General features: G+C 69.7%; 50 protein-coding genes and 8 pseudogenes (2 of these 58 running past the window's edge). 35 read left to right on the top strand and 23 right to left on the bottom strand.

Annotation, left to right across the window (positions count from 1 at the left end; all coding sequences use genetic code 11):
* The 4 genes from bioB to OG609_RS35440 form a co-directional block, all read left to right on the top strand.
* Window positions 1-1,128 carry the 3' portion of a biotin synthase BioB gene (gene bioB / locus OG609_RS35455; protein WP_327276567.1) on the top strand. 39 nt of this gene lie to the left of the window's left edge, so only the last 1,128 of its 1,167 coding nucleotides appear in the window; its start codon lies off the left edge, out of view; its stop codon occupies window positions 1,126-1,128.
* On the top strand, window positions 1,121-2,425 hold the full coding sequence (locus OG609_RS35450; protein WP_327276566.1) for an adenosylmethionine--8-amino-7-oxononanoate transaminase: 1,305 nt from the start codon (window positions 1,121-1,123) through the stop codon (window positions 2,423-2,425). The genes bioB and OG609_RS35450 overlap by 8 nt, the downstream gene beginning before the upstream one ends.
* A 1-nt stretch (window position 2,426) precedes the next feature.
* On the top strand, window positions 2,427-3,116 hold the full coding sequence (gene bioD / locus OG609_RS35445) for a dethiobiotin synthase (protein WP_327276565.1): 690 nt from the start codon (window positions 2,427-2,429) through the stop codon (window positions 3,114-3,116).
* 79 nt (window positions 3,117-3,195) lie between these two features.
* Window positions 3,196-3,873, top strand: a complete 678-nt coding sequence (locus OG609_RS35440; protein WP_327276564.1) for a class I SAM-dependent methyltransferase — start codon at window positions 3,196-3,198, stop codon at window positions 3,871-3,873.
* A 30-nt stretch (window positions 3,874-3,903) separates the two neighbouring features.
* Here OG609_RS35440 and OG609_RS35435 read toward each other — a convergent pair whose 3' ends face one another.
* Together OG609_RS35435 and OG609_RS35430 are read right to left on the bottom strand one after the other, a co-directional pair.
* Window positions 3,904-4,275, bottom strand: coding sequence for a fic family toxin-antitoxin system, toxin component (locus tag OG609_RS35435; protein WP_093551070.1), 372 nt, complete (start codon window positions 4,273-4,275; stop codon window positions 3,904-3,906).
* On the bottom strand, window positions 4,272-4,499 hold the full coding sequence (locus OG609_RS35430; RefSeq protein ID WP_093893369.1) for an antitoxin: 228 nt from the start codon (window positions 4,497-4,499) through the stop codon (window positions 4,272-4,274). The genes OG609_RS35435 and OG609_RS35430 overlap by 4 nt, the downstream gene beginning before the upstream one ends.
* Before the next feature lie 271 nt (window positions 4,500-4,770).
* Here OG609_RS35430 and OG609_RS35425 point away from each other — a divergent pair, with 271 nt between their 5' ends.
* The 6 genes from OG609_RS35425 to OG609_RS35400 all read left to right on the top strand — a co-directional run bounded on the left by OG609_RS35425 (window position 4,771) and on the right by OG609_RS35400 (window position 12,255).
* A complete protein-coding gene (locus tag OG609_RS35425; RefSeq protein WP_327276563.1) occupies window positions 4,771-7,500 on the top strand; it encodes a SpoIIE family protein phosphatase in 2,730 nt (909 codons plus the stop codon).
* Between the two features lie 62 nt (window positions 7,501-7,562).
* Window positions 7,563-7,988, top strand: a complete 426-nt coding sequence (locus OG609_RS35420) for a GNAT family N-acetyltransferase (RefSeq protein ID WP_327276562.1) — start codon at window positions 7,563-7,565, stop codon at window positions 7,986-7,988.
* 174 nt (window positions 7,989-8,162) lie between these two features.
* Window positions 8,163-9,500: a hemolysin family protein gene (locus OG609_RS35415; protein WP_327276561.1), complete on the top strand. Its 1,338-nt coding sequence runs from the start codon at window positions 8,163-8,165 to the stop codon at window positions 9,498-9,500.
* Window positions 9,497-10,516 carry a hemolysin family protein gene (locus tag OG609_RS35410; RefSeq protein ID WP_327276560.1) on the top strand — a complete coding sequence of 340 codons (1,020 nt, stop codon included), beginning with the start codon at window positions 9,497-9,499 and terminating at the stop codon, window positions 10,514-10,516. Before OG609_RS35415 ends, OG609_RS35410 begins: the two co-directional genes overlap by 4 nt.
* Before the next feature lie 140 nt (window positions 10,517-10,656).
* The gene (locus tag OG609_RS35405; protein WP_327276559.1) at window positions 10,657-11,313 is read left to right on the top strand and encodes a LysE family translocator; all 657 of its coding nucleotides are present in this window, start codon (window positions 10,657-10,659) and stop codon (window positions 11,311-11,313) included.
* 93 nt (window positions 11,314-11,406) lie between these two features.
* Window positions 11,407-12,255: an SGNH/GDSL hydrolase family protein gene (locus OG609_RS35400; RefSeq protein WP_327276558.1), complete on the top strand. Its 849-nt coding sequence runs from the start codon at window positions 11,407-11,409 to the stop codon at window positions 12,253-12,255.
* Window positions 12,256-12,702: 447 nt separating this feature from the next.
* Here the strand turns inward: OG609_RS35400 and OG609_RS35395 are convergent, their stop codons facing one another.
* From OG609_RS35395 to OG609_RS35385, 3 genes are all read right to left on the bottom strand, one after another.
* The gene (locus OG609_RS35395; RefSeq protein WP_327278291.1) at window positions 12,703-12,924 is read right to left on the bottom strand and encodes a hypothetical protein; all 222 of its coding nucleotides are present in this window, start codon (window positions 12,922-12,924) and stop codon (window positions 12,703-12,705) included.
* Window positions 12,925-12,941: 17 nt separating this feature from the next.
* The gene (locus tag OG609_RS35390; protein WP_327278423.1) at window positions 12,942-13,064 is read right to left on the bottom strand and encodes a hypothetical protein; all 123 of its coding nucleotides are present in this window, start codon (window positions 13,062-13,064) and stop codon (window positions 12,942-12,944) included.
* A gap of 227 nt (window positions 13,065-13,291) precedes the next feature.
* Window positions 13,292-14,728, bottom strand: a complete 1,437-nt coding sequence (locus tag OG609_RS35385; RefSeq protein WP_327276557.1) for a ricin-type beta-trefoil lectin domain protein — start codon at window positions 14,726-14,728, stop codon at window positions 13,292-13,294.
* Window positions 14,729-14,919: 191 nt separating this feature from the next.
* On the opposite strand from OG609_RS35385, the pseudogene OG609_RS35380 reads away from it, so the two are divergent.
* Window positions 14,920-15,506, top strand: a pseudogene (locus OG609_RS35380) (IS481 family transposase); the annotation flags it as partial.
* Window positions 15,507-15,531: 25 nt separating this feature from the next.
* On the opposite strand, the gene OG609_RS35375 reads toward OG609_RS35380, so the two are convergent.
* Window positions 15,532-16,704 carry a PP2C family protein-serine/threonine phosphatase gene (locus OG609_RS35375; protein ID WP_442818090.1) on the bottom strand — a complete coding sequence of 391 codons (1,173 nt, stop codon included), beginning with the start codon at window positions 16,702-16,704 and terminating at the stop codon, window positions 15,532-15,534.
* Between the two features lie 640 nt (window positions 16,705-17,344).
* Here OG609_RS35375 and OG609_RS35370 point away from each other — a divergent pair.
* The 5 genes and pseudogenes from OG609_RS35370 to OG609_RS35350 form a co-directional block, all read left to right on the top strand.
* A pseudogene (locus tag OG609_RS35370) lies at window positions 17,345-17,467 on the top strand (1,3-beta-glucanase); the annotation flags it as partial.
* A 40-nt stretch (window positions 17,468-17,507) separates the two neighbouring features.
* Window positions 17,508-17,591: pseudogene (locus OG609_RS35365) on the top strand (IS21-like element helper ATPase IstB); the annotation flags it as partial.
* Between the two features lie 272 nt (window positions 17,592-17,863).
* Window positions 17,864-18,358 (top strand): DinB family protein, encoded by a 495-nt coding sequence (locus tag OG609_RS35360; RefSeq protein WP_327276555.1) that lies wholly within the window; start codon window positions 17,864-17,866, stop codon window positions 18,356-18,358.
* 418 nt (window positions 18,359-18,776) lie between these two features.
* Window positions 18,777-19,558, top strand: a pseudogene (locus tag OG609_RS35355) (transposase family protein).
* 62 nt (window positions 19,559-19,620) lie between these two features.
* Entirely contained in the window at window positions 19,621-19,815 is a 195-nt protein-coding gene (locus OG609_RS35350; RefSeq protein ID WP_327276554.1) for a hypothetical protein, read from the top strand.
* Window positions 19,816-19,954: 139 nt separating this feature from the next.
* Here the strand turns inward: OG609_RS35350 and OG609_RS35345 are convergent.
* A pseudogene (locus tag OG609_RS35345) lies at window positions 19,955-20,200 on the bottom strand (DUF6907 domain-containing protein); the annotation flags it as partial.
* On the opposite strand from OG609_RS35345, the gene OG609_RS35340 reads away from it, so the two are divergent.
* The 3 genes from OG609_RS35340 to mug all read left to right on the top strand — a co-directional run bounded on the left by OG609_RS35340 (window position 20,165) and on the right by mug (window position 22,783).
* Window positions 20,165-20,395, top strand: a complete 231-nt coding sequence (locus OG609_RS35340; RefSeq protein WP_327276552.1) for a hypothetical protein — start codon at window positions 20,165-20,167, stop codon at window positions 20,393-20,395. The pseudogene OG609_RS35345 and the gene OG609_RS35340 overlap by 36 nt on opposite strands.
* Window positions 20,396-20,757: 362 nt before the next feature.
* Entirely contained in the window at window positions 20,758-22,200 is a 1,443-nt protein-coding gene (gene purB, locus OG609_RS35335; RefSeq protein ID WP_327276551.1) for an adenylosuccinate lyase, read from the top strand.
* Window positions 22,201-22,219: 19 nt separating this feature from the next.
* Window positions 22,220-22,783: a G/U mismatch-specific DNA glycosylase gene (gene mug / locus OG609_RS35330; protein WP_327276550.1), complete on the top strand. Its 564-nt coding sequence runs from the start codon at window positions 22,220-22,222 to the stop codon at window positions 22,781-22,783.
* A 229-nt stretch (window positions 22,784-23,012) separates the two neighbouring features.
* On the opposite strand, the gene OG609_RS35325 is transcribed toward mug, so the two are convergent.
* From OG609_RS35325 to OG609_RS35315, 3 genes are all read right to left on the bottom strand, one after another.
* Window positions 23,013-23,450, bottom strand: a complete 438-nt coding sequence (locus OG609_RS35325) for a hypothetical protein (RefSeq protein WP_327276549.1) — start codon at window positions 23,448-23,450, stop codon at window positions 23,013-23,015.
* A gap of 99 nt (window positions 23,451-23,549) precedes the next feature.
* Window positions 23,550-24,287 (bottom strand): ABC transporter permease, encoded by a 738-nt coding sequence (locus OG609_RS35320; RefSeq protein ID WP_327276548.1) that lies wholly within the window; start codon window positions 24,285-24,287, stop codon window positions 23,550-23,552.
* A gap of 2 nt (window positions 24,288-24,289) precedes the next feature.
* Window positions 24,290-25,228: an ABC transporter ATP-binding protein gene (locus tag OG609_RS35315; protein WP_327276547.1), complete on the bottom strand. Its 939-nt coding sequence runs from the start codon at window positions 25,226-25,228 to the stop codon at window positions 24,290-24,292.
* A 108-nt stretch (window positions 25,229-25,336) separates the two neighbouring features.
* On the opposite strand from OG609_RS35315, the gene OG609_RS35310 reads away from it, so the two are divergent.
* From OG609_RS35310 to OG609_RS35300, 3 genes are all read left to right on the top strand, one after another.
* Window positions 25,337-26,509: a sensor histidine kinase gene (locus OG609_RS35310; RefSeq protein ID WP_327276546.1), complete on the top strand. Its 1,173-nt coding sequence runs from the start codon at window positions 25,337-25,339 to the stop codon at window positions 26,507-26,509.
* Between the two features lie 4 nt (window positions 26,510-26,513).
* Window positions 26,514-27,164 (top strand): response regulator transcription factor, encoded by a 651-nt coding sequence (locus OG609_RS35305; protein WP_327276545.1) that lies wholly within the window; start codon window positions 26,514-26,516, stop codon window positions 27,162-27,164.
* A gap of 100 nt (window positions 27,165-27,264) precedes the next feature.
* Complete coding sequence (locus tag OG609_RS35300) at window positions 27,265-28,422, top strand: ROK family protein (protein ID WP_327276544.1); 1,158 nt, start codon at window positions 27,265-27,267, stop codon at window positions 28,420-28,422.
* 49 nt (window positions 28,423-28,471) lie between these two features.
* On the opposite strand, the gene OG609_RS35295 is transcribed toward OG609_RS35300, so the two are convergent.
* Window positions 28,472-29,239, bottom strand: a complete 768-nt coding sequence (locus OG609_RS35295; RefSeq protein ID WP_327276543.1) for a GntR family transcriptional regulator — start codon at window positions 29,237-29,239, stop codon at window positions 28,472-28,474.
* A 364-nt stretch (window positions 29,240-29,603) separates the two neighbouring features.
* Window positions 29,604-30,488, bottom strand: coding sequence for an RNA polymerase sigma-70 factor (locus OG609_RS35290; RefSeq protein ID WP_327276542.1), 885 nt, complete (start codon window positions 30,486-30,488; stop codon window positions 29,604-29,606).
* A 153-nt stretch (window positions 30,489-30,641) separates the two neighbouring features.
* Between OG609_RS35290 and OG609_RS35285 the strand changes: the two are divergent.
* Window positions 30,642-31,470: pseudogene (locus tag OG609_RS35285) on the top strand (alpha/beta fold hydrolase); the annotation flags it as partial.
* A gap of 12 nt (window positions 31,471-31,482) precedes the next feature.
* Here OG609_RS35285 and OG609_RS35280 read toward each other — a convergent pair.
* Window positions 31,483-32,114 (bottom strand): annotated as a pseudogene (locus tag OG609_RS35280) (EamA family transporter); the annotation flags it as partial.
* A gap of 7 nt (window positions 32,115-32,121) precedes the next feature.
* On the opposite strand from OG609_RS35280, the pseudogene OG609_RS35275 reads away from it, so the two are divergent.
* The 5 genes and pseudogenes from OG609_RS35275 to OG609_RS35255 form a co-directional block, all read left to right on the top strand.
* Window positions 32,122-32,439, top strand: a pseudogene (locus OG609_RS35275) (PLP-dependent aminotransferase family protein); the annotation flags it as partial.
* 116 nt (window positions 32,440-32,555) lie between these two features.
* Window positions 32,556-34,136, top strand: coding sequence for an alkaline phosphatase D family protein (locus tag OG609_RS35270; RefSeq protein ID WP_327276541.1), 1,581 nt, complete (start codon window positions 32,556-32,558; stop codon window positions 34,134-34,136).
* 72 nt (window positions 34,137-34,208) lie between these two features.
* Window positions 34,209-35,582: an SWIM zinc finger family protein gene (locus OG609_RS35265; RefSeq protein WP_327276540.1), complete on the top strand. Its 1,374-nt coding sequence runs from the start codon at window positions 34,209-34,211 to the stop codon at window positions 35,580-35,582.
* Entirely contained in the window at window positions 35,579-38,251 is a 2,673-nt protein-coding gene (locus OG609_RS35260) for a DUF7824 domain-containing protein (protein ID WP_327276539.1), read from the top strand. Before OG609_RS35265 ends, OG609_RS35260 begins: the two co-directional genes overlap by 4 nt.
* 306 nt (window positions 38,252-38,557) lie before the next feature.
* A complete protein-coding gene (locus OG609_RS35255; RefSeq protein ID WP_327276538.1) occupies window positions 38,558-39,991 on the top strand; it encodes a GNAT family N-acetyltransferase in 1,434 nt (477 codons plus the stop codon).
* Here OG609_RS35255 and OG609_RS35250 read toward each other — a convergent pair.
* A complete protein-coding gene (locus tag OG609_RS35250; protein WP_327276537.1) occupies window positions 39,927-41,243 on the bottom strand; it encodes a trans-sulfuration enzyme family protein in 1,317 nt (438 codons plus the stop codon). The two genes, OG609_RS35255 and OG609_RS35250, sit on opposite strands and share 65 nt — an antisense overlap.
* A gap of 59 nt (window positions 41,244-41,302) precedes the next feature.
* Between OG609_RS35250 and OG609_RS35245 the strand changes: the two genes are divergently transcribed.
* Together OG609_RS35245 and OG609_RS35240 are read left to right on the top strand one after the other, a co-directional pair.
* A complete protein-coding gene (locus OG609_RS35245) occupies window positions 41,303-41,800 on the top strand; it encodes an Lrp/AsnC family transcriptional regulator (protein WP_327276536.1) in 498 nt (165 codons plus the stop codon).
* A gap of 48 nt (window positions 41,801-41,848) precedes the next feature.
* Window positions 41,849-43,534 (top strand): DUF885 domain-containing protein, encoded by a 1,686-nt coding sequence (locus OG609_RS35240; RefSeq protein WP_327276535.1) that lies wholly within the window; start codon window positions 41,849-41,851, stop codon window positions 43,532-43,534.
* A 96-nt stretch (window positions 43,535-43,630) separates the two neighbouring features.
* Here the strand turns inward: OG609_RS35240 and OG609_RS35235 are convergent, their stop codons facing one another.
* A complete protein-coding gene (locus OG609_RS35235; protein ID WP_327276534.1) occupies window positions 43,631-44,119 on the bottom strand; it encodes a rhodanese-like domain-containing protein in 489 nt (162 codons plus the stop codon).
* Window positions 44,120-44,212: 93 nt separating this feature from the next.
* Between OG609_RS35235 and OG609_RS35230 the strand changes: the two genes are divergently transcribed.
* Window positions 44,213-44,659, top strand: coding sequence for an Lrp/AsnC family transcriptional regulator (locus OG609_RS35230; protein WP_327276533.1), 447 nt, complete (start codon window positions 44,213-44,215; stop codon window positions 44,657-44,659).
* Here the strand turns inward: OG609_RS35230 and OG609_RS35225 are convergent.
* The 4 genes from OG609_RS35225 to OG609_RS35210 form a co-directional block, all read right to left on the bottom strand.
* Complete coding sequence (locus tag OG609_RS35225; protein WP_327276532.1) at window positions 44,649-47,840, bottom strand: SMC family ATPase; 3,192 nt, start codon at window positions 47,838-47,840, stop codon at window positions 44,649-44,651. The genes OG609_RS35230 and OG609_RS35225 overlap by 11 nt on opposite strands.
* Window positions 47,837-49,003 carry an exonuclease SbcCD subunit D gene (locus OG609_RS35220; protein ID WP_327276531.1) on the bottom strand — a complete coding sequence of 389 codons (1,167 nt, stop codon included), beginning with the start codon at window positions 49,001-49,003 and terminating at the stop codon, window positions 47,837-47,839. The genes OG609_RS35225 and OG609_RS35220 overlap by 4 nt, the downstream gene beginning before the upstream one ends.
* 181 nt (window positions 49,004-49,184) lie before the next feature.
* Entirely contained in the window at window positions 49,185-50,132 is a 948-nt protein-coding gene (locus tag OG609_RS35215) for an ornithine cyclodeaminase family protein (protein WP_327276530.1), read from the bottom strand.
* An 81-nt stretch (window positions 50,133-50,213) separates the two neighbouring features.
* On the bottom strand, window positions 50,214-50,840 hold the full coding sequence (locus tag OG609_RS35210; RefSeq protein ID WP_327276529.1) for a YigZ family protein: 627 nt from the start codon (window positions 50,838-50,840) through the stop codon (window positions 50,214-50,216).
* A gap of 58 nt (window positions 50,841-50,898) precedes the next feature.
* Between OG609_RS35210 and OG609_RS35205 the strand changes: the two genes are divergently transcribed.
* Window positions 50,899-51,309 carry a CoA-binding protein gene (locus OG609_RS35205; RefSeq protein ID WP_327276528.1) on the top strand — a complete coding sequence of 137 codons (411 nt, stop codon included), beginning with the start codon at window positions 50,899-50,901 and terminating at the stop codon, window positions 51,307-51,309.
* A 74-nt stretch (window positions 51,310-51,383) separates the two neighbouring features.
* Entirely contained in the window at window positions 51,384-52,235 is an 852-nt protein-coding gene (locus OG609_RS35200; protein ID WP_327276527.1) for an aminoglycoside N(3)-acetyltransferase, read from the top strand.
* A 5-nt stretch (window positions 52,236-52,240) separates the two neighbouring features.
* Here the strand turns inward: OG609_RS35200 and OG609_RS35195 are convergent, their stop codons facing one another.
* Both OG609_RS35195 and OG609_RS35190 read right to left on the bottom strand, forming a co-directional pair.
* Window positions 52,241-52,801, bottom strand: coding sequence for a YbaK/EbsC family protein (locus tag OG609_RS35195; protein WP_327276526.1), 561 nt, complete (start codon window positions 52,799-52,801; stop codon window positions 52,241-52,243).
* 44 nt (window positions 52,802-52,845) lie between these two features.
* On the bottom strand, window positions 52,846-53,418 hold the full coding sequence (locus OG609_RS35190; protein ID WP_327276525.1) for a helix-turn-helix domain-containing protein: 573 nt from the start codon (window positions 53,416-53,418) through the stop codon (window positions 52,846-52,848).
* A gap of 93 nt (window positions 53,419-53,511) precedes the next feature.
* Between OG609_RS35190 and OG609_RS35185 the strand changes: the two genes are divergently transcribed.
* The gene (locus OG609_RS35185) at window positions 53,512-54,378 is read left to right on the top strand and encodes a DMT family transporter (protein ID WP_327276524.1); all 867 of its coding nucleotides are present in this window, start codon (window positions 53,512-53,514) and stop codon (window positions 54,376-54,378) included.
* 22 nt (window positions 54,379-54,400) lie between these two features.
* On the opposite strand, the gene OG609_RS35180 is transcribed toward OG609_RS35185, so the two are convergent.
* On the bottom strand, window positions 54,401-55,156 hold the full coding sequence (locus OG609_RS35180) for an acyltransferase (RefSeq protein ID WP_327276523.1): 756 nt from the start codon (window positions 55,154-55,156) through the stop codon (window positions 54,401-54,403).
* A gap of 182 nt (window positions 55,157-55,338) precedes the next feature.
* On the opposite strand from OG609_RS35180, the gene OG609_RS35175 reads away from it, so the two are divergent.
* A complete protein-coding gene (locus OG609_RS35175) occupies window positions 55,339-55,869 on the top strand; it encodes a gamma carbonic anhydrase family protein (RefSeq protein WP_327276522.1) in 531 nt (176 codons plus the stop codon).
* A 107-nt stretch (window positions 55,870-55,976) separates the two neighbouring features.
* On the opposite strand, the gene OG609_RS35170 is transcribed toward OG609_RS35175, so the two are convergent.
* Window positions 55,977-56,269: the 3' end of a DedA family protein gene (locus tag OG609_RS35170; RefSeq protein ID WP_327276521.1), read on the bottom strand. The gene runs 367 nt beyond the window's last position; only the last 293 of its 660 coding nucleotides appear in the window; its start codon lies beyond the right edge, outside the window — the gene reads right to left on this strand; it ends in the stop codon at window positions 55,977-55,979.

The following is a 56,269-nucleotide window of genomic DNA, read 5'->3' as shown; positions in this document are numbered from 1 at the left end:
CGCGAACTGCCGACCCGCGAAGAAGCCCTCGCCGTACTGGCGACCTCCGACGACGACCTGCTCGAAGTGGTGGCCGCGGCCGGAAAGGTGCGCCGCCAGTGGTTCGGGCGGCGCGTGAAGCTGAACTATCTGGTCAATCTCAAGTCCGGGCTCTGCCCCGAGGACTGCTCGTACTGCTCGCAGCGACTCGGCTCGAAGGCCGAGATCCTCAAGTACACCTGGCTGAAACCGGACGAGGCGTCGAAGGCCGCCGCCGCCGGGGTGGCGGGTGGCGCCAAGCGGGTGTGTCTGGTGGCCAGCGGTCGCGGTCCGACGGACCGGGATGTCGACCGGGTGTCGGAGACCATCGAGGCGATCAAGGAGCGACACGAGGCCGTCGAGGTGTGCGCCTGCCTCGGTCTGCTCTCCGACGGACAGGCCGACCGGCTGCGGTCGGCGGGCGCCGACGCGTACAACCACAACCTCAACACGTCCGAGGGGACGTACGGGGACATCACCACCACCCACACCTATGCGGACCGGGTGGAGACCGTGCAGCAGGCGCAGGCCGCCGGGCTCTCGGCGTGCTCCGGGCTGATCGCCGGGATGGGTGAGAGCGACGCCGATCTGGTCGATGTCGTCTTCTCGCTGCGCGAGCTCGACCCGGACTCGGTGCCGGTGAACTTCCTGATCCCGTTCGAGGGCACTCCGCTGGCCAAGGAGTGGAACCTCACCCCGCAGCGGTGTCTGCGCATTCTGGCGATGGTCAGGTTCCTCTGCCCGGACGTGGAGGTGCGGCTCGCGGGCGGGCGCGAGGTGCATCTGCGCTCGATGCAGCCGCTCGCGCTGCACCTGGTCAACTCGATCTTCCTGGGCGACTACCTCACCAGTGAGGGACAGGCGGGGCAGGCGGATCTGGACATGATCGCGGACGCCGGTTTCGAGGTGGAGGGAGCGGGAACGACGACGTTGCCTGCGCACCGCGCCCAGGCGGGTGGCGGCTGCGGTTCGCATGACGGGGGATGCTCACCCTGCGGCGACGCGCCCACAGAAGCCGCGTCCGAGCCCAGCGAGATTCCGGCTGCACGCACGGATCTGGTGGCAGTCCGCCGTCGCGGCGCGGGTACGGATCTCGCCCCCAATGCCTGAGGCCCTCTCCCCGGCCGAACTGCGGTCCCTGGACCGGGCCCACGTCTGGCATCCGTACGGCCCGATGCCGGGGCGTCAGGAGCCGCTGGTCGTGGAGTCCGCGTCCGGGGTACGGATCCGGCTCGCCGAACCGGCCCACGGGCAGCACGAATTGGTCGACGGCATGTCGTCCTGGTGGTCGGCGGTGCACGGCTACAACCATCCGGTGCTCAATGAAGCGGCACGCGGTCAGCTCGACCGGATGAGTCATGTGATGTTCGGCGGACTCACCCATGAGCCCGCCGTGCGGCTGGCCACGCGGCTGGTCGAGATCACCCCGGAGCCGCTGCAGCATGTCTTCCTCGCCGACTCCGGGTCGGTGTCGGTCGAGGTCGCGGTGAAGATGTGTCTGCAGTACTGGCGCTCGGTCGGGCGGCCGGCCAAGCAGCGGCTGCTGACCTGGCGCGGCGGCTATCACGGGGACACCTGGCAGCCGATGTCGGTGTGCGACCCCGAAGGTGGCATGCACGAACTGTGGTCGGGCGTACTGCCCCGGCAGATCTTCGCGGACGAACCGCCGGCCGGCTTCGACGCGGAGCCGGATGTCGCGTACGTACAGCACTTGTGGGAACTGATCGCGGAGCACGCCGACCGGCTGGCCGCGGTGATCGTGGAGCCGGTGGTGCAGGGCGCGGGCGGGATGCGGTTTCACTCCCCCGCCTATCTGCGGGTGCTGCGCGAGGCGTGCGATGCGCATGACGTGCTGCTGGTGTTCGACGAGATCGCCACCGGTTTCGGCCGTACGGGGAAGCTGTTCGCCGCGGAGCATACGGGGATCTCGCCCGACGTCATGTGCGTGGGCAAGGCGCTGACCGGCGGCTATCTGACGATGGCGGCGACGCTGTGCACCTCGCGGGTGGCGGAGGGCATCTCGCGCGGCGAGGTGCCGGTGCTGGCGCACGGGCCCACGTTCATGGGCAATCCGCTCGCTTCCGCCGTGGCGTGCGCCTCCATCGACCTGCTGCTCGGCCAGGACTGGGAGAAAGAGGTCGAGCGGATCGGCGGCGGACTGCGGGACGGTCTCGCCCCGGCGGCGGAGCTGCCCGGGGTACGGGATGTGCGGGTGCTGGGCGCTGTCGGCGTCGTACAGCTCGATCACGAGGTGGACATGGAGACCGCGACCCGGGCGGCGGTACGGGAGGGCGTGTGGCTGCGGCCGTTCCGCGATCTCGTCTATACGATGCCGCCGTATGTGACCGGTGACGAGGATGTGGCGCGGATCTCCCGCGCCGTGTGCGCGGCTGCGCGGGAGGGCTGAGATGACGGTTCTGGTGGTGACAGGTACGGGCACGGAGATCGGCAAGACGGTCGTGACCGCGGCCGTGGCGGCGGCGTGCCGCGATCGCAGTGTGGCGGTGCTCAAGCCCGCGCAGACGGGCCTGGCCCCCGGCGAGCCCGGGGACGCCGCAGAGGTGGCACGGCTGGCGGGCGGCCATGTGACCACGGTCGAACTGGCCCGGTTCCCCGAGCCGTTGGCACCTGCGACGGCCGCCCGCAGGGCAGGTCTCCCGCCGGTACGGCCGTACGAGATCGCCGAGGCGGCCGAGAAGCTGGCGACCGAACACGATCTGGTGCTGGTCGAGGGTGCGGGGGGACTGCTCGTACGGTTCGACGACGACGGCGCGACCCTGGCCGACGCGGCACGGCTTCTGGGTGCACCGGTCCTGGTCGTGGCGGCGGCCGGACTGGGCACGCTCAATACGACCGCGCTGACCTCGGAGGCTCTGCGGGCCCGGGGGCTGGAGTGCCTCGGTGTGGTGGTGGGCAGCATGCCCGCCGAGCCGGACCTCGCGGCGCGCTGCAATCTGGCGGACCTTCCGGTAGCTGCGGGCGCCCCGCTGCTGGGTGCCGTACCGGCCGGTGCGGGGGCGCTGGATCCTGCCGACTTCCGTGTCCTGGCCGGGAGTTGGCTGGCGGCGGAACTGGGCGGTAATCGGCCGGCCGATTGAGCGGCTGGGCCGCGCGGGACGGGGGAGAATCGAAGTAGCCGTACCTTTCCGGTCGAGCGCCGTGTCGAGGAGGTCCGTCATGCGTCTGCGCAGCACGAAAACCCCGGAGGACGCGGTGCACCACCCCGTCTTCGCCCGGTTCTACGCCCGGATGAGCGTGGCCGCGGAGACCGGGGCGGGTCTGGGCGCGGTGCGCTCGGAGCTGCTGGCCGGTATGTCCGGCCGGGTCATCGAGATAGGTGCGGGCAATGGCCTGAACTTCGCGCACTACCCGCCCGCGGTGTCGGAGGTGGTGGCCATCGAACCCGAGCGCAGCCTGCGACAGTTGGCGGTGCGGTCGGCGCTGCGTGCCGGAATTCCAGTGGATGTGGTGCCGGGCGCGGCGGAGGCCCTGCCGGTGAAGAGCGAGGCGTTCGACGGGGCTGTCACTTCGCTGGTGCTGTGCACAGTACGGAATGTGGAACGTTCGCTCGCGGAACTCGTACGGGTGCTGCGACCGGGCGGCGAGCTGCGCTTCTTCGAGCATGTGCGGGCCGATGACCGGGCCATGGCAGCGACCCAGCGGGCGCTGGACCGTACGGTCTGGCCGCTGGTGATGGGCGGGTGCCACACGGCGCGCGACACCCTGGCCGCCATCGAAAGGGCCGGGTTCACGGTGGAGGCCTACCGCAGGGTCAGGATGCCCGACTGGGGAATCCGGCTGCCCACGTCCGCATGTGTGCTGGGCGTGGCGCGGCGGCCGGCCGTGGTCGACTGACGCATCGGCCACCACCGCGTACCAGCGGCGTCACAGGCTCCACTGGCGCAGTTCGTCGGCGATGGCCCGGACGTCCGCCTTGCCCTCCTTCACCAGTCGAGCCAGGTCGCGCACCTGCTCGGGCGAGGTGATGACCTTCAGCCCGGAGGCGACGAGATAGCCGTATGCGACGGCCGAGGAGAACATCGCGTTCGAGTGTTCGAGCGCTGGAACATGGAGCAGCAACTGCAGCAGGGCAGCGGCCCTGGAGTGCGGGTCGCTGTAGACGGGGCTGCCGAAGATCTCGGCCTCATGACGGGCCACGGCAGCCACGAGCGCACCCCAGTCGACGACCTGCGGATCGCCGGGAGTCTTGTGCTCGGCCACCATGAGCAGCCAGGAAAGGTCGATCTGGAGGTTCAACGCGTGCCTTTGCACTCCGGGCCGAACTCCTCGGCGAACACCGACTCGTACTGCTTCATGAAGTCGGCCGCGGCTTCGACAAAGGTGTGTCCGACCTCGCCCGCATCCTGCTTCACGAGCTCCTCTATGTAGCGGTTCACGCTCATTCCCCTCTGCAGCGCGCGCTGTCGCGCGGCCTCTGCCGTGGCCTCGTCCACTCTCACGTTCAGCTGAGTCTTGGGCACAGAAACACGCTAGCGCGGGTGCGCTAGCACCGGCAAGAGGAGCCCTCCGGTGCCCCGTACACCGGTCGCCCGTGACCACATGGCGGAATTCGTCCTCCGAATGCTCTGTCGGCTCTGCGAGGGCGCCGCCCAGCGCAAGGAGAACGGTACCGCCGGGATGCGGTGGCCCCTCGGAAGCGGGTTGCGACGGCCGTGTACGCCCGCCCGAAAGGCCCTCCCCGGCCTGCTTCGCCTCACGCGCCGTCGACCTTGCGGTGTTACAAAGGGCAATGTGGCCAGACGTTTCGGCCGATTCCGGAACGCACCGGTTCGGTCACTCACGGAGAAACACCCTTGGAGCCTTGCCGGGCAGGTCTTCGCCCTGCAGGTGGCTCTGGTGGTGTTCCTCGTTGCGGCCGCGGTGCTGGCACTCCTGCTGCAGTCACGGCACGACACCAACGCGGAGGCGAGACAGCGTTCGGTTGCCGTCGCGGAGACGTTCGCGCACTCACCGGGCGTCCTGGCCGCGCTGAAGTCACCCGATCCCTCCAAAGTGCTCCAGCCGCTCACCGAGGCGGCCCGGAAAGCGGCCGGCGTCGACTTCATCGTGGTGACGGACACGAAAGGGATCCGCTACACGCATCCCCAGCCGAGCCAGATCGGGAAGAGGTTTGTCGGCACCATCGGGCCATCGCTGGCCGGCCATGTGTACACCGAGACCGTCAAAGGCCCGCTCGGCCACGAGGTGCAGGCGACCGTCCCCATCTACAACCTCGGTCACAAAGTCGTGGGCCTGGTGTCGGCCGGCATGAAGGTCGAGAACGTGACCAGTGTGGTGTCCCGACAGATTCCGATCATCCTCGGCACCGGAGCCGCCGCGCTCGTCGTGGCCACGGCCGGGACGGCGCTGGTGGCCAGACGGCTGCGGCGGCAGACCCACCGTCTGGGCCCCGCCGAGATGACTCGCATGTACGAGCATCACGACGCGGTGCTGCACGCCGTACGCGAAGGCGTGCTCATCGTCGGCAACGACGGTCGGCTGCTGCTGGCGAACGACGAGGCCAGACGGCTGCTGGATCTGCCGCACGATGCCGAGGGGCGGCACATCTCGGACTTGCCCGGCCTTGATCCCGGCACGGTGGAACTGCTGACCTCGGGCCGTGCGGCCACGGACGAAGTGCTCCTCGCCGGGGACCGCTTGCTCGCGGTGAACCAGCGCCCCACGGATCGTCACGGCGGCCCCGAGGGAACGGTCGCGACGTTGCGTGACTCCACAGAGCTGCGGGCACTGTCCGGAAAGGCGGAGGTAGCCCGCCAGCGGCTGAGACTGCTGTACGACGCCGGGCTCGGCATCGGCACCACCCTCGACGTGGTGAGTACGGCCGAGGAACTGGCGAAGGTCGCGGTCCCCCGGCTGGCCGACTTCGTCACCGTCGATCTGGCCGACTCGGTCCTGCACGGGGACGAGCCGACCAGTACGGGCGCGGACATGCGCCGCACCGCCATCCAGGGCATCCGGGACGACCATCCCCTCTATGAGCGCGGCCGCCTGATCGACTTCCTCCCCTCCACGCCGCAGGCACGGGCCTTCGGCAGCGGCCGGCCGGAGCTGGTGCCCGACCTGTCCACCGCACCCGGCTGGCTTGCCCAGGAACCGGAGCGGACACGCAGGATCGTCGAGTACGGCATCCATTCGCTCATAACGGTGCCCCTCCAGGCGCGGGGCGTCATCCTGGGCATGGCCAATTTCTGGCGCTCGGAGAAGCCCCAGCCGTTCGAGGAGGACGACCTGTCCCTGGCCGAAGAACTGGTCGCCCGGGCGGCGGTCAGCATCGACAACGCCCGCCGCTACACCCGTGAGCACGCCATGGCCGTGACTCTGCAGCGCAGCCTGCTCCCGCGTGCCCTGCCCCAGCAGAGCGCCCTTGAGGTCGCCCATCGCTATCTGCCCGCACTCTCCGGGGTGAGTGGCGACTGGTTCGATGTGATCCCGCTACCGGGCGGCCGGGTGGCGCTGGTCGTCGGGGATGTCGTCGGCCACGGCCTGCACGCAGCCGCCACGATGGGACGGCTGCGCACTGCCGTGCACAACTTCTCCACACTCGACCTGCCGCCCGACGAGATCCTCGGCCACCTCGACGACCTGGTCGGGCGTATCGACCAGGAGGATGTGGAGACGACCGCCGGTGCGGTGATCACAGGCGCCACCTGCCTGTACGCGATCTACGATCCCGTCTCCCGCCACTGCGTCATGGCGCGGGCCGGGCATCCCTTGCCCGCGCTGGTCCAGCCCGACGGCAGTGTGTCGTTCCCCGACCTGCCAGCCGGGCCGCCCCTGGGCCTGGGCGGTATGCCGTTCGAGACCGCGGAACTGGAGCTGACTGAGGGCACGCAGCTCGTCCTCTACACCGACGGGCTCATCGAGGACCGCACCCGGGACATCGACGTGGGGATGGAGCTGCTGCGTCAGGCGCTGGCGTCCCATCCCGATCGGCCACCGGAGGAGAGCTGCCAGGCGGTGCTCGGCGAGCTCCTGCCCAGCCGGCCGAAGGACGATGTGGCTCTGCTCATCGCTCGCACACGGGCGATCCCGCCCGACCACGTCGCCGACTGGGACGTGCCGTTCGATCCCGCCGCTGTGGCGGGGATGCGCGCCGCCGTGGCCGAGAAGCTCGACGACTGGGGTCTGTCCGAGCTCGCGTTCGCCATGGAGCTGGTGCTCAGTGAGCTGATCACCAACGCCATCCGCCACGGTTCCGCACCGGTCACGATGCGGCTGCTGCGTGACCACACCCTGACCTGCGAGGTGGCCGACAGCAGCAGTACCTCGCCCCATCTGCGGTATGCCGCTGCACTGGATGAAGGAGGCCGCGGCCTGTTCCTCGTCGCGCAACTGGCCGAACGCTGGGGCACCCGCTACACCCCCCAGGGAAAGGTCATCTGGGCGGAGCTGGCACTGCCCCGACCCGACGGGAGTGTGGACGGCACGGCGTTCTTGAACATCCTTGAAGCGGAACTCTGACGGCCGGATCTCCGCGCGGAAATCGTTCGTCGAGCGGGCCGTACCTCTGCTTGGCTCGCCCCATGAGTGATCTCCACATCCGCTGCGCCGACCTCATCGATATCGACCCCGTGTTGCGGTTCTGGCACGAAGCCGCGGAAGGAACGAGCATCAGCGACGACCACGACGGGGTGGCGCGACTCATCTCAAGGGACCCCGGGGCCCTGCTTCTCGCAGAGCACGACGGCCTTCTCACGGGAACCGTCATAGCCGGTTTCGATGGTTGGCGATGCTCCGCCTACCGGCTGGCCGTACACCCGGACTGCCGTCGGCAAGGCATCGCCACCGCCTTGATGGAAGCAGCGGAACAGCGGTTCGTCTCCCTGGGCGGGCGACGGGTGGACGCCATGGTCCTGGAAGCCAACGAACGGGCACATCACACGTGGGCTGCGGGTGGCTACCACCGCGAGGATCGCTGGCGGCGGTGGGTGAAGCCCCTCACGGACTGACACGATCACCCGAAAGGGCGGACAACTTTGCCGATCCTTTACGATGGGTGGTCTCCTGACCGATCCTTCCGAAAGGTGTGAGCGTCCGCCCATGGGCGAGCCTCCCAGTAGTCGACATCGCCGACATCGAGCGATCCTCCTGCCCCTGCCGGATCATGGGACGGAGGTGAACCGATGACCGAAGTGCTTCTGCTGCTGGTGGCGGTACTGCTCTCGCTCGCCTGCGGCGCCTTCGTCGCGGCTGAGTTCTCTCTGACGACCGTCGAGCGCGGTCAGCTCGAACGGGCCGTGGAGCAGGGTGAGCGCGGCGCGGCGAGCGCCATGAAGGCCGTACGCAGCCTGACCTTCCAGCTCTCCGGCGCACAGCTCGGCATCACCGTCACCAATCTGGTGGTCGGCATGCTCTCCGAACCGTCGATCGCGAAGCTGATCCGCGGTCCGGTGGAGGCCGTGGGCCTGTCCCCCGGCGTGGCATCCTCCCTGGCCCTCGTCCTGGGAACCGCGCTGTCCACCGTGTTCCTGATGGTCGTCGGCGAACTCGTCCCGAAGAACTGGGCGATCTCCTCCCCGCTCGCCGTGGCGAAGGCCGTTGCGACCCCGCAGCGGGCCTTCACCGCCATCTTCCGGCCGTTCATCAGCCACCTCAACAACACCGCGAACCGAATCGTGCGCCGCATCGGCCTGGAACCGGCCGAGGAGCTGGCCTCCGCCCGCAGCCCGCAGGAGCTGGTGGCACTGGCCCGGCACTCGGCGAGGGCGGGCGCACTGGAGGCCGACACCGCGGAACTGTTCGTCCGCACCCTCAATCTGGCGGAGCTCACGGCGGAGAACGTCATGACCCCGCGGGTGCAGGTCACCGCACTTGAGGTGCAGGCGACCGCCGAGGACGTCGCGAACGCCACCCGCGCGACCGGGCTGTCCCGCTTCCCCGTCTACCGGGGCAACCTGGATACCGTCGTCGGCGTGGCACACATCAAGGACGTGCTGGCCCTCCCGGCCGAGCAGCGGCCCCGTACACGCGTCTCGCAGATGCTGCGCGAGCCCCTGCTCGTACCGGAGACCCTCACCGTGGACCGGCTTCTGGACCGGCTGTCCGGCAAGCTCGCCATGGCCGTCGTCATCGACGAGTACGGCGGTACGGCCGGCGTCGTGACTCTGGAGGACATCGTCGAGGAGGTGGTCGGCGAGGTGCGCGACGAGCACGACCCGCACGAGACGCCGGACCTGGCACCGGCGGGTGAGGACGCCGACGGACGGACCCTGTGGTCGGCCGACGGCGCCGCTCGCCTCGATCAGCTGAAGAGGATCGGACTGCGGGTGCCGGACGGACCGTACGAGACACTCGCCGGACTTGTCGCCACCGAGGTCGGCCGCATCCCTGCCGTCGGTGATTCGATCGAGTTGGCCGGCTGGCGGCTCGATGTGGTGGACGCCTCCGGGCGCCGTGCGGCGCGAGCCCTGCTGCATGCGCCGCTGCCCGGCGACGACGAGCAGACGGAGGACGCACGATGACCGCCGTCCAGCTCTTCATCGGACTGATGACACTGGTCGTCAACGCCTTCTTCGTCGGCGCGGAGTTCGCGCTGATCTCCGTACGCCGCAGCCAGATAGAGCCGGAGGCCGAAAACGGGAACCGGCGGGCGCGAAGCGTCATCTGGGGCCTCGAACACGTATCGGCGCTGCTCGCGGCGGCACAGCTGGGCATCACCCTCTGCACGCTGGTCCTCGGCATCGTCGCCGAACCGGCCATCGCGCATCTGCTGGAACCCGTCTTCACCGCGGTGGGTGTGCCGCTCGGACTGATCCATCCGATCTCGTTCGTGATCGCGCTGTCCGCGGCGACCTATCTGCACATGCTGCTCGGCGAGATGGTGCCGAAGAACATCGCTCTGGCCGAGCCCGTGCGGACCGCGCTGCTGCTCGGACCGCCGCTGGTGGCCCTCGCCAGGGCGCTTCGTCCGGTGATCTTCGCCGTCAACGCCTTCGCCAACACGCTGCTGAAGCTCCTGCGGGTCGAGACGAAGGACGAGGTGTCCGCCACGTTCTCCGACGACGAACTGGCCCGGCTGGTCAAGGACGCCGGGGACGCCGGGCTGGTCGACGACCGCGCGGCCGAGCGGCTGCACCACGCCCTTGAACTGGGCCGTCGCCCGGTGCGGGATGTGGTGATGCCGGTGGAGCGGGTGGTGTACGCCAGGATCGGGACGACGCCGGAACAGTTGGAACAGCTCTCGTACGAGACCGGTTTCTCGCGTTTCCCGGTGATGGACAGCGAGGAGCGGATCCTGGGCTACCTCCATGTGAAGGACGCCCTGGACGCCACACCGCGCGATGTGCCGTTCCCCGTGTCGGCAATGCGGCCGATCGCCCGGGTGCGGGCCGCCACACCGCTCGACGACGTACTGACCGCGCTGCGGCGCAGCCGCACACATCTGGCGGCGGTTCTGGACGAGGACGATCGACTCGCCGGAATGGTCACGATGGAGGATGTGCTGCGCGAACTGGTGGGCCGACCGCAGGCGCGCTGACCGGTGGGCGAGGGCCGCTGGGGGCCAGGTGCGGGTTCGATCGCAGGCAGGCTACCGGTGGCCGGCGGGGGCGCGGTGCGGGTTCGGCCGCGCCCTCCCGCAGAAGGGGTCGCCACCCGGCTCGGTTAAGCTGACAGTCCATGGCAATAAGCACCGCACTATGGTCATTCGCCCTCGTCGTAGGGCTCCTCACCCTCACTCCGGGCCTCGACACGGCCCTCATCCTTCGCACCTCGGCGCTCGGTCGCCGCAAGCGTGCACTCGGTGTCGTCCTCGGCATCCAGAGCGGAACCCTGGTCTGGGGCGCGCTCACCTCGCTCGGTGTCACGGCACTGCTCACCGCCTCGCACATCGCATACGAAGCGCTGCGTTACGCCGGAGCCGCATATCTGCTCTGGATGGGCGGACGCATGATCATCAACACCTTGCGCGGCCGGGGCGCCGAGGAGGTGGAGGTGCCTGAGGCCGAGGCCCGTGCCCTGACTTCTCAAGGAACCGACAGGCTCGCTGCCGGGTGGCGGCAGGGCGCCCTGACCAATCTGCTCAATCCGAAGATGGGCGTGTTCTACGTGGCCGTGCTGCCCCAGTTCATCCCGGCAGGCGCCCCTCACTTCGCCACAGGCCTCCTGCTGACCGGGGTGCACATCGCGCTCGGCCTGCTCTGGTCGGCCCTGCTGGTCGCCTTCGCCCAGGTGCTGCGGAGCTGGCTGCAGCGCCCGCAGGCCCGTCAACTGCTCGACCGGATCACCGGGACCGTCATCGCCGGGTTCGGGCTGCGGCTGGCCCTGAGCGACTGAGGACGCGACCGCCGACAGCGCGCTGCGACGCCCGGTACCTGGCCGTCGCCTTCTGGAAGGGGCGGGACCCCACCGCGATACGATCGCATCGCCATGGAAATGAATGCCTGCTACACCAGTCTTGTCGCGGTCGGCGACTCGTTCACCGAGGGCATGTCGGACCTGCTGCCCGACGGCTCATACCGGGGCTGGGCAGACGTCCTCGCCGGACGGCTCGCGGTCCGCACTCCGGCATTCCGGTACGCGAATCTCGCCGTACGGGGCAAGTTGATCGCCCAGATCGTCGACGAGCAGGTCGATGCGGCCGCCGCCATGCAGGCGGATGTCATCACGCTCGTCGGCGGTCTCAACGACACGCTGCGGCCCAAGTGCGACATGGGCATGGTCCGCGGAAGGCTCGAAGAGGCCGTGGAGCGTCTCGCGCCCTCGTGCAGGAAGCTTGTGCTCATGCGCAGTCCCGGTCGCAACGGACCGGTGATGGAACGTTTCCGTCCTCGGATGGAGGAGTTGTTCTCCCTGGTCGACGAGTTGGCTGCCCGCCACGGAGCGTCGGTCGTCGATCTTTACGGAGCACCGGCCCTGGGCGATCCCCGGCTGTGGGACGTCGACCGGCTGCATCTGACGGCCGACGGCCACCGCCGCGTGGCGGAGGCCGTCTGGCAGACGCTGGGGCTGCCGCCGGAGAACGACTGGCGGATGCCGCTCCCGGCCGCCGTCCCTCCGAAATGGGCGATACGACGCGTCGACGACCTCCGCTTCGCCCGCCGGCACCTCATGCCGTGGATCGGCCGCCGTCTGACCGGCCGTTCGTCCGGAGACGGGCGGACGGGCGCCCAGTACAGCGCCGAACTGGGGAGAGCGTTCTGGGTCACCCCCGAGGACGCCCATGCCCCCGGCCCGGTGGCGACGTGGCGCCAGGTGGATGTGACTCCGCTCTCGTAGCAACCCACACACCGGGCCACGGCGCTGGCCTGCACAAACCGCCAGAGATTCTCACTGCCGGCCGGCTCGGCCCCGTGGAAAGCGTCCCACGCGGCCGCGGCCATCCGCAGGTCTTCGACTTCCACGTGGACGTACTTGGCCTTTGTGAAGGCCGCGTTCGTGTGCCCCGCCCAGGCGGCGAGGACGACGTCCGGCACACCATTCACAGCGAGGTAGCTGAGGCACGAGTGCCGCGCGTCGCAAAGCCGCACCCGTCGCGTCTCCAGCTCACACATGAGCCGGTGGGCGTGCTCGCGGACTGCCCTCGACGGTGGACACGGCCAGCCCCGTACCGGGCTCACCTCCCTTCCGTCGGCCGTTGATGGTGGTCGGCTCGACGTCGCGGGCTTTCCGCTTCAGTCACTCATCGAGCATCGAGCCATTCCCCCACCGTGATCTTGTTCGGGGTTACGGGAGTGCTGGCGCTTCCGCTCGCGATGGATGATGCACGCCAGTTCGGCACGGGCCTCCTTCAGGGTGTCCTTGGTGACGGTCGGGTGCGTTCCACGTGGTCGGGGCCGCCGAACACGAACTCGCCACCGTGTGAAGGGGCGGGCGGCCCCGGGCGCCCGTCATACGGGGCGGGACTGTTCGGCACAGGACGCGGTCCGAACGCATCCGGCCCAGCACCTGCACCGGCAGATCCTTCAACAGGAGGACCAGGCGGGGCACGTCGTATCCGGCGTCCACGCGTCCACCACGATCAGAACGTCCGGATCGCCGTCTTTCCACTGCCCGGCCGTCATCAGCCGCTCGACGAGTTCACGCATCTGCCCGGCCGTGAGGGGGAGAACTCACCCCGTAAGCGTGACAGTTCCGCACACGGATCCTGCCGGACAGCATGATGCAACAGACTCATCCCCACGGCCTCGTGCTGAGCTTGTGTGTTCCTTGGTCGGATCACACGCTCAGCCGAAGACCGCCTGCACGCAGGGCAGTTACCAGGCCAGGTGATCAAGCACGAGAAGCCGTTCGACACCCGAGGTTAAAGATCAAGCTAGTCGCCCCACTGCCAGTACTGTTCGGGCCGAGCTGGCGTGCCGCAGCCGGAGAGTGTCAGCCGGGGGCTCTGCCGGTTCCGGTCATCCCATCGAGCAGGGAGTTCGCGGTCGTCCTGGTACAGGCAGCGGTTGCCGTCCCCCTCGATCCGCCATGCTGTGCGCTTCCATGTTGTGCTCTTCCACGGCGCACGTGCCCACTTCTGGCTCCCACTGTCCTTGCGGCACGGTTCGAGCCCGACTCCCGGGCCGATGGCCGTGAGGCAGAGGACCGGCTCGTGCCGGAGCCTGATGGTGCCGTCGCGCCTCATCTCCCATTGCTGCGCGGATGACCCGTCGCACGCGTGGATGCGAACCGCCCGGGCTCCGCTCGGACCGCCGGCCGCGTCGAGGCACTGTGCCGGATCCGCGCCGGTGAAGAACGTGGTGCGGCCGATGTCACCGAGGATCTCACCGGCTCGTGGAGCCCGGTGGACCTGTTCGTACTGCCGGTGAGTCCACAGGTCCCAATCTCTTTGCAGAGGGCCGCGGTAGGGCTGGACATTCGTGCACCAGCCAGTGACACGGCACTTTCGGCTGGCGATGTACCAGCGAGCCACCTCATCCTTCTCGGTGGCCTGTCCGGGGGTGAGATCCGCCGGCTTCGCCGACATCCTGTACCCGAGGTACGACGTGACGGGAACTCCGAGGGCGTAGCCCACCCTCCGGAAGTACCGGGCCGTGATGCCGTGGTCGCTGTGGTCGACGCCGCCTCCGAGCCCGAAAGCGAAGGACGCATTGTCGTGGTCCATGGTGAGGATGCGTTCCGCTCGGCTGCGCCTGACCAATCCGGAAAGTGTTGTGAGCAGTCGTTCTTCGCTGAAGCTCACGCCGCCCAGGAACCCGTAGACGCTCTGTCTGTTTGCGTCGTAGAGCCTGAGCACGCTGTTCGCCTCCTGCCCCTGGGGAAGCCCGTCGTGGAGATCCAGGAAGGTCAGCCGTACGTCGGCGCTTCGGGCTCGGTCGGCGAGCCGAAACGACCGGACCCGGAAACCGCCCGACTGCACGTCGGACTGGTCCCAGCGATTGGCCGCCTCCGCCATCGCGGCATAGGCCGACCGCACCCCGTACTCCCTGCGATCCACGTACTCCAGCGCCTTCACACGGTTCTTGATGGCATCGTCGCCCGCGGTCAAATAGATCGTGTCGACCGGGCACCCCGCCCGGATGGTCCGCATGATCTCGGGATTCAGGAAGAACAGGTCGTCGTCGGGGTGCGCCACACCCACCAGGGTGCGAAGGCACCGCGAAGTCTCCTTCTGCGAGGCAGCCATCGTGCCGGGGTCGGGGGACAGGACCGGCTCGGGGGAGCAGCCGGAGACCAGCACGGCGCACATGGCCACCGCAACCGACAGTGCGCGGGACACGTGTCGTGGACGACGACGGCTTCCGCTCACCCGCGACCTCCTCACCGTGTGCCTCTCCAGCGGATGATCACCGCACGGACCGGACAGAGCCAACCGACTCGCCGCACGGACACCCGGCCGGCGGCCGGACGCAGTGCACCTGTTGTCTTTCGGAGCATCCGCCTTCGGATCGACCTGCCCCGCCATCGCTGTTCGGGTTACCGTCATCCGATCGACACTGTTCAAGCAGCCCGCACACTGGCCCGTGCCGGACCCCGACGCGGACCGAACGGCGGATCATCAAGGTCCGGCTCCCGCGGCGGTGGGGCCCGGTCGGCATCGCCCATCTGCTGGGCCTGGTCCCCCTCGACCGTGCAGCGCGTGCTGACCCGCTTCGGCCTGGTCCGTCCGACCCGCCTCGACCGGGCGACCGGCCGTCTCGTACGCCGCTACAAAAGCGACCGGCCAGGCGAACCGGTGGACGTGGACATCACGAAGTCGGCAATATCCCCGAGGGCGGCGGCCACAGAGCGCTGGGCCGCCGGGCGGCCTGCAAGACCCGCTCCGGGGGCCGGCTGTGCTGCATCACACCGCCCGTCGACGACCGCTCCCGCCTCGCCCACAGCGAGATCCTGGCCGATGAGAAGAAGGAAACCACCACCGCCTTCCGGCAGCGGGCCCAGACCTTCTTCACCCCGTGCGGGATCACCGTCGAACGAGTACTCACCGACAGCGGAGCCTGTTACGTACCTACGATCACTGCCGCGGACACACCGCGCTCACGGGCCAACCACCCGCCAGCCTCGTCCCCGACCTGACAGTGCAGTAGAAATTGCGCGTCGGCGGAGGCGAGGTCACTCGCTGTTTCGCCGGGGCCCGCCGACCGGATGATTTCTACGTGGTGGCCGGGGCGGGTGGGCGGATGTGCGACAGAGGGCGATGAGGGCGGCGTCGTCGTCGAGGTGGCCACCGACGTGGGCCAGGAGATCGCGCCGGATGTGGTGAAGCAGGACCTCGGGAGGGCTGCCGGTCCACTGGGCGGCGCGTCGGGCGAAGGGGTAGAAGCCGCCGTACCGGTCGCGGGCCTCGATTACGCCGTCGGTGTAGAGGAGAAGGGTGTCGCCGGGTCCGAAGGGCACCTCGTCGACGGTGTAGTCGCCGGGCGTCGCCTCTCCCGAGCAGACGCCGAGCGGGGGCGCGGGGTGCAGGTCCGGGACGGTGACGGCATGGTCCGGTCTGAGCAGCAGGGGTGCGGGGTGCCCGCAGCTGATCATTCGGGTGATGCGTTCCTGGTCGGGTATCTCCAGTAGCAGGGTGGTGACGAAGCTTTCTCCGGCTTCGTCCTTGGGAGTGAAGTCAGCCTGGTAGCGGCAGACACTGCGGTTCAGGGCGGCTGACAGGGCCGGCAGGGTGGTGTGCTGGTGGACGGCCTCGCGGAAGGCGCCGAGCAGCAGGGCGGCCTCGCCGAGGGCGTCCAGGCCCTTGCCTCGCACGTCGCCGATCATCACGCGCGCCCGGCCGTCGGTGTGGATCGCTGCGTACAGGTCGCCGCCGATCTGGGCCTCCTCCTCAGCGGCCAGGTATAGGCACGCTGTACGCAACGGACCGATCCGGTCAGGGAGCGGCCACAGCAGCACCTGCTGGGCGGCCGCGGAAACCGACCGCACCTTCTCCAGCTCTCTGCCTTTCCGCTCGCGCACGGAGCAGAAGAACATGATCAGGCATGTGAGCAGGGCGAGGGCGGCGACCTGCACCACTACGTTCCGGGAGTCCAGCGTGCCTTCCTGCACGCCGATGTATACCTCGGCGGCGACGGCCAGGAGCCCGGTCAGTCCGGTCGGCCCGGGGCCGGCGAAAGAGGCGGTGATCGCGGGCGCGATGACGAGGATCGGTCCGAGGTGGATGTCCTGGGGGGCCAGAAGGTCCACAAGTGTGATCACCACGACGAGCACGACCGGTATCGCGAGCAGTGCGTGCCGCCGTTGCCATGGCTGTTTCAAATCGGTAAGGCGTTGTCCGGGGTCCACATCTTCCACAGTGCACCCTCCGGCAGCAGTCGACGACTGCGGACCATATGCCCGTTGGCCGATGGGCCGTCCACCAGAACGTAAGGCGCGCGTTTGCCGGCTGGAGCTGCTCTGGCCAGCAGGCGGCAAGCCCGGCTGGTAGGCCCAGGAAGTGGCCTCGTCGGCAACTGCTCGATGGGAACCGGTGGCGGACGCGGACGAGATATCCCTGACGTGATGTGCCAGAGAGCTATGGCCCCTGGGAGCGGGTCTCAAGCGGCACGCGGTGGAGTGCGGCATCAACCGCCTGAGTCTGTGGGGGCCGGACGGCTTGTAGGAGATCACCAGACCGTTGATTCCGGAGTACCGGGTGCGGCCGCAGGGTTCTGTTCGAGGGGCCGACCGAGGCGGAGTCGGGTATGAGCGGTGATGACCAGCCACGTTCAGCGGGCGGAGTGTTCGTGATCGACGACTCCGGCGACCTCAAGGACGGGACCGCGGCTATTTCTTTGCGGAGTTGTGTGAGTTCGGTCCGCTCGGCGGTGGTCAGCGGGTCGGGCCGGCTGCCCTGGTCGACCTCGGCCTGGCGGACCTGGCCTCGCATTGCCTCCTTGTGGATGCCGAGGTCGCGGCCACGTGGGCGACCGGTCGGCCGGAGGTCCGCGTCGAAACCATCCGGTCCGGCTTCCAGGCGCCCGCCGGCGGCAAGCTACGCGTCGAGGCGCGGCTGCAGATGCCGAACGTGACGGGCGCGGCCGCCAAGGGCTACTGGCCTGCCTTCTGGTGACGGCGATCCGCCAGCACCTCCTGTAGATGCCCTCCCGTTCACGGACGCCCGGCTCTGCGCGGGCATTGTCGGCCGGCTCACCTTCAACGGCACCATCATCGAGACCGGAACCGACTCCTGACGGGCAGTGAAGCGAGTCATCGCCAACCGGCTCCAGAGCTACGAGCTCTACGACGAATCGAAGGCATTCCCACACCAGCCCCCGACGGAAGAACTCGCTGCTGCCGCTTGACGCTTTAGCAACGTGGGATGTCTACCGCCTGGCCAGCACCCGAGCACGAGCCGCAGAACCTGCCAAAGCCGGCTGACCGCAGTGACTGTTCGACCTCTGGTTCTGCACGGCCGCCAGAGCAGAAACAGAGGCATGTCAGACACCACTGCTACGGTCCGGGCATGACAAAGCGCGTCCCGTTGAACGGCAGCGAGAAAGAGTCCTTGCGAGCCAGCCTCGACCGGCACCGCGATGTAGTTCGCTGGAAGATCTACGGTCTTGATGACGAAGCACTGCGGCAACCGATGACGCCGTCAGGGACGAACCTGTTGGGACTGTTGAAGCACCTGGCCACCGTCGAGTATGGCTACTTCTGCACAACATTCGGACGAGAGACCGAACCGCTCTGGTTCGACCCTTACACCGAAGACATGCAGATAGCTGCACACGAATCCACCGAAGACATCGTGGAGTTCTACGACCGAGCCTGCACCGCTGCTGACAAGACAATCAGCGAGCTCAGCCTTTCAACCCTTGGCACATCCTGGAACGGAAACACCGTCTCCATGCGCTGGGCCCTCATCCACATGATCGAGGACACCGTGCGACACGCCGGCCACATGGACATCCTGCGAGAACTCATCGACGGGGCAACCGGTGACCACCCACCGGCCTGATGACGCATTCGGCCGACATGCGCGCTGCGGCCACTGAGGTCTTTTCTCGCGAACATCAGCCGGACCTCTGAGCAACAACTGCTGTCGAACCGCGTCGGCAAACGCTGCCGCTGGAAGTGAACGAAGGAAGGCAGTGAACGTCCCAGGGTCGGCTCCAGCTACGGCTGTGAGGATGGGGTCACCATCGCCGGGGCGGCCTGACTGGTGTTACGACTGACCTCACGGGTGTCCTTGCTGTTGATCTGTCGGTCACTCCGGCGGCGGGCTCGATGCGGGCCGCCGGCCGCACGGGCAGTGAGTCCTTTCCAACCTGATGGTGCTGGTGGGCAGTTGGCGGGCTGTACGAACTGGTGAAGCTCCTGGTGGACAAGTTCTCGACCAAGATCACCCGTGTCTGCCAGGAGCTTCGTCTACTTGCCTGCGCTTCCCCAAGCTCTCAACTCCGTTCGAGCAGGGGAAACCCCATTCGGTCGATCGGTCCACCGCGGGCCTGCGGCACCTCTCGCGCGAGCTGTCCGCACACCGGCACGGGATCGGCACGCGTTGGCGCGGCTCACGCCGGGCCGGCAGGCCCTGCTGGTCCTGGCCCACCTGCGCTGCGGGGACACCTACGCTCAGCTCGCCGCCGGGTTCGGCGTCGGGATCGCGACGGTCTACCGCTACGTGCGCGAGGCGACAGAGCCCTGGCCGCGTCGCACCGAGCTTGGCAGAGGCGATGCAGCCCGCAAGCCGGCTGGCCTTCGTGATCGTCGACGGAACCCTGCTGCCCATCGACCGGATCGCCGCCGACACTCCGTACCACTGCGGCAAACACAAGCGCCACGGCATGAATATCCAAGTCCTCACCGACCCGTTCGGGCGGCTGCTGCGGGCCTCGCCCGCACTCCCCGGGGCGACCCACGACCTGACCGCCCCCGCACCCACGGCATGATCGACGCGCTCGTCGGTATGGAACTCAAGTGCTGGGCCGACAAGGCGTACCAGGGTGCCGGCCGCTCGATCCGAGTACCCTTCCGAGGCCGCCGGCTCAAGCGGTGGAAGCGCCGGCACAGTAGCACCCACGCCAAGATCCGCTGCCTCGGCGAACAGGCCATGGCTACCCTCAAGGGCCGGCGAGTCCTGCGAAAGCTCCGCTGCAGCACCAACCGCATCACCGACCTCGTCAAGGCCGTCCTCGTCCTTGACCGCGCATCAACGTGAGGTTGGAAAGGGCTCAGTACAGCCCTTCGCCCATCCGCGCCACCTGGGGCGGAGCCGGGAGCGTGGAGGAGACTTCCAGGGCGTTGGGGTTCTCGCGGGCGAAGGGCTACGACCTGGTTCGTCGCGGGGCGTTCCCGTGCCGCGTGCTGCGCAGCGGCCGCACGACACGTGTCGTCACCGCTTCGTTGCTCCACGTGCTCGAAAGCGGAGAGCCGGAGTACAACGGTGCCCGCGCCGAACGCCGCACGCCGTCGTAACCCGCCGCGCCACGAAGCCCCGCCGGATATCCGGCGGGGCTTCGTCATCCCACGCGCTCTGCCAGAACCCGGCACCGACGAGGACGACACTCACGGCCGCGGCCATGAGCGCGGTGACCACGTCGATCCGCTTCACTGGTTACCTCGGCAGCACGGAGGGCGCCGAGATGGCGAGCGAGGGCCCGCAGTGCGCGGCGTGGTCGACGAGCGCCGCGGCCAGCGCGTCCAGCTCGGCCGACGCCAGTGTCCGGGCGAACCCGACCGGCTCGACGTAGACACCCACGTGCCGGCGGGCGCACCGACCGTACGGGTACTGCACCAGCTCCGCGAAGTGGAGCGGTTCGCCGTCGTGGGTCACGACGCCCTCGGCGCCGGCGTGGACGGGGGCGACCCGGCACTCGACCGGGTGCTCGGTGTGGCCGGTGCACCAGACCGGGCAGGTGAGGTGACCGGGCCGTGGTCAAGGGCCGGCACCATGACGGTGCGCGGCGCGCTCATCGGCCTGCCTGCCCCCTTCCCCGCAGCACCCCAGTGGCAGTACCCGGAGGAGGGGTGCTCGGCACGACGGGCCCGCAGGTAGTCCGCAGACCAACCAACATCGTCGCCCTGTTGGACCCCCTCCAGGGCGACCCGGGCGTGCCCGACGCGGTCGGACGTCTTCTTGTGGCCGGCGCGGACATGGCAAGTGCTTCGAGGACAGCCGCAAGGAGGCCGCCCAGCTCGGCGCTCCGGCCACGGTCTTGCATGGGTTCGGTTTCCTTGATCGGAAGGGTTTCGTCTCAAGGCCCCGGCGGTGCTGGAATCACCGCCCCGGGGCCGTTTCGTCTCACGCGTGTCTCACACGCTGTGTGTGAGACGGTGGTCCAGGAGCCTCGGACCTGGACCTTATGGACTTTGTGGACGCTCACGAACCGCTGAAGACGACAGGTAAGCTCTGGACACGTGACTGCTGTGTCTGCGAAGCCTCGCATCCCCAATGTCCTGGCCGGCCGCTACGCCTCCACGGAGCTGGCCGTCCTCTGGTCCCCCGAGCAGAAGGTGAAGCTGGAACGCCAGCTGTGGCTGGCGGTGCTGCGCGCTCAGAAGGACCTCGGGATCGAGGTGCCGGACGCCGCCCTCACCGATTACGAACGTGTCGTCGACCAGGTCGACCTGGCCTCGATCGCCGAGCGCGAGAAGGTCACCCGTCACGACGTCAAGGCCCGCATCGAGGAGTTCAACGCCCTCGCCGGCCATGAGCAGGTCCACAAGGGCATGACCTCCCGTGACCTCACCGAGAACGTGGAACAGCTTCAGATCCGGCTCTCCCTGGAGCTGATGCGCGACCGCACGGTGGCGGTCCTGGCCCGGCTCGGCAAGCTGGCGGGCGAGTACCGCGAGCTGGTCATGGCCGGCCGCTCGCACAATGTCGCCGCGCAAGCGACCACGCTCGGCAAGCGCTTCGCGACCGCGGCGGACGAGCTGCTGGTGGCCTACGGGCGGCTTGAGGACCTGCTGGGCCGCTACCCGCTGCGGGGCATCAAGGGCCCCGTGGGCACGGCCCAGGACATGCTCGACCTGCTGGGCGGCGACGCCGGAAAGCTCGCCGAGCTGGAGCAGCGCATCGCCGGCCACCTCGGTTTCGCTCAGGCCTTCACATCGGTCGGTCAGGTCTACCCGCGTTCGCTCGACTACGACGTGGTGACGGCACTGGTGCAGCTGGCCGCGGCGCCCTCGTCGGTCGCGAAGACGATCCGTCTGATGGCCGGGCACGAGCTGGTGACCGAGGGCTTCAAGCCGGGTCAGGTCGGCTCCTCCGCGATGCCGCACAAGATGAACACCCGCTCCTGCGAGCGCGTCAACGGCCTGATGGTCATCCTGCGCGGCTACGCGTCGATGACCGGCGAGCTGGCCGGCGACCAGTGGAACGAGGGCGATGTGTCCTGCTCCGTGGTCCGCCGCGTGGCACTCCCCGACGCGTTCTTCGCATTCGACGGTCTCCTGGAGACCTTCCTGACGGTGCTCGACGAATTCGGGGCGTTCCCGGCCGTCGTCGCCCGCGAGCTGGACCGCTACCTCCCGTTCCTCGCCACGACCAAGGTCCTGATGGGTGCGGTGCGCGCGGGTGTCGGCCGTGAGGTCGCCCACGAGGCGATCAAGGAGAACGCGGTCGCCTCTGCCCTGGCCATGCGCGAGCAGGGCGCCGAGCGCAACGAGCTGCTCGACAAGCTGGCCGCCGACGAGCGCATCCCGCTGGACCGCGCACAGCTGGACGCGCTGATGGCCGACAAGCTCTCCTTCACGGGAGCGGCGGGCGACCAGGTCAGCGCGCTGATCTCCCGCATCGAGGAGATCACCAAGCAGCACCCCGAGGCCGCCGCATACACACCGGGCTCCATTCTCTGACGGCCGCCACCACAGCCGGATGACACCCGAAGAGCTCCAGACCGCCCGCGACAGCACCGTTCCCGATGTGGTCGCGGGCGGCCTGCGTGTGCTGTTCTGCGGGATCAACCCGAGCCTGATGACAGGGGCAACGGGCCACCACTTCGCCCACCCCGGCAACCGCTTCTGGCCGGTACTCCACCGGTCCGGCTTCACCCCTCGGCAGCTGAAGCCTGCAGAACAGACCGAATTGCTGCGATATGGCCTGGGCATCACCAATGTGGTCGCCCGGGCCACCGCACGGGCGGACGAGCTGTCCACCGAGGAGTTCCGCGAGGGCGGACAGATCCTGGCAGCCAAGGTCGAGCAGCTGCGACCGCGGTGGCTGGCAGTCGTGGGGATCACTGCGTACCGCACCGCCTTCGGCGAACGAACCGCCCGAATCGGTCCGCAGGACCACACGGTCGGCGGCGCCCGCGTCTGGGCCCTGCCCAACCCCAGCGGCCTGAACGCCCACTGGACCGCTCAGACGATGGCGGAGGAGTACGGACGCCTCCGCGCCTCTGTCGAATGCGACGGCGTCAGCCCCACCGAAGGAGCCTGACACCCCGGCGCCTGCACGGCGGCTTGACGCCGATGGCCGTCCGGTCGTGGTTGTGTCCGTGGCAGAGGGCTGGTGCCTGGCCCATCACGGTGAGCGGCGGCAGGGCCGTCGCGGAGGGTTGCCCGTCGCGGAGGGTTGGTGACAGGGCCCGACCGCAGAAGGCGGATACCCGGGCCGACACAGCGGACGGCTGCCGCGTTCCGTCTCAGCGGGCAGCAGCCTGCTCTTGTCACGGCGGATCTATCTCCGTCACCACAATGCTCAGCTCGCAACCGGGGCCTTCCTCCTCCAGGTAGAGCCCCATGGCAACCCATCGGTCCTCGATCCGCCAGAGCTGGAGGTACTCGCAGCCCGCAACCGTCTCGGCCCACGCCTCCGGAATCTCCTCACCGGCCATCATCCGCTCCTGCGTACTCCACAGACTGATCGTCTGCGGCTCGCCCCAACGGCCGACGAGCAGCGTCAGTACCGCGTCATGCTCTGCGAGGCACTGGGCCCGGTGCTCCAGTCGCCCTACCTCGTCGTCGTCCCAGTGATCGATGTCCGCGTGCAAGGACGCTGTGTGATAGCCGGGCCCGCTGACTCCCGAGCCTGACCGGATGCGCTCCGCGGGGAACTCCCGGGTGCGCATCCCGTCGATGAGGCGGAGGTGATGTGCGGTGGTCATGCCGCTAGTAAACCGCCCGGCACTGACAAGCCGTTCCGCGTCATGAGCTTTGAGGGGCTTTCAGCCGTCTTGCTCCATCTTTGAGGACGTGGCAGCGGGCTATGCGTCCCTTCGCCGGATCGCGCACCAGCCTGCCAGCAGTGCAGCCGCTGCCCACGCCGCTGCCACCGCGAGACCGCTCCACGGTCCGAGACTGCCTTCGGGGTTCTGGTGGAGCACCAACTGTCCTGCCCGGTCGGGCAGATACTGTGCCGCGCCACCTGCGACGTCTCCGATCACGAAGGAGACGATGAGGATGAACGGAATGAGCAGGCTGAGCACGGCCACGGCGCTACGGAGCAGTACCGTCAATCCGGCTGCGAACAGAGCCATCAGGGCCAGATATATCCCTCCGCCGAAGGCTGCCCGCAGGGCACCCGGCTCCCCCAGGCCGATCGCGTACTTCCCCATGAACATCTGTCCCACCAGGAAGGCGCTGAAGCTGGCGACAAGGCCGACGACGAGAGCCGGCGCGCCGACGAGAGCCATCTTGGCCGCGTAGAAGAGATTGCGGCTCGGCACGGCGGCAAGCGATATCCGCAGGGCGCCGTTGAGGTACTCGGAAGAGATCGCGGTTGCCCCGAAGCTGACGGCCGCGATCTGGCCGAAGTTCAATGCGTAGAAGGCGTTGAAGAGCGGCTCGGCGTCCGCGTTGTCCGCCTCGGCCTGGCCGACGGTGGCGAATGCGAGCACTGTGATGGCAAGCGTCACGAGCAGGACCGCTATCAAGGATCCGGTGACGGACCGCACCGATCTGATCTTGATCCACTCGGAGCGCAGCACTGCGGTGGCCGACATGGTCAGGCCTCCTGACGGTTGGTGGATGAGGTCGCTGCGGAAGCGAATTCCGTGGCGTCGGAGGTGAGGTCGAGGTAGGCCTGTTCCAACGTGGCCTGCTCGTCGATGAGTTCAAGGACGGGAATGCCTTCGGCGGCGGCTATCGCACCGATCTCCCCGGCCTTCGCGCCCTCGACGGTCCAACGACCGTCGTCACCCTGCGCAGGCTCATATCCCTTACGGATCAGGACATCATGCAGCCGGGTGGATTCGGTCGTGCGCACCCGCACCCGGGGCCGGCTGCGGGAGTCAAGGAAATCCTGCATCGGCAGGTCGGCGAGGAGCCGGCCCCTGCCAAGGATCACCAGGTGGTCGGCGAACGACGATGTCTCGTTCATCAGATGGCTGGAGACCAGGACCGTGCGGCCCTCTCGGGCGAGCCGCTTCATCAGCTCGCGGATCCAGATGATGCCTTCTGGATCCAGCCCGTTCGACGGTTCGTCCAGCATCACGACCTCCGGTTCACCGAGCAGGGCAGCCGCTATGCCCAGCCGCTGCCGCATGCCGAGTGAGAACCTCTGGATACGCATTCCACCGACCACACCGAGGCCTGCCTCCTCAAGGACTTCGTCCACTCTGCGCGCACCCATGCCGTTGCTGACTGCGAGGGCCAGCAAGTGGTTCCGTGCGGTACGCGAGCCATGGGCGGCCTGGGCATCGAGCAGGGCGCCCACCCGGCGCAGCGGATCGTCGAGCGTGGCGTAGGGCTGCCCGCCGATCGTGGCCGTGCCCCTGGTGGGCCGGTCCAGGCCGAGAATGAGTCGCATGGTGGTGGACTTCCCGGCACCGTTGGGGCCGAGAAAGCCGGTGACGCGGCCGGGTCGCACGCTGAACGTGAGGCTGTCCACGGCGCGGGTCGTGCCGTATTCCTTTGTGAGCTCATGGACGTCGATGCTGGTCATGTCCTCAGCCTCGCGGTCGTGCCCGGTGCCTGGCCTCCCCCGGAGGTGGGGATCGTCTCCCCCGCTCAGGGGAGACGCCGGGCCCGTGAGGGCTGACACGATGGCAGCATGTTCCGCCTTCTCCGCCCGCTCGCCGCATCTGTCACCTACACCCGGTGGCTGCATCTCCTCATCCCGGGTGCGGTCTACAGCGTGTGGCTGTTCATCTCTCCGGCCACTCCGTGGGTGCCCATGGTCTTTGCTGTGCCAGTGGGGCTGTTGCCCGCCATGCGGCTGGCCGAGGGTGTCCAGGCACAGCTCCTGCTCACGCCTGCCGAGCGGGGCAGCCCCCATGCGGCGATCTCCACAAGCGCTGCGGTCACTTGGGCGGATCGCCGGCGAACCGTGTTGTGGCTGGAGATACGGCTGCTGCTCTGCATCGCCGTGGGGTTCGCGACAGTGTGGCTGCCGGCGACCACGGTTGATCTCGTCCTCGCCACGGCAGGCGACGGCCCGAGCGGCGAATGGCTGGTCCGCGGAGTGGTGCCGCGCTGGTGGTACGCCCTGCTGGCACCTTTGCCCATCCTTGTACTGCTTGCCGTGGTTGCGGCGAGCGGGGAGCTGATCACTGCGACCGCCCGTCGGCTCCTCGGTCCCTCACCGGTGCAGCGGTTGACCGCTCTGGAGGAGCGCACCGAGCAGTTGCTGGAGCGCAATCGCATCGCACGGGAGCTGCATGACTCGATCGGGCACGCGTTGACGGTCGCGGTCGTGCAGGCGGGTGCGGCCCGGGCGGCTGGCGACCCGGAGTTCACCGAGCGGGCACTGGCCGCGATCGAGGAGACCGGCAGGGACGCACTCGACGATCTGGAGCGGGTTCTGCGGGTGCTGCGGGAATCGGGAACACCGGTGGGGCAGCGGCCGACCCTCGCGGAAGCGGACCGGCTCCTGGACTCCGCGCGTGGTTCGGGGGCGAAGATCGATGCGGACGTTTCCGGTCCGCTGGAGCAGGTTCCGGGGGCGGTCTCCCGCGAGGGGTACCGCATCCTTCAGGAATCTCTCACCAATGTGCTCCGTCACTCCGGGGCGGTTCCCGTCCGGGTGCGGATCAGCGTCACGAACGGCCGGCTGGAGATGGAGGTGACTAATCCGCTCACTGATTCGATGGGTAAGCCGGGCGGTGGGAGCGGGCTGCGGGGCATCCGCGAGCGGGCCGCGCTGCTGGGCGGAAAGGCCAAGACAGGTCCGTATGACGGCGAATGGAGGGTGCACGCAAGTCTTCCGCTGAACGGCCTAGGCTGACCTGATGCCGGTTACCGTTCTTCTGGTCGACGACGAACCCCTCGTCCGCGCGGGGCTGCGCGCGGTTCTTGAGTCTCAGCCCGATATCGAGGTGGTGGGCGAGGCGGGTGATGGCGCCGCAGTGATCCCGTTGCTGCATCAGCTGCGCCCCGATGTGGTGGCCATGGACGTCAGGATGCCGCTGATGGATGGCATCGAGGCGACGCGGGTGGTGCTGCGGACCGTGCCGGAACCACCGAAGATCCTGGTGGTCACCACATTCGAGAACGACGAGTACGTGTACGAGGCGCTGCGCGCCGGAGCGGACGGTTTTCTCCTCAAGCGTGCCCGGCCCGCCGAGATCGTGCATGCGGTGCGCCTGATCGCAGAGGGCGAGTCGTTGCTGTTCCCGGCGGCGGTCCGGCAACTCGCCGCCGACTACGGCACGAGCAAGGCGCGGGCGGCCATGGACCGGGCGTCGCTGACCGAGCGTGAGGCTGCGGTCCTCCGGCTGATGGCCCGTGGCCTGTCGAACGCGGAGATCGCTGCCAAGCTCGTGGTCGGTGTCGAGACGGTGAAGACCCATGTCAGCGCCGTACTCGCCAAGTTGGGTGCGAGGGACCGTACCCAAGCGGTGATCGCAGCGTACGAGTCCGGGTTCGTCGCTCCGAGCTGAGGGCCTCCGGCCCTGGATACCCGTTCCGGCCCGCAGTCGCCCTGCACCCGGGCAGCGAGTAGCATCCGCCTGACATGCGCACGAGCTGGGAGGACACACCGTGAGCCGGCTGACCGGTGGGGATCCGTCACTGCTGCGACGGATCAATTCCGCGGTGGTGCTGCATGCCCTCCGGGGCGCCGGCTCCCCCACCCTCACGGACCTGACCCGGATCACAGGTCTGTCCCGGCCGACGGTCGAGGGCGTCATGGAAGGGCTCTTCGAGGCCGGACTGGTCGTGGAGTCCTTGCCCGACGGGGGTGAGACCCGACGTCAGGGGCGACCGGCCCGCCGGTTCCGGTTCCGCGCCGAGGCCGGGCATCTGCTCGGCATCGAGATCGGCCCGCATCGGATCTCCGCACTGCTGTCGGGGCTGGACGGCCGGATCATCGGGGCAGGCTCACGCGAGGTGTCGGAAACGGCCTGCGCCGACGACCGGCTCGACAAGGTCAGGGCAGTGGTCGCCGATGTCCTGCGGCGGACGGGTGTGGCCCGCAGCAGTCTGCGTGCGGTCGGGGTCGGCAGCCCGGGCATCGTGGAGGCCGACGGGACCGTACGGCTGGGCACCGCACTGCCGGACTGGACTGGTCTGGCGCTGGGTGAGCGGCTGAGGCGCTCCTTCCGCTGCCCCGTTCTCGTGGAGAACGATGCCAATGCCGCGGCGGTCGCGGAGCACTGGAAGGGGGCGGCCACCGAGTCCGACGACATCGTGTTCGTCCTGGCAGGGCTCAGCCCCGGCGCCGGTTCGCTGATCGGCGGACGGCTGCACCGCGGTTTCGGAGGTGCGGCGGGGGAGATCGGCGCGCTGCATCTCCTCGGCCGCGAGGCGACACCGGAGAAGCTTCTGTCGACGACGGACACGCCATTGGACCCGTTGGACGAACCTGCGGTCGCCGCCGTGTTCGCGAAGGCACGGCATGGCGATGTCCGGGCGCAGGCGGCGGTCGAGCGGTTCATTCAGCGCCTGGTGCATGACGTCGCGGCGCTGGTGCTGGCGCTGGACCCAGAGCTTGTGGTGATCGGCGGCTGGGCCGCGGGGCTGGACGGTGTGCTGGATCCGCTCCGCCGTGAGCTGTCCCGATACTGCCTTCGGCCGCCGCGGGTCACGCTGTCGCTGCTCGGCGAGGCGGCGGTGGCCACGGGCGCTCTGCGGCTGGCTCTCGACCATGTCGAGGAGCAGCTCTTCGCGGTGGAGGCAACGGTGACGGCCCGCCGCTGAGTGCGACGGGCCGTACACAGACATGGCAGACCGGCGGAGCCGGTCGTGCTCAGGAGGCCTGGCGCTCCTGACCGTGATGGCTGATCTCCAGGTCGCCCGAGTCACCGAAGGTGAGCCGGCAGGTGTCGGCCCGGTAGGTGGCGACGGAGAGCGCCGCGGTACCGCCCGCCACGAGATAACGGGTGGTGACGACGAGAACAGGGGCGCCGGGAAGCCGGTCGAGCTCCTTGGCGTCGTCCACGCGCGCCGAACCGAGCTCCACCGAACGGTCCTGGCCGTCGAGGCCGAGACGATGCAGTTCGCGCAGCACACTGCGGGCCCGGGCGGGACCGGACGGGGCGTCGATCGCGGAGAGTTCGGGCACGGACGACGACGGAACGTACAGCAGTTCCGCCGCGACCGCCTGACCGTGGGTGACCCGAATCCGGCGGACGATGTGCACCGGCTCGTCGCCGTCCACGTCGAGCACGGCCACCACAGGTGCCGGTGCGACCGCCGTCGTGCAGTCCACGGGCTGCCATGCCTCGCCGACACCGCCGTCGGACCAGTCCCGCTGTGCCGTGGAGACGGCGACACCGACGCGCGGCGGGGCGACGGTGGTCCCGACGCCGCGGCGGCGCTGCAGCCTGCCTTCGAGTTCGAGCTGTTCCAGAGCCTGCCGGAGCGTGGCTCGGGCGACTCCGAACCGGGCGGCGAGCTCGCGCTCGTTGGGCAGGATCTCGCCCACCGCAAAGTCCGAGTCGAGTGCCTCACTGAGCACGGTCTTGAGGTGCCAGTACTTCGGCTCCTGCACCGTTTCCAGCTGCGTGGTCCCCACCCTGTCCTCCGCAATCGCCCAGCGGCTTTTCCGCGACGTTATTTATTAAAGGTTCCTGTCTTAACGTTGAGACCATAGGACGGGACACACCCTTGGTCAAGACCAATCCTCCTTCGGTCACGCAGCGGAACGGTCCTCTGTCGCAGAGCGTTCACAAGACGTTCGTGGCGCTGTGAGCCGCCCGCAGCACAAGGCCCCACGGCCGGGGCCTTCCGTTCTGGTGGTCGTTGCAACACCCCAGTTCAGGGGATGCAATGGACTTCAAGATCCGGGAGAACCGGGGCAGGGACAGCAGAGGGATCCTCGGGGCAAACCGGAGGCCCTTGCGACGGTTGGGAGCGCGGCCAGCGGCCGGGAGGTCCGGCTACACTCCGGCGAGGTTGGCGAGCTTGTCGGGATTGCGCACGATATATACGCACTGAATGAGCCCGTCCCTGACGTCCACCTGGATGACGGAATCGGGCTTTCCGCCCGAGAGCGCCAGCAGGCCCGGCGCACCATTGAGCTCCAGGAACCGCATGTCGAGGTCTTGGGTCTGGCCGTGGGCCACGGCGATGAGGAAGCGGCCGACCTTGCCTGCGCTCTCGATGACCCGCAGCGGCGCCTTGGACTTTCCGCCACTGTCGCCGACGAGGCGCACATCGGGCGCGAGCAGGGCCAGAAGCTCCTCGATGTCACCGCCCGCCGCCGCGGCGAGGAACCGCTCCGTGAGGTCACGGCGCTGGGCCGGGTCGACGTCGTAGCGCGGTTTGCGCTCCTCGACATGGCGCCGCGCACGCCCCGCGAGTTGCCGTACCGCGGCCTCGGTCCGGTCCAGGGTGGCGGCGATCTCGGCGTACGGGAAGCCGAACGCTTCACGCAGGACGAAGACAGCCCGCTCCAGCGGCGACAGCGATTCGAGGACGACAAGCACGGCGACCGATACGGAGTCGGCGAGAACTGCCTGTTCAGCGGTATCGGGCACGGCAGGCCCGAAGTCGGTGACGAGGGGCTCCGGCAACCACGGCCCGACGTACGCCTCGCGCCGCGACTGCACCTGCCGCAACCGGTCGACGGCGAGACGGGTGATGATCCTTACGAGAAAGGCGCGCGGCTCCCGTACATCCTCACGCGATGCGGACGACCAGCGCAGCCACGCCTCCTGCACCACATCCTCGGCATCGGCGATCCTGCCCAGCATGCGGTAGGCAACCCCGGTGAGCACGGGGCGGTGGTCCTCGAAGACGTCGGTCGCGGTGTCGGCTGTCACCCCTCCATCCCAGCCGAGACTCCGCAGACTGTCCAGCACGAACCGCCCAGCCTCTCGAACTGCAAGCTACCGAGCGGTAATCATTGTTGACGAGACGTCTAAGTTGCCTTCAGGCACGGCCCGTTCATGCCGGATCACCCCGGGAGCACCAGCATGGCCACCACGGTCTCGTTCAGCGTCGACTCACCTCACGGGCCTCGCCCCGTGTCCATCGCGTATGAACGGACCGGTCCCGATGAGCCGTTGCTCCTGCTCCACGGCATCGGCCACCACCGTCAGGCCTGGGATCCGGTGCTGCCCGTCCTGGCCGTGGGAACGGGATGTGATAGCCGTGGACCTTCCCGGTTTCGGCTCCTCCTCGGCGCTGCCCGACGGTGTTCCGTAGGACCTGCCGAGCGTGGTCCCGGTGCTCGGAGCGTTCTGCGAGGAGCTCGGTCTGGACCGGCCACATGTGGCGGGCAATGCGCTGGGCGGTCTGATGGCGCTGGAGCTGGGCCGCGAGAAGCTCGTGCGATCGGTGGCGGCGCTGTCGCCCGCCGGTTTCTGGACGGAGAGCGAGCGGCGCTATGCGTTCGGGACGCTGCGGGCAATGCGACGGGGCGCGCTGTCGATGCCCGTGCCGCTGATCGAACGGCTCTCGCGCAGCGCGGCCGGACGTGCGGCGCTGACCAGCACCATCTACGCCCGGCCCGGCCGCCGTTCACCCAGCGCCGTTGTCGCGGAGACCATCGCCCTGCGCGAGGCGACCGGTTTCCGCCAGACGCTTGCCGTCGGGCGGAGTGTCACGTTCACCGATGACGTGCCGGGGCTGCCCGTGGCCGTCGCCTGGGGCAGCCACGACCGGCTGCTGCTGCGTCGCCAGGGAATCAGGGCCGAGCACACCATTCCGGGTGCCCGGCTGGTACGGCTGCCCGGTTGCGGACATGTTCCGATGAACGACGATCCGGCGCTCGTGGCGCGCGTCATTCTCGATACCAGCCGCCGAGTCGACACCCCGCGCCGCGCCACTCCGAGGCAGGACGCCCGAGCCGAGCACCACACCCAGCCCGGCCAGAAGGCTGCCGCCGGCCTGCGGGATCCCGTACGAACCGGTGCCGACGAGCGCGGCGGAGACCGGGATCGGGCCGGAGAAGAGTGTGGCGCGTTCGGCGTCGATGCGCTGCGTGCCCATGTACCAGCAGACGAAGCCGACGGCAGTGACCACGGCTGCCTGCCAGAGCAGCGCCGTGGCTTCGCCGGGTGTGGGCATCCACAGAACGGTCCCGCCGTCGAGCAGCACACCGAGCAGCACGGACTCCGCGGCGGTGATGCCGCAATCCGTGGCGGACAGCACTTTCGGTCCCAGCGGGCGCAGCACCGGTACGGCGAGGGCGGCGAAGCCGACCTCGCCGTACAGCGCGCCGACCGAGCAGAGGATTTCCACGGGATCCGTACGGCCCACCCCTGAACGGTGAAGGCTCCGGCGGCGACGAGCGCGGCCGCGTACAGGACCGCGCGCATCGGGCGACGGCCGTCCAGCAACGGTACGAGGACGGCGACGAGGATCGGGGCGCAGCCCACGAGCGCCTCTGCAACGGCGGGTTCGGCGGATCGTTCCGCTCCGAGTACGGCCAGGCCGAAGCCGACCGACGGCTGCCAGCGCTTCTACCGTGAGCGGCGCGACACGCTGACCGCGACGCTGGCTGAGCACTTCCCCGGCACCGAGGTGAGCGGTATCGCCGCCGGTCTGCACATCATTGCCCACCTGCCTGAACGGTACGGTCCCGAGCCGGTGTTCATGGCGCGCGCGACCGGTGCCGGAGTGGCCCTGCGGCCACTGGGCGACTTCGGCACCGTGTCCTCCACGGACCGAACCGTGAGCCTGGTTCTCGGCTACGCACATCTGGCTCCCCAGGACATCGCGCAGAGTGTGCGGTTGCTGGCGGCGGGACGCGAGACCGGACATCGGTGAGGGCCGAGGCCGGGTGTTCATCCGAGGTTGGTGTGCGCGCCGCCGACGGGCACAAGGGTGGGGTCGGTCGACCAGCCACCCGTTCGTCCGCTGTCCACCGCCCCGGAGGCACCTCGATGTCGTACCGTCCGCGTATTCCGTCCCTCGACCGCCGCGGCCTGCTGCGCGGTTCACTCGTCGCGTCGGCGGCGCTCGCGCTCCCCGTGGTGGGCGCCGCGGCCCCCGCCTTCGCACTGTCCGGCAGGCCGCGCGCGGCCTGGGGCGTGCAGGTGGGCGATGTCACCGCGTCGTCCGCGCTGGTCTGGGTCCGGTCGGACCGTCCGGCCAGGATGGTCGTGGAGACATCGGCGACGGAGTCCTTCCGGCGGGCCCGCACATGGCACGGTCCGCTGGTCGGTTCCGCCACGGACTTCACCGGAACGACACCGCTGTACGGGCTGCCGCCGGGTGAGCAGGTGCACTACCGGGTGACGCTCGCCGACCCTGAAGACCCCCGCCGCACCGGCGAACCGGTGTACGGAACCTTCCGGACCGCGCCCGCCCGGCGCCGGGACGGGGTGCGCTTCCTGTGGTCCGGCGACATCGCGGGCCAGGGCTGGGGCATCAACCCGGACATCGGCGGCTACGTGGTGTACGACGAAATGCGCCGCCTCGACCCGGACTTCTTCCTCTGCAGCGGCGACAACATCTATGCGGACGGGGTGATCGAGCCGAGCGTGCCCCTGCCCGACGGGCGTGTCTGGCGCAATGTCACCACGGAGGAGAAGGCGAAGGTCGCCGAGACCCTTGCCGAGTACCGCGGGAACTTCCGCTACAACCTGCTCGATCGCAATCTCCGCGAGTTCAACGCGCAGGTGCCTTCGATTGTTCAGTGGGACGACCACGAGGTACGCAACAACTGGTATCCCGGGCAGATCCTCGACGACTCCCGCTACACCGAGAAGAACGTCAATGTGCTGGCGGATCGTTCGATGCGGGCGTTCCGCGAGTACTTCCCGGTGTCCACTCTGCATGCCTCGTCGGGCGAGGGCCGGATGCACCGCGTGGTGCGGCACGGTCCGCTGCTCGATGTGTTCGTCCTCGACATGCGGTCCTTCCGCAACGCCAACTCCCCCGGCCGGCAGCCCGACGACACCACCGGCATCCTCGGCGCCGAGCAGCTCAGCTGGCTCAAGCACGAGCTGTCGCAGTCCCGCGCGGTGTGGAAGGTGATTGCCGCGGACATGCCGCTGGGACTGGTGGTCACCGACGGTGCGACGGACTTCGAAGCGGTCGCACAGGGCGATCCCGGAGCCCCGCTCGGCCGTGAGCTCCAGATCGCGGAACTGCTCCGGTACATCAAGCACCGGCGGATCACCGGCACGGTCTGGCTGACGGCCGATGTGCACTACACGTCGGCGCAGCACTACGAGCCCGAGCGCGCGGCGTTCAAGGACTTCGCACCGTTCTGGGAGTTCGTGTCCGGACCGCTGGCGGCCGGTCAGTTCCCGGCCAACGCGCTCGACGCGACGTTCGGTCCCGACCGGGTCTTCGTGCGAGCGCCCGACCGCGCGAACGTGTCGCCGATGGAGTCTCCGCAGTTCTTCGGCGAGGTCGACATCGACGGCGGCAGCGGCGAGTTGACCGTGCGGCTGCGGGCGCAGGGCGGTTCCGTGCTGTTCAGCAAGGTGTTGCAGCCGGGGCGCATCGGACAGTAACCGGCACGCTGACAGTCGGCCCCGGGAAGTGGTCGAGGGCCGACTGTCAGTGGTGGGTTCTACGGTTCTTGTATGACCCGATCCGTTCAGGCATTGGCCTACGCACGCCCGTCCGCTCTGGAGTCCTCGCAGGCCGGACAGCTCCTGGGCCTGGAGACCGCCGGTGGTCACACGCCGCGGGGCGCCGAGCCCCACCCGCGGTTCTTCTCCGGTTTTCTCACATCGCCGAGGATCGCTGCCCGCGGCCTGCTGGCCGTGGCGGACGTGGCATCCGCGCGCTACTACCGGCGCACCCTGTCCTCGTCGCTCGACCCGGTGGTGACGGGCAACGGCGACCGGTTGCGCTTCGAATCGTTCTCCGGCTGTTGCGGGGTGTATGCGCGCCTCGATGTGCTGCGGGACGGTCTGGACGGTGCGCAGACGGGTCACGGTACGACAAATGTGGATGTGAACAATCCGCTGCGGGAGGCGCTTTCGCGGATAGCGGGCGACGATCCTCTGCACATGCGGGTGGGCCCGGACGAGTTGGCCGTCACCACCATGGACGGTCCGGTCGTGGAAAAGAAGGTGCCCCTGCCCGACCGGTGGTTGCGCGGCTTCGCCGAAGCGCAGGTGGTGTCCGCCGGTTTCGATCTGCGGGCCGAGCTGTCGGCTGCGGAGGCTGTGCGGTTCCTGCGTTCGCTGCCTCGTTCGTCGGGGAATGCCTCGCGGGGCGCGCAGTGGGTGGTTCCCGCCGGGAAGACGTTGCGGCCGACGACACGACCGGTGGCGGGGGCGGTGTGTCTGCCGGGCCCCGAGCGGCTGGGGGCACTGCAGCGGGTGTTGCGTCATGCGACATCACTGCGGGTGTACGGACCGGTGACCGACGGGGCGGCGGCCGCGAGCGCCTGGGAGGTGGTGCTGCCGGGCATGCGGCTCACCCTGACGCTGTCGCCCGACGCCTCGCGCGGGTTCTCCGGCGAGGGCGGGGTGCTCGATGCGCTGGCCACCGACGATGCCGCGGCCGACGCCGAGCTGGTCTCCGTGCTCCTGGCCTGGGAGCCGCGGATCGAACCCGCCGACCTCGCGGAGCAGTCGGGTCTGACGATGGAGCGGGTACGGGCCGCGCTCACCCGGCTGGGGACAGCGGGCCGGGTCGGCTACGACCTCGCCGACGCGGCCTACTTCCACCGCGAGCTGCCGTACGACGCCGACCGGGCCGAGCGGCACAATCCGCGGCTGGTGGCGGCCCGGCAGCTGGCCGGCTCTGGCGCCGTCGTACTCGACGGGGACATGGCGGCCGTGGCCTCGGGAGAGCGCCGCTACCAGGTGAGGGAGAAGGACGGGATGCTGAGCTGTACGTGCCAGTGGTGGGCGGATTACAGGGGACGGCGGGGCCCGTGCAAGCACGCGCTGGCCGTCCGGATGGTCCGTCGCGGTGCACCGGTCGCCGGAGGCATGCGATGAAGGAGCTGCTCACCGCGGTACGGGAAGGTCGCAAGCAAGACGTGCCGCCGCTGCTGGCCCGGCTGGACAATGCCGAACGCAGGTCCGCCCTGGCGGACTTGAAGGCGCTCCGCAAGGAGGCGCGGAACTGGCACTGGCGCGAACAGGACAAGATCCGCAAGGCCCTGCTGGTGGCCGGGGCGGGCTGTCACACCGGCGCTGCGGCCTGCGCCACCTGGATCGGTGGCCGGGATCTGCTGGGCTGGGCGCGGTCCCCGTACCCGCTGGTTCTCGAAGTCCTGGCGGACCGTGACCCCGCCTGGCTCGGCGACGTCGCGCATCGGCTGGCGGGGCGGGCCGCGACGGCGGAGACCGCATACGAGCTCATCTCCGGGCTGGTGAAGATCGCTCAATGCCCGGTGCCCACCGCTGATGGCTTCGTGCAGGGCTGGGCCGAGACCGTATCGACCGCACCGTGGCGGCGGCAGAGGACGCAACCGCTGCGCGACATCCTCCGTGCCGACCCGCATCTGACCGTTATGGTGCCGCGGCTCTTCGAAGTGGCGGAACTGCCGCCACAGGTCACCTGGATCGACGAACCCGACAACCCTTGCCACTGGCCCGAGGCGCTGGCCTTCCTCGCGGACGAGGGCCTGCTGGAGCGCCCGGTGCTCGTCAACAGTTGTGTGACCCGGCTGCTGCGCGGCGGAAAGCCCGGCGATCTCCGCTTCTTCCTGGCCGTGTTGCGCCGGCTCGCGCTGACCGAGCAGGAGGAGGCCGAGCGGGTCGCCGACTGGATCGGAATGGCCGCGGACGGGATCTCCACCGTGGCCGGCCACGCCCAGGATGTGCTCGGCCGTCTGGAAGAGCGCGGAGATCTGCCCGTGCAGGCCCTGGTGGATGTGTCGGGTTCGATGCTGTTCCGCACCGAGAAGAAGCTGGTCCGGGCCCAGCTCATGGTGATCGGCAAGGCACTGCGCCGCGATCCGTCGACGGCCGACGAACTACTGCCCGTCGTCGCGGAAGCCTTCGGGCACGAGGACATCGCCATCCAGGAGCGGGCGCTCAAACTGGTGGCGCGGTACTTGCCCGCCGTCGGTGACCCAGTTCGGGAAGGACTTGCCCTGTCCGCCTCGCTGTTGGGGCCGGCGCACCGCACGGCTGCGGCCGAGGTGTTCGGCGACCTGCTGGACGACCGGTCGGCGGCGAAGCCGTACGAGGAGTTGCTGTCACCCGCGCCGGCCCTGCAACGTCTCGCACCGGCACCGGCGACGCTGCCCGAGCTCGTCGAGGAGGTGGTGGTCCTGGCGAGATCCGCATCGCGGGATGTCACCGCCTTCGAGCGGGCGCTGGACGGGCTCGTCCGCCATGCCCACACCGATCGGTCGGCGCTGGCCGACGCGCTGCGTGAAGCGCTGGCGGGTCAGTGGTGGCTCGACGACGAACCGTTGCCGGAGGTCGAGCGGCGGCTCCGCTCGGAGGCGGGCATCGAGCTCGTCGTGGCCGTACTGCTCGGACGGCTACCAGTACAGGCCGTGCATGACGGACGCGCCGCCTGGACCGGCACGGGGACCTGCGTCCATGCCGCGCTCAAGGGGGTGATGAAGGCCCGGCTGTGGGAGGCCGCCGACGCCGTGCTGAGCGGCAGTGCACCGTTTCTGCTGGCCTTTCCTACGTGGCACACCGGCTCGCTCGATCCCGCTGTGCTGGTCGAGCGGCTGCGTACATATCAGCAGCTCGGGATCCGGCCCGGAGACGCGGATTTCGCCCAGGCCCTGCTGCGTGTGCGGCGCAACGGTCAGCACGAGGCCGCGGCGGCGGCCGCCCTCCTCGGCACCCCGGAGGGTGACCGGCTGGCCGCATGGCTGCGGGCCGACGAGCCGCTCGCGCCTGTGTTCCGGTTCGATCTGGAGAAGCAGAAGTCCTTGGCCCATGGTTGGGAGATGCGGCAGCCGACCGACTGGACCCTGCGCGTCCTGATGGCCAGCGGTGAACGCCCGTTCATCCAGCGGGAGTTCCCTCGTTCCTTCCACTGGCTGGGCCATCCGCATACCCCGCGCCATCGCATCTGCTACCACTGGGGCGACCACCCTGGGTCCTGGCTCGCCACGCTGCCCGAGGACGGCGAGACACTGGCCGCATGGCTGTTGCCGACCATCGCAACTTGTGCGACCGACGAGCTGAGGGGCGCGGCTCAGCCGCTCACCGCACTCGTCGAACTCGGCGGGCCCGCCTCCGAGGCCATACATCTGGCCGTGGCGTACGGGCTGGGATCCCGGCATCCGGAGGACCGGCTGTCGGCGGTGGACGCCCTGCTGATACTCGCGGCCCAGCACCGACTGGACGCGGCGCTGCTGGGCAAGGAGCTGGCAATCCTCCTCGACCACAGCCTGGTGAAGCCCAGTCGTCTCGCAGATTCCGCCAGTACCGCGGCCGCCACCGGGGCATACCGGACAGTGCTCTCCGTGCTGACCGTCGTTCTGCCGGGGCTGCTGGCGCACAAGAAGGGACCTCGCGGGCTGAGCAACCTGCTCTCCGTGGCAGCCGAATGCGTGGAGCACTGTGGTGCGACAGGTACCGAGCCGATACCCGGGCTCGCCGAAACAGCCGCGCGCGGCGGATCCTCCCAGCTGGTGCGTCAAGGAGCGCGCCTGAAGGCGGCCTGGGAACGAGGTCCGGTACTGACATGACCGCCCAGGACATCCTGGCGTAACCCGCAGCGACCCGTCCGGGCCGATGGGTTCTGCCCGGGCCGAGCAGGTCCCGCCCGTCGCGACGGCCCCCGTTCGGGCCGACGCCCGGGGGTCCGGGCCCGGACGGGAGCTGCCGCGCCGCCCCGGCTCATGCCCCGGGCCGGGGCCTCCAGTACCGCTGCTCACCACAATCGATCAAGACATTAATCCGCCAAAACGGATGATAGGGGACCAGATCCACACTTAACCCATCAGTCACAGAGCGTTCGTGATCAGGCAACACCGCTCAGTCACAGTGAAGGCATGACTGATGTGACATCCGCCAAGACTGCCCGCCGCTACCACCACTGGCGGCGGGACGTGACCGAACTGGCCGCACTGTTCACCGCGGTCGCGGTGGCCGACGCGATCGCCAACCTGATCGGACACCAGCCGGACGGACCGTATCTCCTGATCGCGTCGGCCGTGGCCCTGGCCGTCACAGCCGCGTTCCACACCTGGTGGGCACGAGGCCACAGCCACGCCCCGCCGCCGACCCGCACCGAACTCATCTCCGACAGCGACAGCGTGTCGCACCGCATCGACGCCGCCGCGACCGCGCTCGTGACCACGCCCACCGGCGCAGGCCCGGCCCTGCCCCCCGAGGACACGGTGCTGTGGCGGATGCGTACCACCGTTCAGGACATCCCGGGCAGTCTGGCCGCGCTGTGCATCGTGCTCGCCCGGCACCGGGTCGACATCCTCACCCTGCAGACGCACCCGCTGGCAGAGGGCACGGTCGACGAGTTCCTGCTGCGCGCCCCCGCCCCGCTCCAGGCCCAGCAGCTGAGCCGGGAGATCTCCGCCGCGGGGGGCGGCTGCACCTGGATCGAGCGGGCCGACGCGCACGACCTGGTGGACGCCCCGACGCGCATCCTGGGCCTTGCCACACGCACGGCCCTGGACGCCGCCGAACTCCCCCTCGCCCTGCGTCAACTGCTCGGCCGCTGCACGATCCATTCGCTGCCCGCCATCTCGCTCACCGGTCGAGCAACCGGTGAGACCGCGCCCGTCGAGGGCGTGCTGGAGGAGACGCTGATGCGGCTGCGCGACCCGTCCAGAGGTGCCATCACCATCGAACGGCCCTGCCTTCCGTTCACCCCGACCGAGTTCGCCCGGGCCCGCGCCCTGGTAGAGCTCGACGCCCGGCTCGGCCCCCGTGTGCCGCGCAGCAAGCAGGTACTCACCCTTCCCGAGGGCAACGAGATCACCGTGCGCCGCGCGGACCGCAGCGACCTCGAAGAGGCCCGCGCCATGCACAACCGCTGCTCCGAGCAGACGCTGCGGCTGCGGTATCACGGCCCGGTCCGTGACGCCGACCGCTACCTGGACCATCTGCTGGGCCCTCGCTTCGGCCGCACCCTGGCCGTGCAAACGGCCTCGGGCCGGCTGGTCGCCCTCGGCCACCTCCTCTGGGACGGCGACGAGACCGAGGTCGCCCTCCTCGTCGAGGACGAATGGCAGCGCCGCGGGATCGGATCCGAGCTCCTCGGCCGACTCGTAACGCTCGCCATCGAAGCAGGCTGCGAGAGCGTCTACGCCGTCACCCAGGCGTCCAACACCGGCATGGTCGCGGCCATGCGTGCGCTGTCCCTGCCGCTGGACTATCAGATCGAGGAGGGCACGCTGGTCATCACCGCACGGCTGGACGCGACTCCGATTCGTTCGCTGCCGCCGTACGAGCAGGCCGGCCGCTGACCTCCTGCCGGAGGGCTTCCGGACGGAGGGCCTCATGCCGGAGGGCTTCCGGGCGGAGGGGCTCGGGCCGGGGGACTTCCTGACGACCGACCTCCTGTGAGCTCAGCGCCTGGCACAGATCGGCCCACAGGTCCTCGACATCCTCCAGACCGACCGACATCCGCAGCAGCCGGTCCCCGACACCGGACGCCTGCCGGTCCCCCTCATCCACAATGCGGTGGCTGATGGAGGCCGGATGCTGGATCAGGGTGTCCACACTGCCGAGACTGACCGCGGGCGTGATGAGCCGTACGGCCGAAATCACCCGGTGCGGATCCCCGTACACCTCGAACGAGACCATCGCCCCGCCGAGCTTCGGGTAGTGGACCCGGGCGATACGCGGATCGGCCGTCAGCCTGCGGGACAGTTCGGCGGCGCTCGCGGAGGCCGCCCGCACCCGGACCGGGAGCGTAGCGAGGCCGCGGAGCAGCAGATACCCGGCCATCGGGTGCAGCACCCCGCCGGTGGCGAAGCGCACCTGCCGCAGGCGGGCCGCGAACTCCTCGTCGCAGGCGACGACCCCGCCCATCACATCGCCGTGCCCGCCGAGGTACTTGGTGGCGCTGTGCAGCACGAACCGCGCGCCGTGCTCGACGGGTCGCTGGAGTACGGGCGTGGCGAAGGTGTTGTCGACGAGCAGCGGCACGGAACCGCAGGAGTGCGCGATCGCACGGATGTCGACCTCGGCGAGCGTCGGGTTGGCGGGCGTCTCCACCATCACCAGGCCGGTGTCCGGACGGATGGCCTCCGCAATGCCCGCAGGGTCGGTCCAGGTCACTTCGGTGCCCAGCAGACCGGCGCCGAGAAGGTGATCGCTGCAGCCGTAGAGCGGTCGGACGGCGACCACATGGCGCAGTCCCATGCTCGCCCGGACCAGCAGGACGGCGGTGAGCGCCGCCATTCCGCTGGCGAACGACACGGCACTCTCCGTTCCTTCGAGCCGGGCGAGGGCGGTCTCGAAGCGGGCCGTCGTCGGGTTGTCCAGCCGTGCGTAGACGGGCGGTCCTTCGAGCCTGGCTCCGGTGGCGGCGAAGGTGTCGATCCGCTCGGCCTCGCCCCTGGAGTCGTACGAGGGATAGGTGGTGGACAGATCGATCGGCGGGGCGTGCAGGCCCAGGGCCGCGAGATCGTCGCGGCCTGCGTGCACGGCTTCGGTGGCCAGCGCCCTGGAGCGGGTTGTCGTCGAGGGCGCCATCGAGGATTCGGTGTCCATGACATTATCCTGAACAAACACCGGGTCTGCATGCGAAAGCTCCGTGCTACGTTCGGCAGATGGCCGATTCAGTCGTTCTGGACCCGGTGGACCTGCACATTCTGCGACTGCTGCAGAACGATGCCCGGACCACCTACCGCGAGCTGGCCGCCGAAGTCGGGGTCGCACCGTCGACCTGTCTGGACCGGGTGACCAGGCTGCGCCGCTCCGGCGTCATTCTCGGCCATCAGCTGCGTCTTGACCCGGCGAAGCTGGGCCGCGGCCTGGAGGCGCTGCTCTCCGTGCAGGTCCGTCCGCACCGCAGAGAGCTCATCGGCCCGTTCGTCGAACGCATCAGGACACTGCCCGAGTCCCGCGCGCTCTTCCATCTGACCGGGCCCGACGACTACCTGGTACATGTCGCGGTCACCGACACCGCGGATCTGCAACGCCTCGTGCTGGACGAATTCACCTCACGCCGCGAAGTGGCCAGGGTCGAGACCCGGCTGATATTCCAGCAGTGGGAGTGCGGACCTCTGCTGCCACCGTCCGCAGGATCGTCCGGGACAGGCCACTGAGGCCGAATGATGATGACGCGAAGGCCCCCGCCGTACGAGGATGTCCGCATGTCAGATATTCCCAGCAACGCGCTGCCCCGCCAGGTCGCCGACGCCTACGTCGACGCATTCATCGAGCTCGACCCGATCGCCGGCACCTACCTGGGTGTCGCGGAGAGCTCGCGCCACCTTCCCGACTTCTCACCCGCGGGGCAGGAAGCCCTAGCCGAACTCGCCCGTACCACCCTGGCGAAGCTCGACGCCGCCGAGCAACTGCCCGGCGCGGACAGCGATGCCGAGCGCCGCTGCGGCCGCCTTCTGCGCGAGCGTCTCACGGCGGAACTCGCCGTCCATGAGGCCGACGAGGGACTGCGCGCCGTCTCCAACCTCTCCTCCCCGCCGCACAGCATCCGTGAGGTGTTCACGGTGACACCGACCGAGACCGACGAGGACTGGGCGGCGGTCGTGGACCGGCTGCGCGCGGTTCCCGCCGCGCTGGAGGGCTACCGCGAGTCGCTCGCGCTCGGCCTGGAGCGCAAGCTGTACGGCGGCCCGCGCGCCACCGCCACCTTCATCGGCCAGCTCGACGAGTGGGCCGGTGACGGCGGGACGGGTTTCTTCCAAGACTTCGCGGCCGCCGGCCCGGCGTCCTTGCGTACTGATCTGGACGACGGCGCCCGCCGGGCCACGGAGTCGGTCGTGGCGCTGCGCGACTGGATGCGCGATGTGTACGCCCCCGCGGTCGAGGGCGCGCCGGACACGGTGGGCCGTGAGCGGTACGCGCGCTGGTCGCGCTACTTCAACGGCACCGATCTCGACCTCGACGAGGCGTACGCGTACGGCTGGTCCGAGTACCACCGGCTGCTCGCCGAGATGCGGACCGAGGCCGAGAAGATCCTGCCCGGCGCCGGCCCCTGGGAAGCGCTGGCCCATCTCGATGTGCACGGCAAGCACATCGAAGGGGTCGATGAGGTCCAGGCCTGGCTGCAGAGTCTGATGGACGAAGCGATCGAGGCCCTCGACGGTACGCACTTCGAACTCGCCGAACGGGTACGGAAGGTGGAGTCCCGCATCGCGCCGCCCGGCGGCGCTGCGGCCCCCTACTACACGGGCCCGTCCGAGGACTTCTCGCGCCCCGGCCGCACCTGGCTGCCCACCATGGGCGAGACCCGCTTCCCGGTGTACGACCTGGTCTCCACCTGGTACCACGAGGGTGTGCCGGGCCACCATCTGCAGATCGCCCAGTGGACGCATGTCGCCGACAGCCTCTCCCGCTACCAGGCGTCGATCGGCGGCGTCAGCGCCAATGCCGAGGGCTGGGCGCTGTACGCGGAGCGGCTCATGGACGAGCTGGGCTTCCTACCGGACGCCGAGCGCCGCCTCGGCTATCTGGACGCGCAGATGATGCGGGCGTGCCGGGTGATCGTGGACATCGGCATGCACGCGGAGATGGAGATTCCGGCGGACTCCCCGTTCCACCCCGGCGAGCGGTGGACCCCTGAGCTGGCCCAGGAGTTCTTCGGCAACCACAGCGGCCGTCCGGCCGACTTCGTGGAGAGCGAGCTCACGCGCTACCTCTCGATGCCGGGGCAGGCGATCGGCTACAAGCTGGGCGAACGCGCCTGGCTGCTCGGCCGGGAGAACGCCCGCAAGGCACACGGTGACGCGTTCGACGCCAAGGCCTGGCACATGGCCGCCCTGTCGCAGGGGCCGCTCGGACTCGACGATCTCGTGGATGAGCTGTCCAAGCTCTGACCCGCCTCTCGCCCCCTCCCCTTCCTGCTTTCGGCACTCCTGGTGGAACGTCCCGGCGGGAGTGACCGGGAGGGGGCACTCATCCGGCCAGGCCGGTCAGCAGCCGCAGTCGTCGGAGTCGACCGGCGCGGTGAGCGGGTCGGCGTCGCGCCGCTCGCGCCCCTCCCAGGTCTCGAACTCGAAACCCTCGCGCACCCAGTACTCGAAACCGCCAAGCATCTCCTTGACCTGGTAGCCGAGTTCCGCGAGTGCCAGCGCGGCGCGTGTTCCGCCGTTGCAGCCGGGGCCCCAGCAGTACGTGACCACGGGGACGGCCGGGTCGAGAAGGTTCCGGGCCTGCTCGGGAATGAGGGCGGTCGGCAGGTGGACAGCGCCGGGGACATGGCCCTGGTCCCAGGATTCGGTGGAGCGCGAATCGAGGAGTACGAAGCCGGGGTCGCCGTCTGCCGCGAGCGCGGCGGCGACATCGGAGACGTCGGCGTGGAAGGCGAGCAAGGCGCCGAAGTAGGCGGCTGCCGCGGCCGGGGAGGCCGTCGGGACGCGCAGGACGGGGTTGGGCACGGTCGCGGTGAGCTGCGATGTCATGTCCAAAAATCTACGACCGGTGATCCTTCCCGGAAGACGAGATCCCCGGCACAACTCTTGATCTGCCGAGGATTTCCCTGTTGTCTCCTGAACATGACCGACTATTCCCCGGATGCCACCGACTGGCGCATCCTTGATGTCCTGCAACGTGAAGGGCGCGCGACGTTCGCCGAGTTGGCGCGGGCCGTGGCGATGTCCCCGAGCGCCGTGACCGAGCGGGTGCGCAGGCTGGAGGAGGCCGGGGTGATCAGCGGTTACGCCGCGGTGGTCGACCCGGAGCGGCTCGGACTGCCGATTCTCGCTCTCGTACGGCTGCGCTATCCGAACGGCAATTACAAGCCGTTCCACGATCTGCTCGACACGACACCCGAGATCGTGGAGGCCCACCATGTCACCGGCGACGATTGTTTCGTGCTGAAGGTCACCGCACGCTCGATGAGTCACCTGGAGGAGGTCTCGGGGAAAATCGGTGCCCTCGGCTCCGTGACCACGAGCGTCGTCTACTCCTCGCCGCTCCCCCGGCGCGCCATCAGCCGCTGACCTCGCCCGTGGTGCGGTGCCGTACCGCCGATCCGTGTCTCTCCTTCACCACTTCGAGCTGTGCGGGGATACGGCGGCGCAGATCGGCGACATGACTGACGATGCCGACGCTGCGGTCCCGCTCGCGCAGCGAGTCCAGTACGTCGAGCACCTCGTCGAGGGTCTGGTCGTCCAGGCTGCCGAAGCCCTCGTCGATGAAGAGGGTGTCCAGCCGTACGCCGCCCGCCTCGTCGGTGACGACATCGGCGAGGCCGAGCGCGAGGGCGAGCGAGGCGAAGAACGTCTCGCCGCCCGAGAGTGTCGCCGTATCGCGCTCGCGGCCGGTCCACGCATCGACGACATGCAGGCCGAGGCCCGACCTGCGGCCTCCGGTGCGGGCATCGGAGTGGACCAGTGTGTAGCGGCCGGACGACATACGCTGCAGCCGTGCGGTGGCGGCTGCAGCGACCTGTTCGAGCCGGGCCGCGAGCACGTACGACTCCAGCCGCATCTTGCGTTCGTTGTCCGCGGAAGTACCAGCGGTGAGCCCGGCCAGCCGTGCCACCCGGTCGTACTCCTCGCGCAGCGGACCGAGCCTGCGCACCTCGTCCGCTGCGCCGCGCGACAACCGGTCGAGCTCGGCACAGCGCTCGCGTGCGGCGGCCAGCGCCGCGGAAGTGTCCCGCAGCTGCCGCTCGGCCATGTCGTATGCGGCCCGCGCAACATCAACCTCGGCTCGCGGGCCGTCGGCTGCTGCTCGGGTCGCGGTCTCGGCGAGGCGGTCGGCGACGGCGGCCGCCTCGCACTGCCAGGCGTCGATGAGACGCTGGAGTTCCCGCTGTTCGGTATCGGTGAGGAGGGTCGCGGCCGCGGCCTGCGGGGTGTCGAACCCGGCCCGGAACGCGGCGTCCGCGAGCCGACCGTCGGCCTCCTTGCGGCGCTGTGCGGCCGTCTCCTCCTCCCGCACCGCCTCGGCGGCCGCGGCGAGCAGACCGACCCGGCGCTCCAGCAGGTCCGTGTGCTCGGCAACACTCAGGGACTCTCCGCGGGCGGTCGTCAACTCGGCCTCCAGCACGACCTGTTCACGGTCCAGACCTTCCCGCAGCGAAGTGCGGGCCGCGGCCCGGCGCTCGGCCAGCTGCCGGCTCTCAAGCCGCTCGGCCTGCTCCCGCTCGGCGGCTGCCAGGGCCTCGCGCGCCGCGTGCATACCGGCGGCGGTCCGGTGCGCCTCTGCATGCATGCGCGTCAACCGGTCAAGGAGTGCGCCGAGTTCGGCGACGGTGGGGTCGGCGAGGGGCTCGGTGGCGGCACCGGGAAGGGGTTGCCCGGAGTCGGCCACATCGGTGGCAACCACCTCAGCCCCGGCCACCGGCTGCCGCGCAGCCGACTCAGCGGCAACAACCCCGGCCATCCGCCCGGACACAGCCGGCTCAGCGGCATCGGTGCCGTCCCTCGGCTGCGGCACGGCCGACTGTGCGGCGGCCCGTGCCGCCATGTGCTTCTCGCGTACTACCCCGAGCTCCCGGTCCGCCTCCGTGCGCGCCTCCTCGGCCCGCCGGTACGCCTCGAGAGCCCTCTCCTCGGTGGCCCGGTCGACATGCCCGTCAGCCGCGCGGGCGGGCTCGGGGTGCTCGGCCGAGCCGCACACCTTGCAGTCCTCGCCGTCCACCAGCTCCGCAGCCAGCTCCGCGGCGATGTCGCGCAGTCGGCGTTCGCGAAGCTCCAGCCACGACTCGTGGGCGCCCGAGGCCTGCTCACGGGCTGCGGCCAGCCGCTCGGCGACGGCCGACGCCTCAATGGCCAGAGCGTCGCGGCGGCGGGCCGCTTCCAGCCGTGCGCGGGCCGGCTCCAGCCGGCCGGCGAGCTGTTCGGCGCGAGTGGCGGCCTCCTGGGCCTCCTCGATGCGTGCCCGCAGGTCGTGGCGTGTCGATTCCCAGCCGGCCAGCCAGCCTCTCGCCTCGTGGATCAGCTCGTCGTCGGCCCGGGCCTGGCGCTCCAGTCCGGCCCGCTCGGCGTCGATCTCCGCGCTGCGCCGCTCGGCGCGCTTCGCGGCATCGAGCCCGCCGAGCTCCTGCCGCAGCCTTCGTTCCAGTTCCGCCAGTTGTTCGGCACCGGCGTCGGCCAGGGTGCCGGGCAGCAGTGCACGGGCGCGATCACGGGCCTCACGGGCCGTGCGGTACGCGCGCTCGGCATCGTCGCGCAGCTCCAGTGCGGGGGCGACGAGGTCCGCCTTGCGGGCCCGAGCGAGCCGTTCGTGGTGTCGGTCGTGGTCGGGGCGGCCGGCTTCGATCGCGGTGGCGCGGCGCTGCGTCTCCTCGTAACGCTGCTGGAACGCAGCGAGTTCGCGCTCGCTGTCGAGGGCCAGGCGTGCGGCCGACTGCCGGCGTTCGGCCATGGCCAGTACGGATACGGCGATGTCGAGTCGCTCCCGGGCGCTGCTGCGGGCCGTCGCTGCCCACTCCAGCACACCGTCGGCGAGCCCCGGTTCGCCGGGCTGGATGTCGGGCAACGGCGATTCACGCGCCGCCGGACCGGCGGCCTGGACAATCCGCTGGGCGACGGCGATGATGCGTTCGTCCCCGGCCCTGACCTGTGTTTCGGCGGTACGGCGCAGCTCGGCCAGACGCTCCTCGACTGCGGCGAACCGGCGGGTGTCGAAGAGCCTGCCGAGCAGTTTGCCGCGCGCCTCGGCATCGGCCCGCAGGAAGCGTGCGAAGTCGCCCTGGGGCAGGAGCACCACCTGGCAGAACTGGTCCCGGCTCATCCCGATGAGCTGGGTGATCTCCTCGCCGATCTCCTGGTGCGAGCGGCTCAGCGGCTGCCAGCCGTCGTCGGGGTCGTACTCCCGCAGCCAGCTCTGGGCCTTCTCCGTCGTGAAGCCGTGGCCCTTCTTCTTGGGGCGGGGCTGTGCGGGGCGCCGGGTGACTTCGAGGCGCCGGCCGCCGACGGTCAGTTCCAGCTTGACCTCGGTGGGGAGGTCTGCCGGTGCGTGGTCGCTGCGCAGCGAGGTGCCAGGGCTCTGGCGTGCGCCGGGCACCGCGCCGTAGAGGCCGTAGCAGACGGCGTCGAGGACCGAGGTCTTCCCGGCGCCGGTCGGCCCGTGCAGCAGAAAGAGCCCGGCCGAGGAGAGTGCGTCGAAGTCGATTTCCTGTGTGGCGCCGAACGGCCCGAAGGCGGTGAGGCCGAGCCTGTGGAGTCTCAACGGTTCACCTCGCGCACGCTGTCGTCCACCCGCACGTGGTCGAAGGCGCCGCGCAGCACCGTTCGCTCCCGCTCGTCCGCTGCGGACCCGCCCCGCACATGTGCCACGAAGTCCTCCGCGATCTGCTGGTCGTCGCGCCCCTTGAGGCGCTGTGCGTACGAGGCGAGCGGGTCGTCGGGGGCCCGGTCGGGTTCGAATACGAGACTGAGTGTGTGCGGGAACCGCTCGACGAGGCGGGCCATGGGCTCGACCGGGCGCACCGGGTCGGTGAGCGTGGCCTCCACCCAGGATTGCTGGTGCTGCTCCAGCGCGGGGTCATCGATGAGGGTGTCGAGGCGGCCGCGGAGTCTGGCGAGCGGACGGGGCACCGGGCAGTCGATGCGCTCGGCGGCGATCGTTCCCGAGGCGTCGAGATCGATCAGCCACATCGTCTTGCGGTGGGCGGCCTCGGAGAAGGAGTACGCGAGCGGCGAGCCCGAGTAACGGACCCGATCGGTGACGGTCTGGCAGCCGTGCAGATGCCCGAGCGCCACGTAGTCGACGCCGTCGAAGACTCCGGCGGGTACGGCGGCCACCCCGCCGACGGTGATGTCGCGCTCGCTGTCGCTGGGCTCGCCGCCCGCGACGAAGGCGTGGGCGAGCACCACGGACCGGGTGGTGCCCGGGCGGCTCGCGAGGTCGGCGCGTACCCGGTCCATGGCTGCGGTCAGCACCGCCTCGTGCCCGGCGCGCTCCGCCTTGAAGACATCCTTCACCAGGGCCGGTTCCAGGTAGGGCAGTCCGTAGAACGCCACGTCGCCGTACGCGTCGCGCAGGACGACGGGGGTGGCGCAGCGGGCGGGGTCGGTACGCAGATGGATTCCGGCCCGCCCGATCAGGCCTGCGCCGACGCCCAGCCTGCGTGCGGAGTCATGGTTCCCGGAGATCATCACGGTGGGCACACCGGCGGCGGCGAGCCGGTGCAATGCATCGTCGAAGAGCTCGACCGCGGACAGCGGCGGGACGGCCCTGTCGTACACATCACCCGCGACGAGGACCACGTCGACCTCGTGCTCGCGCACCGTCGCGACCAAGTGGTCCAGGTACGCGGCCTGGGCTTCGAGCAGGGAGACCCGGTGGAACGACCGCCCCAGGTGCCAGTCCGACGTGTGCAGAATCCTCAAGAGCCGGCTCCGACCTGCATTGTTCTCTTCCTCCGCCCCTGGGGCCCGGGTCTGCCGCGCACCGTGATCACACCGGGCCGGCACGGCCCTTCGTTCTCTGCACCGACCACGTCGACACCGGTGAGCCCCTGTTTCCTCACCGACCACAGTCTCCCACCACCGCCGACCGCCGCCGGGGCCTTCAGCCGAGAAGATCGATCCGGGTTCCGACCGAGAGCCGTTCCGCCTGCCGGTACGCGTCCCAGGCGACGGCCAGGTCCTGCCAGGGGAGCCCGACGGGTGCGTAGACGGAACGGGACGTGCCGCAGGTGCGGCCGGGATGCGCGCCGCCGAGCAGTTCACCGAGGGTGGCGTCCGCGGCGGTGGCCGGCAGCCCCGCTGCGGCAAGGGCGCCCATCGCCGCGGCCTGCTCACGGTCGTCGACGACGAGGAGGGCAGCGGCGAGCAGGTCGGCGGAGAGTTCCTGCTTGCCGGGTTCATCGGCGCCGAGCGTGGTGAAGTGCTGTCCGGGGTGGCTGTCGGCAAGGCTCAGCACGGGTGTGGATGACCAGGTGGAGAGCAGGACGACATCCGTGGCCGCAGCGATTTCGGTCGCGGAGCCGAGGACCCGGCCGTGGTGCCGGGCAGCGAATTCCGCTGCGCGTTCCGGGTCGGTGTCGTGCACCACGAGATCGCGGAAGGTCCGCAGGCTCCGCAGTCCCCGGACCATGATCTCGGCCTGCGCGCCCGCGCCGACGACGCCCAGCACCGCTTCGCCCGCAGGGTCGGGAGCGGCGATGACATGAGTGCCGAGGGCGGCGGCCAGTCCGGTCCGCCATGCCGTGACGGTGGCGGAGTCGAGGAGGGCGAGGAGTTCGCCGTCCCGGCCGCTGTGCAGACAGATCACACCGCGCAGCGCCGGCCGGGCGCCGGGGAATTTGGCATTGACCTTGACGGTGTACGCATCAACGCCTGGCAGCAGCCCGGGTATCAGGGCCGTCGCCGTGCCCGGGAAGGGCAGATCCGTGCGCACGCGCTGCCCGGTGACCGTCGAGGAATCGGCTTGGCAGAAGCCCTCTCGCAGGGCCTTCAGCGAGGCCTCCGGATCGAGGACGGCCAAGAGATCACTGCTGGTCAGGAGTAGGGTCATGCGCCCATTGTCCCGTGCGGCGGATCAGTCGCCGGCGGCACCCGGGGCCCCGGGGACATCTGTGGGGACGTGGGGACCCGGTCAGGCGTCCCCGTACGCCTCGCCGCCCAGTTCCAGCTCGGCCTCGCCGGCTGTCGCGTCCGCCAGCCAGCCGCGGAATCCCTCGACATCGGCGTCCGGCAACCCGATCTCGATGACGACGGCCTCCGCGTAGCGGACCTCCCGGACACTCCGCCCGGTGGCTCGCAAGTCGTTCTCCAGCTTGCCCGCGCGCTCATGGCCGACGGTGATCGTGGCAAGGCGGAACCGCTGCCGGGTGATGGTGCCGAGTTCATCGAGGGCCTCCCCGACCACTCCCCCGTACGCCCGGATCAGTCCGCCCGCACCGAGCTTCACGCCGCCGTAGTAGCGGGTGACGACGGCGACGACGTACCGCATCTCACGGCGTGTCAGCATCTGCAGCATGGGTACGCCCGCGGTGCCACCGGGCTCTCCGTCGTCGCTCGCCTTCTGCACGGAGGCGTCGGCGCCGATCACGTAGGCGAAGCAGTTGTGGGTGGCGGTCGGATGCTCCCTGCGGATGCGTGCGACGAAGTCCTGCGCCTCCTGCTCGGTGGCGGCGGGGGCGAGCGCGCAGATGAAGCGCGACCTGTTGATCTCGGTCTCGTGCACGCCCGCTCGGGCGACTGTCCGGTACTGCTCCTGCATCCGGCCACCCTATGCCCCGGCCGGGAATGGTCCGGGGCCGCTGTCCGTTGTCCCGGTCATGTACGCAGACGCAGAGACGATCCGCAGGATTCTCCGGGACACGGGCGAGACCTGGGCGGTGGTGGGCCTGTCCAACAACCCGTCGCGCGCGGCCTACGGCGTCGCCGAGGTGCTTCAGCGCTTCGGCAAGCGAGTGGTCCCGGTGCACCCGAAGGCGGAGCGGGTCCATGGCGAGGACGGCTACGCCTCGCTGGCCGACATACCGTTCCCGGTCGATGTGGTGGACGTCTTCGTCAACAGTGAGCTTGCGGGCGGCGTGGCCGACGATGCGGTGGCGGCGGGCGCGAAGGCGGTCTGGTTCCAGCTCGGCGTGGTCGACACCGAGGCGTACGACCGCACGCGGGCGGCCGGGGTCGACATGGTCATGGACCGCTGCCCGGCCATCGAGATTCCCGCGCTGAGCCGGTAGCCGCAGCACCCTCCGCCTCTCGTCCGAATGTGCGTGGTGTCACACTCGGCGCCCGGCTGGGAGAATGACCCGCTGTGAGTACTACGACTGCGCCGACCGTCCGCCACAGCCCAACCGCGCTTGCGGGGCAACTGTCCGAGCTGGGAGTGGAGCGGAACGGCATCCTACTGGTGCATGCGTCGATGCGTGCGGTGGGATCGGTGAGCGGCGGGGTCCGGGCGGTGGTCACCGCGTTACGGGACGCCCTCGGCGGGCACGGCACCCTTGTCGTCCCGGCCTTCACCCCGGAGAACTCCGACACCTCCCCGCACTACCTCGACCGGGTGCGCGGTCTCACCGACCGGGCCCGGGATGCCGTACGGGCGAGCATGCCGCCCTTCGACCCGGCGACGTCGGCCGCACCGTCGATGGGCCGCCTCGCGGAGGCCGTGCGGCTCACCGAGGGGGCGGCGCGCAGCGTCCACCCCCAGACATCCTTCGCCGCGCTCGGCCCCTCGGCCCGGAAACTGGTGGCGCACCACCGCCCCGACTGCCATCTCGGCGAGGACTCCCCGTTGGCCCGGCTCTACGACCTGCGGGCCCAAGTGCTCCTGCTGGGCACCGGGTTCGACACCTGCACCGCGTTCCATCTCGGCGAGTACCGGGTGCCCGCCCCGCCCCGACGCACCTATCGCTGCGTGGTGACGGCCGGGGGCCGGCGCCAGTGGTGGGAGTACGAGGACGTCGCGCTGGACGACAGCGACTTCGCGGCCCTGGGAGCGGACTTCGCCCGCTCGGGCAACGGTGCGGCTGTCCGCATCGGCCCGGTGGGGTCGTCGACGAGTCGGCTCTTCCGCTTCACCGACGCCGTCGACTTCGCGTCCCGCTGGCTGTCGTCACATCGGGGCGGAGTGCCTGTTCAGGCCCTCTGCCGAGCGCACGGCTGAGAACCTCAGCCCCTCACGCCCAGACCCTCGACGACCACCGCGCCCGGCAGCGCCGCCAGCGCCTTGCCCTGGACGATCAGCTTGCCCCGCCGGCTGCCGCTGCCGATCAGTACCCATTCCTCGTCGACGACGGCGGGATCGATCAGCAGCGGCCAAGCGGCCGGGAGTCCGATCGGCGTGATTCCGCCGTACTCCATGCCGGTCTCACCCACTGCCGTGTCCATCGGGGCGAAGGACGCCTTGCGTGCGCCCAGGTGCTTGCGGACCGCGCCGTTCACGTCGACACGGGAGTGGGAGAGGACCAGGCAGGCCGCCAGCGTCACTTCGCCGCCGCGCTTGCCCGCTACCACGACGCAGTTGGCCGACCGGTCGAGCAGTTCCGCGCCGTGGTGCTCGACGAAGACCGCCGTGTCGGCGATGGCCGGATCCGTGTCGACGTGGATGATCTGCGCGGCGGGGACCCCGCCCCAGCCTTCGCTCACGGCTGCGGCGACGGGCTCGGTGAGCAGGTCGAGGCGGTCGACCGCCGGGCAGGCATTCTCGAAGGATCCGATGGGTGCGCGCATGCACGCAACGCTAACAGCGTCTCGAAGGCGGCCGGTTGACCGTCTCACCGTACGGGCGGGATGGAGACCGCCATGGTGACCTCGGTCGGCTCGGAGCCGTCGTTGCGGTAGGCGTGCGGATGATGTGCCTCGAACGTGGCGGACCCGCCGGCGGGTACGGAGTACGAGGTTCCGTCGACGATCAGGGTGAGCTCGCCCGCGGTGACGTGGAGCAGCTCGACCGTGCCCTCGGGGTGCGGGTCGGAGGCACTGCTGTCACCCGGCATCAGGCGCCATGACCAGAGTTCGAGCGGCCCTCTGGCCTCCGTACCGACGAGCAGCATGGTGGAACTGCCCGCCTCCGTGGACCACATGCGCACCGCCTGACTCTCGGGCACCAGCCGGACCGGTGAGCCCTGCTCGTAGTCGAGCAGTGTCGTGATGCTGACGCCCAGCGCGTCGGCGAGCTTGACCGTGGTGCCGACGCTCGGGTTGGTGCGGGCCTGCTCGATCTGGATGATCATTCCGCGGCTGACCCCGGCACGGGCGGCGAGTGCGTCCAGAGTGAAGCCGCGTTCCCCCCGCCAGCGCTTGAGATTGCGCGCGAGCGACTGGGTGAGCTGATCGAGGTCAGACACATTCCGTCCAATATTCTGGATGACAGGGTCGAAAATACTGCACTACGGTGTGGTGCACCCAACCGTTCATCGCACTGTACTGCGAGGCATGCAATGACAGCACTGTTCGCCCTGGCCACCAGCCTGCTCTGGGGACTGGCCGACTTCGGCGGCGGGCTGCTCACGCGACGTACGCCCGCGCTCACCGTGGTCGTCGTCTCGCAGACCGCCGCGGCCGTGGTGCTCGGCGTCATCGTGATCGCGACCGGCGGCTGGAGCGAGGCGGGCCCGCAGCTATGGTTCGCCGTCGCGGCGGGCGCCGTCGGACCGGTTGCGATGCTGAGCTTCTACAAGGCCCTGGCTCTCGGCCCGATGGGCGTCGTCTCTCCGCTCGGATCGCTGGGTGTCGCCGTACCGGTGAGCGTCGGGATTGTCGTCGGGGAGCGACCTGGACTGCTGCAGTTCGCGGGGGTCGGCGTCGCCGTGGTGGGCATCGTGCTCGCCGGTGGTCCGCAGTTGCGCGGGGCGCCGGTACAGCGCCGGGCGGTGCTGCTGACCCTGGTCGCCGCGTTCGGCTTCGGGTCGGTGATGTCCCTGATCGCGGAGGCGTCCACGACGGTGACCGGGCTGTTCCTGGCCCTCTTCGTCCAGCGCCTCACCAATATCGCGGTGGGCGGCAGCGCCCTGTACATATCGGTGCGCCGCGGGGCACGCCCGCTGCCGGAGGAGGGCGGGGCCGCCGTGGTGCTGGCCGCGCTGCCCGCCCTGGCGTTCGTCGGGCTCGCGGATGTCGCGGCCAACGGCACGTACTCGATAGCCGCACAGCACGGCCCGGTCACCGTGGCCGCCGTACTCGCCTCGCTCTATCCGGTGGTCACGGCCCTGGCCGCACGCGGAGTACTCAAGGAACGGCTGCGCGCCGTGCAGGCGGCCGGGGCCGGTCTCGCCCTGGTCGGCACGGTGCTGCTGGCAACCGGCTGAGCATCCGGCGCCCTACCGCCCATCAGTCGCCGGACGGGCCCGATGCCTCGCCCGGTTCCGCCAGGGCCAGCAGCTGCTCGGGCGTGACGCCCGACGGGATCGGCACCGGAGCAGGGGTGCGCAGCGGCGGCTGCCAGCCCTTCTCCGGATCCCAACTGCGTACGACACGGGCGGGAGCACCGGCCACCACCGCATGGTCGGGCACCTCACCCCGTACCACCGCGCCCGCGGCGACCACCACGTTGCGCCCGAGCGTGGCCCCGGGCAGGATCACCGCTCCGGTGCCGATCCAGCAGCCCGGCCCGATGGCGACCGGCTCCATTCGGGGCCACTGTCTGCCGACCGGCTCGTGCGGATCGTCGTAACTGTGGTTCGTGGACGTGATGTAGACATACGGCCCGCAGTACGTGTCCGAGCCGATGGTCACCTTGGTGTCGGCGACGACATGGCTGCCGCGGCCGAGCACCACTCCGTCCCCCAGGGTCAGGATCGGCTCGGATCCGAGGTCCAGGTCGGGCATGAGTCCGGCCGTCAGAGTGACCTGTTCACCGATCACGCAGTGGGCGCCGAGCTCGATCCACGACTCCCCGAAGACCGTGCCCTGCGGGAAGGCCAGACGGGTGCCTGCGCCGATCCGGCCGAACCGCAGCCGGCCGGGGTGTTCAGCAGTGACCGCGCCCGACTCCTGCACCCAGCGCCAGCCGCGATGGACGGCCCGGGACAGGGCGCGCCGCCGCCAGGCGGCGAGGGAAGAGAACGTGTTCCTGTTCTTGGGCACTCGCACACGGTAGTCGGCGGCGCCCGGCGTGATCACCGCGGCGGCCTGTGATGTTCACCCCACTCGGCGGCGCTCCACCGCCCGTCGCATACCGTTCCTCTGACGCGATCGAACAGCGGCGAGCGAGCTGCTGCGATCGGACGACCGCGACCGCACAGCACCGGGGCACGGAGGAACGGGCGATGGCAGAGCAGGCGTTGATCACGGGAATGGGCGGCAAGGAGCCGGACATCGATGCGGAGGCCTTCACCGCACCGACATCGGTCGTGATCGGTGAGATCACAATGGCCGCGGGTTCCAGCGTCTGGTATCACGCAGTACTGCGTGCCGACTGCGGTCCCATCGTCATCGGCGCCGACAGCAATATCCAGGACAACTGCAGCGTCCATGTCGACCCCGGGTTCCCCGTCACGGTCGGCGAACGCGTCTCGGTCGGGCACAACGCCGTACTCCACGGCTGCACCGTCGAGGACGACGTTCTGGTCGGCATGGGGTCCACCGTTCTCAACGGTGCCCGCATCGGTGCCGGTTCACTGATCGCGGCGCAGGCGCTGGTCCCACAGGGGATGCAGGTGCCCCCGGGCTCGCTCGTCGCCGGCGTACCCGCCAAGGTCAAGCGGCAGCTGACCGAGGAGGAGCTGGAAGGGATCAAGTTCAACGCGGTGGGCTATGTGGAGCTGGCCAAGGCACACCGCCAGGCACACGAGAGCTGAGCGGAACGCGACGGAACCAAAGTGGGGGCGGTCGGACGAACGGAAGCGTCGGCCGTTTCCGCGCGCCCGCACCGTCCCCGGTCAGTCGGTCGCGGCGGTACGCCCGGTCAGTCCGCCACCGGTACGGTCCCCGTGTCGGGCGCGGAGACGACCGGCCCCTGTGCCGCCGCCTTCTTGGCCCGGTTCTTCAGCACCAGCATCGAGGTCACACCGATCAGTACCGCGACGACCAGGCCGAGGTAGGAGAACCGCTTGAGCCAGGCCTCGGCGACCACTCCCACCGAGTAGACGACGGCCGTGGTACCACCGGCCCAGACGATGCCGCCGAGCAGGTTGGCGATCAGGAATTTCCAGTACGGCATATGCAGGACGCCGGCCAGCGGACCCGCGAAGATCCGCA

The organism is Streptomyces sp. NBC_01224 (assembly GCF_036002945.1).
In the GTDB taxonomy this organism is placed as follows: Bacteria; Actinomycetota; Actinomycetes; order Streptomycetales; family Streptomycetaceae; genus Streptomyces.
This window is presented reverse-complemented; position numbering and strand designations above follow the sequence as displayed.

Bases quoted from the DNA above. Each gene is read 5' to 3' on its own strand.
- OG609_RS35250 (WP_327276537.1), bottom strand. From the start codon at position 41,243: ATGGACACCGAATCCTCGATGGCGCCCTCGACGACAACCCGCTCCAGG.
- OG609_RS35325 (WP_327276549.1), bottom strand. From the start codon at position 23,450: ATGACCACCGCACATCACCTCCGCCTCATCGACGGGATGCGCACCCGG.
- OG609_RS35205 (WP_327276528.1), top strand. From the start codon at position 50,899: ATGTACGCAGACGCAGAGACGATCCGCAGGATTCTCCGGGACACGGGC.
- OG609_RS35310 (WP_327276546.1), top strand. From the start codon at position 25,337: ATGTTCCGCCTTCTCCGCCCGCTCGCCGCATCTGTCACCTACACCCGG.
- OG609_RS35245 (WP_327276536.1), top strand. From the start codon at position 41,303: ATGGCCGATTCAGTCGTTCTGGACCCGGTGGACCTGCACATTCTGCGA.
- OG609_RS35230 (WP_327276533.1), top strand. From the start codon at position 44,213: ATGACCGACTATTCCCCGGATGCCACCGACTGGCGCATCCTTGATGTC.
- OG609_RS35305 (WP_327276545.1), top strand. From the start codon at position 26,514: ATGCCGGTTACCGTTCTTCTGGTCGACGACGAACCCCTCGTCCGCGCG.
- OG609_RS35360 (WP_327276555.1), top strand. From the start codon at position 17,864: ATGACAAAGCGCGTCCCGTTGAACGGCAGCGAGAAAGAGTCCTTGCGA.
- OG609_RS35410 (WP_327276560.1), top strand. From the start codon at position 9,497: ATGACCGCCGTCCAGCTCTTCATCGGACTGATGACACTGGTCGTCAAC.
- OG609_RS35240 (WP_327276535.1), top strand. From the start codon at position 41,849: ATGTCAGATATTCCCAGCAACGCGCTGCCCCGCCAGGTCGCCGACGCC.
- OG609_RS35270 (WP_327276541.1), top strand. From the start codon at position 32,556: ATGTCGTACCGTCCGCGTATTCCGTCCCTCGACCGCCGCGGCCTGCTG.
- OG609_RS35420 (WP_327276562.1), top strand. From the start codon at position 7,563: ATGAGTGATCTCCACATCCGCTGCGCCGACCTCATCGATATCGACCCC.
- mug (WP_327276550.1), top strand. From the start codon at position 22,220: ATGACACCCGAAGAGCTCCAGACCGCCCGCGACAGCACCGTTCCCGAT.
- OG609_RS35320 (WP_327276548.1), bottom strand. From the start codon at position 24,287: ATGTCGGCCACCGCAGTGCTGCGCTCCGAGTGGATCAAGATCAGATCG.
- OG609_RS35260 (WP_327276539.1), top strand. From the start codon at position 35,579: ATGAAGGAGCTGCTCACCGCGGTACGGGAAGGTCGCAAGCAAGACGTG.
- OG609_RS35415 (WP_327276561.1), top strand. From the start codon at position 8,163: ATGACCGAAGTGCTTCTGCTGCTGGTGGCGGTACTGCTCTCGCTCGCC.
- OG609_RS35390 (WP_327278423.1), bottom strand. From the start codon at position 13,064: ATGCGTGAACTCGTCGAGCGGCTGATGACGGCCGGGCAGTGGAAAGAC.
- bioD (WP_327276565.1), top strand. From the start codon at position 2,427: ATGACGGTTCTGGTGGTGACAGGTACGGGCACGGAGATCGGCAAGACG.
- OG609_RS35235 (WP_327276534.1), bottom strand. From the start codon at position 44,119: ATGACATCGCAGCTCACCGCGACCGTGCCCAACCCCGTCCTGCGCGTC.
- OG609_RS35210 (WP_327276529.1), bottom strand. From the start codon at position 50,840: ATGCAGGAGCAGTACCGGACAGTCGCCCGAGCGGGCGTGCACGAGACC.
- OG609_RS35405 (WP_327276559.1), top strand. From the start codon at position 10,657: ATGGCAATAAGCACCGCACTATGGTCATTCGCCCTCGTCGTAGGGCTC.
- OG609_RS35175 (WP_327276522.1), top strand. From the start codon at position 55,339: ATGGCAGAGCAGGCGTTGATCACGGGAATGGGCGGCAAGGAGCCGGAC.
- OG609_RS35315 (WP_327276547.1), bottom strand. From the start codon at position 25,228: ATGACCAGCATCGACGTCCATGAGCTCACAAAGGAATACGGCACGACC.
- OG609_RS35215 (WP_327276530.1), bottom strand. From the start codon at position 50,132: ATGACCCTACTCCTGACCAGCAGTGATCTCTTGGCCGTCCTCGATCCG.
- OG609_RS35255 (WP_327276538.1), top strand. From the start codon at position 38,558: ATGACTGATGTGACATCCGCCAAGACTGCCCGCCGCTACCACCACTGG.
- OG609_RS35185 (WP_327276524.1), top strand. From the start codon at position 53,512: ATGACAGCACTGTTCGCCCTGGCCACCAGCCTGCTCTGGGGACTGGCC.
- OG609_RS35265 (WP_327276540.1), top strand. From the start codon at position 34,209: ATGACCCGATCCGTTCAGGCATTGGCCTACGCACGCCCGTCCGCTCTG.
- OG609_RS35440 (WP_327276564.1), top strand. From the start codon at position 3,196: ATGCGTCTGCGCAGCACGAAAACCCCGGAGGACGCGGTGCACCACCCC.
- OG609_RS35400 (WP_327276558.1), top strand. From the start codon at position 11,407: ATGGAAATGAATGCCTGCTACACCAGTCTTGTCGCGGTCGGCGACTCG.
- OG609_RS35450 (WP_327276566.1), top strand. From the start codon at position 1,121: ATGCCTGAGGCCCTCTCCCCGGCCGAACTGCGGTCCCTGGACCGGGCC.
- OG609_RS35195 (WP_327276526.1), bottom strand. From the start codon at position 52,801: ATGCGCGCACCCATCGGATCCTTCGAGAATGCCTGCCCGGCGGTCGAC.